Annotated in this window: 40 protein-coding genes (1 of these 40 running past the window's edge); 25 read left to right on the top strand and 15 right to left on the bottom strand. The window is 46.0% G+C overall.

The genetic code is table 11. The features are described 5' to 3' along the window. The 5 genes from U2P89_RS05930 to U2P89_RS05910 form a co-directional block, all read left to right on the top strand. Positions 1–684 carry the end of a tetratricopeptide repeat protein gene (locus U2P89_RS05930; protein WP_139233474.1) on the top strand. The gene continues 738 nt to the left of window position 1, outside the view, so 684 of the gene's 1,422 nt are visible here — the last part of the coding sequence; its start codon lies beyond the left edge, outside the window; the stop codon is at positions 682–684. Between the two features lie 9 nt (positions 685–693). Then, on the top strand, positions 694–1,209 hold the full coding sequence (locus U2P89_RS05925; RefSeq protein WP_322190905.1) for an NfeD family protein: 516 nt from the start codon (positions 694–696) through the stop codon (positions 1,207–1,209). A gap of 21 nt (positions 1,210–1,230) precedes the next feature. After that, positions 1,231–2,217 carry a flotillin-like protein FloA gene (gene floA / locus U2P89_RS05920; protein WP_322190904.1) on the top strand — a complete coding sequence of 329 codons (987 nt, stop codon included), beginning with the start codon at positions 1,231–1,233 and terminating at the stop codon, positions 2,215–2,217. A 21-nt stretch (positions 2,218–2,238) separates the two neighbouring features. After that, positions 2,239–3,105, top strand: a complete 867-nt coding sequence (locus U2P89_RS05915; protein WP_322190903.1) for a nucleoside phosphorylase — start codon at positions 2,239–2,241, stop codon at positions 3,103–3,105. Between the two features lie 108 nt (positions 3,106–3,213). Next, positions 3,214–6,018 (top strand): M16 family metallopeptidase, encoded by a 2,805-nt coding sequence (locus U2P89_RS05910; RefSeq protein WP_322190902.1) that lies wholly within the window; start codon positions 3,214–3,216, stop codon positions 6,016–6,018. A 146-nt stretch (positions 6,019–6,164) separates the two neighbouring features. Here the strand turns inward: U2P89_RS05910 and U2P89_RS05905 are convergent, their stop codons facing one another. From U2P89_RS05905 to dut, 7 genes are all read right to left on the bottom strand, one after another. After that, a complete protein-coding gene (locus U2P89_RS05905; protein WP_322190901.1) occupies positions 6,165–7,733 on the bottom strand; it encodes a RagB/SusD family nutrient uptake outer membrane protein in 1,569 nt (522 codons plus the stop codon). Positions 7,734–7,763: 30 nt separating this feature from the next. Continuing rightward, positions 7,764–10,724: a TonB-dependent receptor gene (locus U2P89_RS05900; RefSeq protein ID WP_322190900.1), complete on the bottom strand. Its 2,961-nt coding sequence runs from the start codon at positions 10,722–10,724 to the stop codon at positions 7,764–7,766. 772 nt (positions 10,725–11,496) lie between these two features. After that, positions 11,497–12,777: an MFS transporter gene (locus U2P89_RS05895; RefSeq protein WP_322190899.1), complete on the bottom strand. Its 1,281-nt coding sequence runs from the start codon at positions 12,775–12,777 to the stop codon at positions 11,497–11,499. A gap of 61 nt (positions 12,778–12,838) precedes the next feature. Further along, positions 12,839–14,194, bottom strand: coding sequence for a peptidoglycan DD-metalloendopeptidase family protein (locus U2P89_RS05890; RefSeq protein WP_091905799.1), 1,356 nt, complete (start codon positions 14,192–14,194; stop codon positions 12,839–12,841). A gap of 122 nt (positions 14,195–14,316) precedes the next feature. Beyond that, positions 14,317–15,060: a DUF4292 domain-containing protein gene (locus tag U2P89_RS05885; protein ID WP_322190898.1), complete on the bottom strand. Its 744-nt coding sequence runs from the start codon at positions 15,058–15,060 to the stop codon at positions 14,317–14,319. A 107-nt stretch (positions 15,061–15,167) separates the two neighbouring features. Further along, entirely contained in the window at positions 15,168–16,925 is a 1,758-nt protein-coding gene (locus U2P89_RS05880; RefSeq protein ID WP_322190897.1) for a tetratricopeptide repeat protein, read from the bottom strand. A gap of 73 nt (positions 16,926–16,998) precedes the next feature. Continuing rightward, a complete protein-coding gene (dut, locus tag U2P89_RS05875) occupies positions 16,999–17,433 on the bottom strand; it encodes a dUTP diphosphatase (RefSeq protein ID WP_076931210.1) in 435 nt (144 codons plus the stop codon). A gap of 201 nt (positions 17,434–17,634) precedes the next feature. Here dut and U2P89_RS05870 point away from each other — a divergent pair, with 201 nt between their 5' ends. The 14 genes from U2P89_RS05870 to U2P89_RS05805 all read left to right on the top strand — a co-directional run bounded on the left by U2P89_RS05870 (position 17,635) and on the right by U2P89_RS05805 (position 42,408). Further along, complete coding sequence (locus tag U2P89_RS05870; protein ID WP_076931211.1) at positions 17,635–18,360, top strand: hypothetical protein; 726 nt, start codon at positions 17,635–17,637, stop codon at positions 18,358–18,360. A 27-nt stretch (positions 18,361–18,387) separates the two neighbouring features. Further along, positions 18,388–21,270 (top strand): triple tyrosine motif-containing protein, encoded by a 2,883-nt coding sequence (locus U2P89_RS05865; RefSeq protein ID WP_322190896.1) that lies wholly within the window; start codon positions 18,388–18,390, stop codon positions 21,268–21,270. Between the two features lie 286 nt (positions 21,271–21,556). After that, the gene (locus U2P89_RS05860) at positions 21,557–24,574 is read left to right on the top strand and encodes a TonB-dependent receptor (protein WP_322190895.1); all 3,018 of its coding nucleotides are present in this window, start codon (positions 21,557–21,559) and stop codon (positions 24,572–24,574) included. A gap of 20 nt (positions 24,575–24,594) precedes the next feature. After that, positions 24,595–26,124 carry a RagB/SusD family nutrient uptake outer membrane protein gene (locus U2P89_RS05855; protein ID WP_322190894.1) on the top strand — a complete coding sequence of 510 codons (1,530 nt, stop codon included), beginning with the start codon at positions 24,595–24,597 and terminating at the stop codon, positions 26,122–26,124. Positions 26,125–26,147: 23 nt separating this feature from the next. Next, complete coding sequence (locus U2P89_RS05850; RefSeq protein WP_322190893.1) at positions 26,148–27,236, top strand: LamG-like jellyroll fold domain-containing protein; 1,089 nt, start codon at positions 26,148–26,150, stop codon at positions 27,234–27,236. Between the two features lie 100 nt (positions 27,237–27,336). Continuing rightward, complete coding sequence (locus U2P89_RS05845; protein WP_322190892.1) at positions 27,337–28,992, top strand: glucoamylase family protein; 1,656 nt, start codon at positions 27,337–27,339, stop codon at positions 28,990–28,992. Positions 28,993–29,005: 13 nt separating this feature from the next. After that, on the top strand, positions 29,006–31,207 hold the full coding sequence (locus U2P89_RS05840) for a glucoamylase family protein (protein WP_322190891.1): 2,202 nt from the start codon (positions 29,006–29,008) through the stop codon (positions 31,205–31,207). 5 nt (positions 31,208–31,212) lie between these two features. Further along, positions 31,213–32,007, top strand: a complete 795-nt coding sequence (locus tag U2P89_RS05835) for a DUF1080 domain-containing protein (RefSeq protein ID WP_322190890.1) — start codon at positions 31,213–31,215, stop codon at positions 32,005–32,007. Positions 32,008–32,010: 3 nt separating this feature from the next. Further along, complete coding sequence (locus U2P89_RS05830; protein ID WP_322190889.1) at positions 32,011–33,504, top strand: Gfo/Idh/MocA family oxidoreductase; 1,494 nt, start codon at positions 32,011–32,013, stop codon at positions 33,502–33,504. 30 nt (positions 33,505–33,534) lie between these two features. Next, positions 33,535–34,908, top strand: coding sequence for a glucoamylase family protein (locus tag U2P89_RS05825; protein WP_322190888.1), 1,374 nt, complete (start codon positions 33,535–33,537; stop codon positions 34,906–34,908). A 197-nt stretch (positions 34,909–35,105) separates the two neighbouring features. After that, positions 35,106–37,400 carry a beta-glucosidase BglX gene (gene bglX, locus U2P89_RS05820; RefSeq protein ID WP_322190887.1) on the top strand — a complete coding sequence of 765 codons (2,295 nt, stop codon included), beginning with the start codon at positions 35,106–35,108 and terminating at the stop codon, positions 37,398–37,400. A gap of 2 nt (positions 37,401–37,402) precedes the next feature. Continuing rightward, complete coding sequence (locus tag U2P89_RS05815) at positions 37,403–38,944, top strand: sulfatase (RefSeq protein ID WP_322190886.1); 1,542 nt, start codon at positions 37,403–37,405, stop codon at positions 38,942–38,944. Positions 38,945–39,138: 194 nt separating this feature from the next. Next, the gene (locus U2P89_RS05810; RefSeq protein ID WP_322190885.1) at positions 39,139–40,950 is read left to right on the top strand and encodes a family 43 glycosylhydrolase; all 1,812 of its coding nucleotides are present in this window, start codon (positions 39,139–39,141) and stop codon (positions 40,948–40,950) included. A gap of 147 nt (positions 40,951–41,097) precedes the next feature. After that, positions 41,098–42,408: a DUF389 domain-containing protein gene (locus U2P89_RS05805; protein ID WP_322190884.1), complete on the top strand. Its 1,311-nt coding sequence runs from the start codon at positions 41,098–41,100 to the stop codon at positions 42,406–42,408. 97 nt (positions 42,409–42,505) lie between these two features. Here the strand turns inward: U2P89_RS05805 and U2P89_RS05800 are convergent, their stop codons facing one another. Then, positions 42,506–44,029 (bottom strand): AbgT family transporter, encoded by a 1,524-nt coding sequence (locus U2P89_RS05800; RefSeq protein ID WP_322190883.1) that lies wholly within the window; start codon positions 44,027–44,029, stop codon positions 42,506–42,508. A 338-nt stretch (positions 44,030–44,367) separates the two neighbouring features. Continuing rightward, entirely contained in the window at positions 44,368–45,843 is a 1,476-nt protein-coding gene (locus tag U2P89_RS05795) for a THUMP domain-containing protein (protein ID WP_322190935.1), read from the bottom strand. 399 nt (positions 45,844–46,242) lie between these two features. Here U2P89_RS05795 and U2P89_RS05790 point away from each other — a divergent pair, with 399 nt between their 5' ends. From U2P89_RS05790 to U2P89_RS05780, 3 genes are read left to right on the top strand one after another with little or no spacing between them, the layout of a single operon-like run. Beyond that, a complete protein-coding gene (locus tag U2P89_RS05790; RefSeq protein WP_322190882.1) occupies positions 46,243–46,941 on the top strand; it encodes a TonB-dependent receptor in 699 nt (232 codons plus the stop codon). Next, positions 46,896–47,204, top strand: a complete 309-nt coding sequence (locus tag U2P89_RS05785) for a hypothetical protein (protein ID WP_322190881.1) — start codon at positions 46,896–46,898, stop codon at positions 47,202–47,204. The genes U2P89_RS05790 and U2P89_RS05785 overlap by 46 nt, the downstream gene beginning before the upstream one ends. Positions 47,205–47,240: 36 nt before the next feature. After that, complete coding sequence (locus tag U2P89_RS05780; RefSeq protein WP_322190880.1) at positions 47,241–48,332, top strand: TonB-dependent siderophore receptor; 1,092 nt, start codon at positions 47,241–47,243, stop codon at positions 48,330–48,332. Between the two features lie 144 nt (positions 48,333–48,476). On the opposite strand, the gene U2P89_RS05775 is transcribed toward U2P89_RS05780, so the two are convergent. Continuing rightward, positions 48,477–49,997, bottom strand: coding sequence for a glycoside hydrolase family 10 protein (locus U2P89_RS05775; RefSeq protein WP_322190879.1), 1,521 nt, complete (start codon positions 49,995–49,997; stop codon positions 48,477–48,479). Between the two features lie 105 nt (positions 49,998–50,102). Continuing rightward, the gene (locus tag U2P89_RS05770) at positions 50,103–52,172 is read right to left on the bottom strand and encodes a cation:proton antiporter (protein WP_322190878.1); all 2,070 of its coding nucleotides are present in this window, start codon (positions 52,170–52,172) and stop codon (positions 50,103–50,105) included. A 218-nt stretch (positions 52,173–52,390) separates the two neighbouring features. On the opposite strand from U2P89_RS05770, the gene uvrA reads away from it, so the two are divergent. The 3 genes from uvrA (at position 52,391) to U2P89_RS05755 (ending at position 55,784) form a co-directional block, all read left to right on the top strand. Next, positions 52,391–55,183, top strand: a complete 2,793-nt coding sequence (uvrA, locus tag U2P89_RS05765) for an excinuclease ABC subunit UvrA (RefSeq protein ID WP_092120844.1) — start codon at positions 52,391–52,393, stop codon at positions 55,181–55,183. A 65-nt stretch (positions 55,184–55,248) separates the two neighbouring features. Beyond that, positions 55,249–55,506, top strand: coding sequence for a DUF4160 domain-containing protein (locus tag U2P89_RS05760; RefSeq protein WP_091905830.1), 258 nt, complete (start codon positions 55,249–55,251; stop codon positions 55,504–55,506). Continuing rightward, positions 55,503–55,784, top strand: coding sequence for a DUF2442 domain-containing protein (locus tag U2P89_RS05755; protein WP_091905832.1), 282 nt, complete (start codon positions 55,503–55,505; stop codon positions 55,782–55,784). Before U2P89_RS05760 ends, U2P89_RS05755 begins: the two co-directional genes overlap by 4 nt. 29 nt (positions 55,785–55,813) lie before the next feature. On the opposite strand, the gene U2P89_RS05750 is transcribed toward U2P89_RS05755, so the two are convergent. Genes U2P89_RS05750 through U2P89_RS05735 form a run of 4 tightly spaced genes read right to left on the bottom strand, consistent with a single transcriptional unit; the run spans position 55,814 to position 57,598 of the window. Next, positions 55,814–56,197: a DUF2752 domain-containing protein gene (locus tag U2P89_RS05750; protein WP_091905834.1), complete on the bottom strand. Its 384-nt coding sequence runs from the start codon at positions 56,195–56,197 to the stop codon at positions 55,814–55,816. A gap of 8 nt (positions 56,198–56,205) precedes the next feature. Continuing rightward, positions 56,206–56,610 (bottom strand): CD225/dispanin family protein, encoded by a 405-nt coding sequence (locus tag U2P89_RS05745; protein ID WP_091905836.1) that lies wholly within the window; start codon positions 56,608–56,610, stop codon positions 56,206–56,208. An 11-nt stretch (positions 56,611–56,621) separates the two neighbouring features. Further along, complete coding sequence (locus U2P89_RS05740; RefSeq protein ID WP_322190877.1) at positions 56,622–57,185, bottom strand: GYF domain-containing protein; 564 nt, start codon at positions 57,183–57,185, stop codon at positions 56,622–56,624. 11 nt (positions 57,186–57,196) lie between these two features. Next, positions 57,197–57,598 (bottom strand): hypothetical protein, encoded by a 402-nt coding sequence (locus tag U2P89_RS05735; RefSeq protein WP_091905840.1) that lies wholly within the window; start codon positions 57,596–57,598, stop codon positions 57,197–57,199. Between the last annotated feature and the right edge of the window lie 73 nt (positions 57,599–57,671).

Raw genomic sequence — 57,671 nt, 5'->3', positions numbered from 1 at the left:
ATGACTCTCTATTTTGCTTCAACAGGTGAACCTTCGTTCGGTGGATATGATCTGTTCGTCACCCGCTATAATCTTGCTTCGGACTCATATCTCAACCCCAATCAGTTGAATATGCCCTTCAATTCGCCTTTTAACGATTACATGTTAGCGATTGATGAAGAGAAAGGCATCGGGTGGTTTGCATCCGACCGGTTTCAACCGGCCGACTCGGTATGTATATATACCTTTATCCCGAACCCACAGGTGCAACTGGTCGAAAGTGAGGATGCCGGTTATCTGGCACGGAGAGCACGGATCTCTTCCATTGCCGACACATGGAAGGAAGGCGCAGACTATGGACCGCTTCGTTCACTGGCACAGCAAAAGACAGTCTCAAGGCAAGAAACAGCAGGTGATTTTACATTTGTGATCAATGATCGGACAACTTACCATACCCTGTCGGATTTCAGGAATGATCAAGCCAGGTCGTTCTTTTCTCAGGCGTTGGGTTATGAAAAACAGTTACAGGCGATGAATGAAGAACTCTCACAAAAAAGAGACCAGTATGCCGGTGGAGCAATAAACGACGCTCTTGCTGCATCGATCCTCAGCCTGGAAAAAGAAAGCGAATCTATTTTCAGGGAAATGGAAAGACTCAAAATGCAAGCAAGAAATGAAGAAATACGCACTCAGTTTAATCAATAGTAACCGTATATGACATTCGATCTGATCATCATCATCGCCGTGATCCTATTGGGAGTAGTGTTCATGCTCATTGAGATCTTCCTGCTTCCTGGGATCAGTATTGCAGGTATTGCCGGTGCTATTTTCCTGATAGGAGGAATAATATATGCCTATATCTTTCAGGGTAGTACCGTAGGGAATATTACACTCGCAGGAACAGCCGTGCTGCTTGGCGGAAGTTTTTTCTGGCTGCTGAAATCAAAGTCATTACGAAAAATCTCTTTAGATACAAACATCGAAGGGAAAGTGGATACCTCCTATTTGCAGAAAATTGGCGTTGGCGACAATGGCGTAACGCTTTCCCGGTTGAATCCCATCGGGCAGGTATTGATCAACGATGTGGAAGTAGAAGGTAAATCATTCGACGGGGAGTTTCTTGACGAAGACACTGAAATAGAAGTGGTAAAGGTGGAAACCTACAATGTGCTGGTAAAGAAAAAAGAAGCTGTTTTACCCGGAGAGGAGACAAAAAATAATTTAATATAAAACATCAAAAACAAATTTATTATGACAGTTTTATCATTCCCACTGATTATTACGATTGCCGTAATCATCATCTTTTTATTGATATTCTTTCATTACGTTCCCTTTTTCCTGTGGATAAACGCATTATCGGCAGGGGTACGCATCTCGCTCGTGCAACTCTTCCTGATGCGCCTGCGCCGCGTACCGCCCCACACCATCGTTTACGCGATGATTGAGGCCCACAAGGCCGGACTGAAGATGGTTACCCGCGATAACCTGGAAGCACACTATCTTGCCGGAGGACACGTAGAAAAGGTAGTGCATGCATTGGTATCCGCTTCCAAAGCAAATATCGACCTTACTTTTCAGATGGCCACAGCCATTGACCTGGCCGGCCGCGATGTACTGGAAGCCGTCAGGATGTCTGTGAACCCGAAAGTGATCGATACACCTCCCGTTTCTGCCGTAGCTATCGACGGTATCCAGTTGATCGCCAAAGCCCGGGTGACGGTACGTGCCAATATTAAACGATTAGTGGGTGGTGCCGGTGAAGAAACTATTCTTGCCCGTGTAGGGGAAGGGATCGTCTCCTCCATCGGTTCGGCAGTATCGCACAAATCAGTACTCGAAAACCCTGATTCAATCTCCAAGCTGGTATTGAAAAAGGGACTGGATGCAGGAACAGCATTTGAAATTCTCTCTATCGATATCGCCGACATCGATATAGGTAAAAATATCGGTGCTGTATTGCAGATGGATCAGGCACAGGCCGACAAGAATATTGCACAGGCACGCGCTGAGGAACGGCGGGCCATGGCTATCGCCTTAGAGCAGGAGATGAAGGCCAAAGCCCAGGAAGCCCGCGCCAAAGTGATTGAAGCTGAAGCAGAAGTTCCGATCGCCATGGCCGAAGCATTCCGTAGCGGAAATCTCGGTATTATGGACTATTACCGGATGGAAAATATCAAGGCTGATACGGATATGAGGGACTCTATTGCCAAACCGCAGGGCGGCGGAAATAAAAAATAATTATCACAGACAATACATATTATGAGAATCATACCTGAATCGGAATTGATCATCAACTCCGACGGAAGTGCCTTTCATCTTCATATCCGACCGGAGCAACTTTCGGACAAGATTGTAATGATGGGAGATCCTGATCGTGTAACGATGACAGCCTCATTTTTTGAAAGCATTGAATGCGATGTACGCAGCCGCGAGTTCCATACCGTCACCGGAATGTATAAAGGGAAACGGATTACTGCGCTCTCGCACGGCATCGGCACGGACAATATAGATATCGTACTCACTGAGTTGGATGCACTGGCCAATATAGACTTCAATACGCGATTAGTCAAAGAGGAACTCAAACAACTGACCATGGTGCGGGTAGGCACATCAGGAGGTATGCAGCCGCATTGCCCTGTAGGTTCTTACGTGGTATCGGAAAAATCAATCGGTTTCGATGGCCTTATCCATTATTATGCCGGTTCCGAATCGATCCGCGAAAAGGATTTCGAAGAGGCTTTCCAAAGAGAGGTGGGATGGTCACCGTACCACTGTTCTCCCTACGTGGTGAGTGCCGACGAAGAACTTGTCGACCGTATAGGTTACGATATGATCCGTGGGGTTACCATCTCCGCCATCGGTTTTTACGGCCCCCAGGGAAGGCATGTACGACTGCCGCTGGCCGATCCCAACCTGAATGCTAAAATTGAATCGTTCCGTTTCGGGGAGCATTCCATCACCAATTACGAAATGGAAAGTTCTGCTATCGCGGGATTAGGGAAGTTGATGGGACACAAGGCGATGACTGTCTGCACTATAATTGCCAACCGTGTGGCCCTGAAGTCGAATGCCGACTATAAAGGCTCCATAGAAGATCTTTTGCAAATAGTACTGGACAGGATTTAAGATTTCAAATTCAAGATTCAAGATTCAAAATTCGGGGTACTCCTATCAATTAGTAATTGGTAATTAGTAATTGGTAATTAGTAATTGGTAATTTATAATTAAAATCATATGAAAAAACTATTCACATTATTGCTTCTTGCAGCTACTTTGGTTGCCTATGCACAGCAAAACCCTCCTCTCCCTGTAGATCCGAAGGTGAGGACCGGAAAACTTGAAAACGGACTCACCTATTATATCCGGCAAAATAACCTTCCCGAAAACAGGGCCGATTTCTACATTGCACAGAAAGTGGGATCCATGCAGGAAGAAGATAATCAGGCCGGTCTGGCTCACTTCCTGGAGCATATGGCATTTAACGGGACGACCAATTTCCCCGGAAAAAGCATGCTGAACTATCTGCAGGACAATGGAATTAAGTTCGGCACTAACATCAACGCCTATACGTCTTTCGATGAAACGGTTTATTATATATCCAATATCCCGACAACCAATAAGAACCTGGTAGACTCGGCTCTTCTTGTGCTTCATGACTGGTCGAACGCCATTGCCCTTGAAGAGGAAGAGCTCGAAAACGAACGGGGTGTGATCCGGGAAGAGTGGCGCACCCGTGGCGGAGCACAGCAAAGGTTGTGGGATCAGTTACTCCCGAAAATGTATCCCGACAGCAAATATGCCAACCGCATGCCTATCGGAAGCATCGATGTGATCAATAATTTTAAACCGGAAGAGATCAGAGCCTACTACCATAAATGGTATCGTCCCGACTTGCAGGGGATCATCGTTGTGGGTGATATCGATGTGGATGAGATGGAGCAAAAGATAAAGGAACTGTTCTCGCCCATCCGACTCGATGAAGAAAGGGCAGAACGGGAATACTATCCTGTTCCTGATAATAAGGATCCCATCGTAGCCATTGCTACCGACAAGGAAGCCCGTAATACACAGATAATGCTGTTTTACAAGCACGATACGATGCCTGACGAGTTTAGGAATACCCAGATGGGGTATATCACAGAATATATATTAAATGCCGCTGCTGCTATGATGAACCAGCGGTTTGCCGAAATCATACAGAAACCCGATGCACCTTTCACTTCCGCATTTGCGTATAACGACGATTACTTCGTGGCCAAAACAAAAGACGCCTGGACCGTAGTGGCAGGAAGCGCCGAAGACAAGATAGAGAGTGCACTGGCAGCTATGGTACGTGAGACGGAAAGAGTAAAACAGCACGGATTCACCGCATCGGAATATGAGGTGGCACGCACCAACATCCTCAAAGGATATGAAGATGCGTATAACAACCGGGATAAGCAGAGGAACTCTTCCTATTCACAGGAATATGTACGTGCGTTTACCGACGGAGAACCTATTCCGGGCATTGAGTTCGAATATCAGTTCCTCCAGGCGGTGGTACCCAACATTCCGGTAGAGGCGATCAACCAGACTATTCAACAGCTGATTGGTGATGAAAACATAGTCATTGCCGTTACCGGTCCTGAAAAAGAAGGATTGGGATATCCTGCTGAAGACGTATTGCTTAACGTACTGGCATCGGTACAGGCTGAAACTATCGAGCCTTATGCCGAAGAGGTGATTGATGAGCCGTTGGTGGCCACGCCTCCCACTCCGGGCAAGATCATAAAAGCAGAAAAGGATGAGGCGATGGATGCTACGGTGTGGACACTGGAAAACGGGATGAAGGTGATCCTGAAAAATACCGACTTCAAGGACGACCAGATCGTAATGACCGGTACAAGTGCCGGCGGATACTCCCATTATGGGGCACAGGATCCGGTTAACAGCAGGCTGATGAGTAATGTGGCTACACTGGGAGGAGTGGGTAATTTCAGCGCAACCGATCTACCCAAAGTACTGGCCGGAAAGACAGCATCCGCGCATCCGGGTATCAGCCTCACCACACAGGATTTCAACGGTTCTTCTTCCATCAGGGATTTCGAAACTATGCTGCAATTGGTTTATCTCTATTTCACTGCTCCACGACAGGATAACGACGCTTTCCAATCATTCATCCAACGTATGGAGACGCAGTTGAAAAACCAGGAAGCCGAACCAATGGTAGCGTTCAGCGACTCTGTGTCGAGTGCGTTGTATGGAGATAATCCATTGACAAAGAGAATAAAGGCCGATGATCTAAAAAAGGTCAATTACAACCGTATCATGGAGATGTATGCCGAACGGTTCTCCAATCCCGGCAGTTTTGTGTTCACATTCGTGGGTAACATCGATGAGGAAAAGGTTCGTCCCGTAGTAGAACAGTATCTGGCTTCATTACCGGGAAAGGCCGGGAAAGGTGAATTTGCAAAAATACCCATGGACTTCCAGGAAGGAAGCTTTGAAAATATTTTCCAACGGGAGATGCAAAATCCCAAAGCTTCGGTATTCAACACAATAACGGGAAAAACAACCCGGGAGATGAAGAACCGGATACTGATGAGTATGTTCGACCAGATCCTCGATATCATCTACACCGAGAAAGTCCGTGAAGAGGAAGGGGGTACTTACGGCGTATACGCAGGAGGTTCTATCTCCCGTTATCCGGAGGGGCAAACCATCTTGCAGATCATGTTCGACACCGATCCGGAGAGAATGGAACATCTCAATCAAATTGTTTTAAACGTACTAAAGGAGTTTGCGGCAGATGGCCCGCGTGATAGCGATTTTGCCAAGGTAAAAGAGTATATGAACAAGAGTTACAACGAAAATCTGAAAGAGAACAGTTACTGGCTGAATATTCTCGACAACAAATATTTTTACGGCGAAGATAATCACACTCAATATATTGAAACTGTAAATGCCATCACAAAGGATGATCTTCGGAGTTTCGCCAAAGCACTGCTCGATCAGGGTAACCTGAAAACAATAGTGATGATGCCGAAAATAACGGAATGATCCTATATCCATAGGATTATCATACTAAAAAAACAGGAGGAAGTCTTATCGGTTTTCCTCCTGTTTTTTTATATTATTCCCTTCCCTGGTGGGGAAGTTCATTTATCACCCAAACGGTTCGCCGCAGCAAAGCCCTCTTACATCCGTCAGAATGACGGGTAACCGGGGTTCTGTACCAAGTTCGGATTGACCTGCCATGCATCCTGTGAGATAGGATAGAGTTTGAGATGCTCACCCGTAGCCCGCTCACAATTGGAAGCCGTCCACATGGTCTGTTCAAATTCACCGAAACGGATATCATCCTGCCTCGACCATCCTTCCCATGCCAGTTCAAGTCTTCTCTCCAAAAGGACCTCCGGAAGCCCTACCGTTTCATAATTGTGCTCTGCACTGCCATAGCCGCGTTGGCGTACATCGTTCACCCATTGCGCAGCATCCGTGGCGCTTCCCCCGGAACGCAACAACGCTTCGGCTTTCATCAGATAGACATCGGCCAGGCGGAAGATATGGAAATCGTTTTCCATTGCGTTCACCAGATCCGACGCATAGGGCCACTTAAGGCAGCGCGCGCCGTCGTGCTGGTTCACAGCTCCCCACGATGTGCCGTCGTATTCGGTACCGGGAATCATGGTGACAGCCACGGTATGATCCAATTCATACCCATGGTCGGTGATAATGATCTCGCCGGTAGTCCGGTCATATTGCTTTCCGATCAGGAACGAACCTTCGTAACGGGGATCTTCGGGATCGAAAAGCTCCACATATTCGGGTTGGGCACAAATGCCGTTCCAGGCCGAAAAACTGCCGCCCAGCGACAACTGGTCTTTATAATGCAACGTCCGGTTCATCATTTGGTTCTGGTTTTCGGTATCCGTTTTTGAGAAAGCTACGGCGAAAATTGCTTCGCGCGAGTTGTTGTTGGTTAACGAAAAATTATCCTTCCACACCGGTTCGAGGATATAGTCCATTCCCAATACCAGATCGCAATAATCTATCACTTCCTTATAGGCATCGCCGGCGTAAGTAACCTCCCACGCTGCGGCGTTGAGCAGTAATTTGGCCAGCAGTGTGTATGCGGCGCCTTTCGTGAATCTTGCATAAGAAGAAGCATCGGGACAGTCGGGAGCGATCTCTTTCAACTCGCTTATGAGCCAGTCGAAGACCACCTGTCGGGACTGGTTCGCGGGCAACACCTTGTCGGTGGGAGAATAGTCGGTAACCAACGGGACATTTCCGAAATAATCGATCCAGGTATAATACCAGAAAGCCCTTACACCCCGGACTTCCGCCATCTTAACTTTTTTCACGTCATCAGAAATCACATCGGTGTGTTCGATAATGTAAATAGTGGCATTACACTTTCCGATACTGTTGGCGGCATTGCTCCACCCATCTTTCACCTGGCTGGTTTGCGCCGTCCAGGTATGCATGAACAGTTCGCGGTATTGCCCGCCATCGTACCAATCGCCGCCGAGGCGGGTAGGCGTAACAGCCATCGATCCGGCACACTCCGACAAATAGAGATAATTGCTCGGCCAATAGGTTCTCAACGAATTATACACATCGCCGATAATGGCGTTGAGTTGTTGTTCGGTTTCCGGAAAATCACCGGCAAGCTGGTCGTACACCACTTCGTCGAGGTTCGTGCAGGCAAATGAAGATATCAGTAGTAAGATCCCCGACAGGAGGGATAATATGGTTGTCTTTTTGTTCATAATTTCATGTTTTAGGATAAATGGTACATATTAAAATGTCAGATTCACACCAAAGGTGAAAGAACGCGCCTTGGGCATATAGTTACGCGGCTCAATGCCGGGTGAAAGGCCGGCACCGCTGTCGGTGGCTTCGCCGCGGAAGAGTTCCACTTCGGGGTCAAGCCCTTTGTAACCGGTAATGACAAACAGGTTTTGTCCGGCCAGGTACACGCGTGCTTTTTCGAGCCAGCCAATTGATTGAGTATTGAACGTGTATCCGACAGCCATATTATCAAGCCGTATATGTGATGCATCCTCCAGGTAGAAAGACGTTACACGCGAGTTTTCACTTAAGGTAGTTACCAATTCGTCGTTCAGGGCATTGGCTCCGCTTATATAGGTATTGTTTCCATACGCCGCACGGGGGTTATTCAGTGCTTTGTTTCCAACGGTACCCCTGAAAAAAATACTGGCATCCCAGTTTTTCCAGGTGAACGCATTATTCCAGCCAAAGGTCAGGTCGGGTTGCGAATCACCCACATAGGTGCGGTCGTCATCGGTAATTTGTCCGTCATCATTGATATCTTCAATGATATACTTACCGTCTTCGGTCAGACCGGTACATTTTAACATATAGAATTGCCCTATGGGATATCCCACCTCCACCACATGCGAGGTAACGCCCGATGCACCACGTATCCACGGGTCGCCCGTATAGATGCGTCCGGTCGAATACAATTCATTGGAAAGTTTGGTGACTTTGTTTTTATTGTGTGCAAGGTTGACGGAAGTCGTATAGGTAAATCTCCTGTTTTTCACCACATCGATATTCAGCAGTAGTTCGATTCCCTTATTACTCATATCTCCCACGTTTGCCTGGATTTCATTGTAAACATAGGTAGGTGTAGACACATCATAGGTATATAGCATGTCGGATGTCTGCTTGTCATACCATTCGATGGTACCGCTGAGACGGTTGTTGAACAATGAAAAATCAAACCCTATATTCAACATGGCGGTTGACTCCCACTTGAGGTCGGGATTGGCATTCTGCGATATCTTATAAGCGATCAGTTGCGCACCGTTACTATAATAGGTCCCGGCGGCCGAATAGAGTTCGAGGGATTTATAGGGCTGCAACCCATCCTGGTTACCCGTAACTCCGTATCCGACACGGAACTTCAGGTCGTTCACCCAGCTGACATCTTTCATAAACGACTCCTGTGAAATGCCCCAGGCGGCCGATGCCGAGGGGAATGTCCCCCATTTATGGTTTTGCCCGAATTTGGACGACCCGTCCCTGCGGACCGTGGCGGTCACCATATAACGGTCCTGATAGCTGTAATGCGCACGCCCGAAAAACGAGATCAGTTTGTAGGCATTTTTACTGGAAGTGACCTCTCCTATTTTCAAAGAGTTCCCTGACTGGATATTGTCGGCTCCCATGGAACTGACGATAAAGTCGGTCGCTTGGGAGCGCTGGCTCGAGTAAATGTTATTCTCCCACGAATAACCGATAATAGCATCGAGTTTATGGGAATCATTACCGCCGAAGTTCGATTGATAATTAGCAGTCCATTCCATCAACTCACGATCCCATTTGCGCGCCTGGCGGATAGCAAGGCCGTTATTACCTTGTCCGCGCGAGTTGCGGGGATCCTGCCATTCGCTGTAGTCATTACTGAAACGGCTTTTGTAGAGTGATGCCTTTACATTGAGGCCTTCGGCAATATCGAACTGGAGATCTCCCGCTCCGTAAAAATAGTTGCTACTCGCTTTCCGGTAATTCTGATCCTGGTTTTGCACGGGGTTTCCCTGATCGTAATTATTGTTGGCCCCGGTAAAATACGACCCGTCCTCGTTATAGACCGGAAAAACCGGCGGCATGTTATAAGCGAGAATGAAATCATCGGCAAAAGGAAAGCGCATATCCGACAAATTACCCGAACCGGTAAGCCCTACACGCAAACGGTCATCAATGGCGCGCTGCTGGAACTGGAAACGGAATGAATGGCGTTTCATATAATTGTCGCGAGCGATACCGGTCCGATCCAGATAAGTATATGAAGCGCGGTAATTGTGTTTGGAACCTCCACCCGACAAAGAAAGGGAATGGTTGGTGGATATTCCCGTACGAAGCATTTCCCCGAACCAATCGGTATCGGCCGTATATGAATCGTAGTTGCTGATATCGTTATCCAGTTCCCTGTTAGTCGCACGCCATTGTGCTGCGTTCATCATATCGGGTTTATTGGCAACAACATCCATCGACACATAGCCGTCGTACTGCATAAGGTTCTTGGCTCCCGATCCGCGCTTGGTAGTGATGAGAATGACCCCTCCCGCGGCGCGCGATCCGTAAATAGCTGCAGATGAAGCGTCTTTGAGCACCGAGATCGACTCGATGTCGGAAGGAGATACGGTGGACATGTCTCCACCGGGTATGCCGTCGATCACGATCATCGGTCCCTGGTCGTTCTGCAAGGTAGAGGTTCCGCGCAGGCGTATCTGCGAACTGCGTGTTACATCGCCCGAACCTGAAGTGATGATTAATCCGGCTACTTTCCCCTGTAACAAGTCGGAGGCATCACGGTTAATACCTTTATTAAAGTGCTCTTCCGATACATTAGCGATGGAACCGGTGATTTCGCGGCGTGTCTGCGTACCGTAACCGACGACCACCACTTCCTCAAGCAACTCGGTATCTTCCTCAAGCACAATATCAAAATCGGTACGCCCATCAACCGGTATAATTATCGTTTGCATTCCGACGTAAGATATCTCTAATGAAGCCGAAGATGGGACATTCTGGAGCACAAAACGTCCATCCGCATCGGTGACGGTACCGGTAGAAGTACCCTGTACCTGCACGGTTACACCGGTAAGCAACTCACCCGCTGCATCTTTTACCGTGCCACTCACAGTAAGATTCTGTGCAAATAGATTCAAAGAGAATGTCCATATAACTATGAACATCATTCCTTTCAGTAGATTTAACATTTCTTTTTTCATACGATTAGTTTATTTGTTTACACTATGGGTATAGAACCACAATAACTAGTTAATTTAATGATTTATCGATTTGTGGATTAGAATTATCAAATCGGTACATCATCGCATCATTAAATAGACTTACATGCTCATTTCATACGATTTTTTAGATTTTAGTATTATGTTATTTGGGATTGAGAAATTGACGTATTTAACGTCAAGAGATGTACGAAAGCGTTCATACCGCTCCCATACCCAAACCCACTCCATAAAGAAACGGGTTGGATCAAAGAAATTCACGCATATCCGAAATAAATAACGGATTTTATAATTGGGGCTGAAATAAATTACTTTGGAATATTTTAGGATAAGATCTTGTAAATTTGGTATTAGACGGAAAGACTTACAATAGCTTATTAATTTGTTAAATAATACAAAATACCCCCCATAATTTATGTTTTATTAACATAGCGGAGGTGCACGACAAAACGGCAAACTTTTCCAGGAAGTGAATCATAGCAGTTACTTCTTTAATTAACAGATTCATCTTCTAACAAAAGCGAAGATAGCAAGAGTTATCGACTTGGACAAACAGAAGACAGTAAAATTTACAGAAATGATATATATTTAACATTGTAAAAAATAGCTCCCCAGCGACTTATTGAGTTTGCGGCAATTACCGCTTAGCTATACTTGAAAATTATAACGAACTATTGATTAATACCAAAAAGGAGGAAAATCCGTCGGACCTCCTCCTATATTTTATACTCTCTGTATTGATTTATCTTCTCATTTACTTATCCGGCACATGCTTATATCTAAAGAGGATGGCAAACAGAATGGTAACTACAAGGGCATAACCGGCAAAAATAAACCAGACACTTTGCCAATCACCAATCAGAAGCGATATAGTTGTAGAGCCTACGGTTACGTCTGTCCAGGAGCAGAACCGGTTCACTACCCATTGTGCCCATAATGTCCCCACTGTGGCACCTATCCCATTAGTCATCAACATAAACATTCCCTGTGCGCTGGCACGAATAGTATGCGGTGTTTCCTTGTCAACGAACAATGATCCTGAAACATTGAAGAAATCGAAAGCTACGCCATATACCAGCATAGAGAATAACAACAGCCACACACCGCTGCCGGGATTACCCAACCCGAAGAACCCGAAGCGCAGTACCCAGGCAAGCATGGCAATCAACATCACGTTCTTAATACCATAACGTTTCAGGAAGAAAGGGATCAACAGGATACAGAGCGCTTCCGATATCTGGGAAAGTGATATCAATATATTTGAATGCTTTACGCCAAAAGTACCGGCATACTCCGGATAAGCTTCAAAGCTGGCGATGAATGGGTTGGCAAATCCGTTAGTAATTTGCAAGGCGACACCCAACAGCATCGAAAAAATAAAAAAGATTGCCATCTTTCTTATTTTAAAGAGTTTGAAGGCATCTAACCCAAGCGCCTGAAACAGGGTCTTACTACCAGTTGCCGTTGACACAGGACAATTGGGAAGTGTGAACGCATAAATCCCCAGCATAAAGCCCAATACAGCACTCACCACAAACTGCATCGAAGAAGTCTGGTATCCCAGTATATCCACAAGCCACATAGTACAGATAAAACCTATCGTACCAAATACACGTATAGGCGGGAAAGCCTTTACCGTATCCATTCCACCCTTTTCAAGAATAGTATAAGCTACCGAATTGGACAGGGCCAATGTGGGCATATAAAAAGCTACACTCAATGCATAAAGGCCAAAAATAGTGGAGAATGAGACTTCCGTTCCACTATATAATCCATATAGGCCGGCAGACAGCATGAAGGAAGCAGCAACCAGATGGCTTATTCCCAGCAATTTTTGCGCAGGCACCCACCTGTCGGCCACAATCCCCATAATGGCAGGCATAAAAATGGATACTATCCCTTGTACGGAGTAAAAAATACCGATGTGCGATCCCAGTCCGGCAGGTCCCAAATAACGGGACATGGAAGTAAGATAGGCCCCCCATATTGCGAACTGGAGGAAATTCATGATAATTAGTCTGATTCTCAGCGACATATGTTTTATTTCAATTATTATTTATTGATATTAGGCTATTACCAATCTGACGTTCAATTGATTACCTGCTAAGCCACGGTGCCGGATTGAGCTTGTTTGTCTTTTGCCACAACTGGAAATGCATCGTGGAGACACCTGTATCCGGATCAGTAAAGATCCGCCCTAATGACTGTCCGGTTTTCACTTTGTCTCCCTGCTTTACAAACAAGTCGTATATATTGGCATAGAATGTATAGTAATCACCATGACGTACAATCACACAGGTATTGGAACCGGGGAAGGAGAATACTTTCGAAACTTCCCCATCGAATACGCTACGGATATTAGCACCTCTTTCAGCCTGAATATCAACCCCATTACTATTGGTAGTAACATTCCATTCATTATGTTTTTTGGCACCGAAATTACCCACAATGGCTGCTGTACCGGTAACCGGCATAGGCAGTTTACCCCTGTTGGCAGCAAAATCTTTCGAGAGATTAAAGGTCTCGGCCGATGCTGTACTCCTGCCGGCCTCAATTCTGGGTCCCGGCGCAGCACCGGAGGCACGCTCTTCTGTTTTCTCGGGGGTCTCACGCCCGGTCTCCTCACGGCTCTCACCCCTTCGCCGATCTTCAGCCAGCTTCTCTTCCGCTTTTCTCCGCCGTTCAGCCTCTTCCGCTTTTCTCCTGGCCTCCGCCTCACGTTCCAGCCGTGCCACCTCTTCAGCGATAAGTCTCTCAATCTGGGCATTTAACTGGTCAGCCCGTTGCTGTTTTTCCCGAAGTGTCCTCTGCAATTCCCGCTCCTGTCCCTTGACAGTCGCCATCTCCGACTGACGTGTTTTCTCTTCTCCCTGTAACCGTTTCTGTTCCTCCTGTAACGAGGCCAATGCTTTTTCTCTATCAGCCTTGGCTTTAGCCAGTAATTCCTGTTTTTCCTTTATTTCAGCATGCTGCTTCTTTATTTCTTCAGCCTGTATTTTCTGCCATTTGGAATATTCACGCAAATATTGCATTCTCCGTAACGATTCCCCTACCGATTTACCTGATAAGATAAAAAGCAGTTTATTCTGGCTGAACTTATGGTTCAGCATCCCTTTCATCGCATCGGCGTAATATTCCTGCTTCTTTTTCAGCTCTTTATTTAGTCGGGATATCTCACTTTCGAGACGCACCTCCTCCTTCCGCAACGCTTCTATCTCCCGGCTCTGTACATCTATCAATTTTTTACGGGCCGATATCTGGTTGTTGATAAGGTTAATCCTGTCTAAGATTGTTGTAGTCTGCTTTTTAACATCAAGATAAAGTTTATTCGTACTTCTTATCTCTTCCATCAATGCCTGCTGTTGCCGCTGCAAATTCTCGATCTGCTGTGTTTGAGACAACAGAAGGAGAGCGACGGCGTGGAAAAGTAAAAAGAATACAAATTTCTTCATACGATTAATCGTTTAAACTAAAAGTGAAAAACTAAAAATGAAAAGTCGACTATTTAAGATATTCGGGATTTCAAATCATCCATTTAATTTTTCACTATTCACTTTTCACTATTCACTTTTTATCACTTCTTCGGAGAGAGAACTTTCAGTACCTCATCGATAGACGTTTTCGTATAGTTCGACGGTACATTCAGTTCCAACTCTAACGGGGTATCGGTAACTACATCGGAAAAGATCAACTCCGCATTGGTTTTCCGTGATGCAGAAGAGAGCGTGATATTCATCTTATGTGGAAATGGCACATTGTTTAACATCATAAAATTATGATATTCCCACTGCATGTAATGTTTTTTCTCCGACTGCATCAGATGGGCAAAGGTGATCCGGTCATCTCCATTGACAGTAAACGAATAGTCGATACCGGAATTACCATCTTGGGCAGTAATATGATAATTCTGGTCGGAGGCACGATTATAACTGAAAAGAGTGTAATCATCCGCATCAACCTTCTCTTTTCCGGATACAAAAAGCGCGTTGGTAAACAACGACTGCATCGTATAATAGTCGAATCCAACAGGATAGAGTTCCTTTAACGTGGAGAACGATTCCAACACATACCGTTTATTCATCCTGTCGAGTAAAAACAACGTATCCGGGTTAATGTAGATCCGGAACATCTCCACACCGAAAAGCGGCTGTATAGAGATCTGAAGGGCTTCGTCCTTCACAATCCGCAGATTGGCCCTGGAGCTATATGATTTTGTACCGGAGGTCATTCCCATATTGAGCCTGGCTAAAAGAGTACGATAAGGAAATTCACTCGCTATAATATCACTGAAAAGTTCATGGTGAGCTTTGCTTACCACGGGAGAAGTAGAATAAACTATCCTCTGTTTCGGTTTACATGCGGTGAATGCCACAGCAGATAATAAACAAATGACTAAAATTTGTCGATAACGAGAAATATCCATAATTACAATTCGCCGGTTTTTATTTTTTTATCCAATTCAGGGGAATCTCCCCCTAACTCTTTGGCTTTTTTCCATTGTTCCAATGCTTTCTCTTTCTCTCCGGTCTGGAACAGCACGTCTCCGTAATGCTCCACTACCTCTGCCGAAAGATCATCCTCTTTACTGTTCTCAATAGCCCGTTCTATATAGATCTTAGCCAATGTATAAGAGCCTTGTTCATACAGCACCCACCCATATGTATCGAGATAAGTAGGATTCGTCGGCTCCGCCTTCACTGTGATACCACTCATTTGTTCTGCTTTATCGAGATCTTTCTTCTCCAATGACAGATAATAGCTGTAATTGTTTAAAACAGGCAGACTCTGCGGATTCAACTGCAATGCCTTTTCATAACTTTCGAAAGCCTTTTCTTTGTTACCGAGGAAATAATTCAGATCGCCAATCTGTCCATGAAAATCGGACTCCACAATTGGGTTTCGCATAGTGGCATTGGCCAATCCATCCTCGAAAACTTTCAATGCTTCCTGATGATTATCCTGTTGATAGTGAACTGCACCTAAATAGAAATAGAACTGGGCTTCCTGAGGCAGATGTTTCAATGCTTCAGTGGTCACCTCTTTTATTTTTTCCAGATCCTGGTCGGACAAAGCAATACGAAGTAATTGTTCATATCCCGCAGGATCCTCCGGACTGGCTTCGATGTATTTCTCGAACTGCTTTGAAGCTCCCTCTTTGTCTTCTTGCAATAAAAGTACATTCCCATAGATCATATTTAATTGGGAATTATTGGGATGCTGCTCAAAAAGGGTTTCAAAAAGAGAGTTCACCTGCTTCATATCCTGTTGGCTCTGTTGCAGAATACCAAGGTAGCGGGTAAGCAATTGTAATTTCACCTCCACATCCATCGACGAGTTTGCAACAGCCTTTTGTAACTCTGCCTGTGCCGCCTGCTTATCGTTGGTTCTCTCATAATAATTTACCATGGAAAGGATAAGCGCAGGATAATCGGGATCAATCGCTTTGGCTCTCTCGTAATACTTCAATGCCTCTTCATCTCGATTATCTTCAAGATACAGATCTCCCATCAAAATAAGGTATCTCGGTTCAGAGGGATTTTTTTCAATGATCTGCTTGATCTCGTCGAAAGCTTGTTCTTTCTCATCCATCATTGAATAGAGACGGAACTTATTCAGGGCGATCATCTCGTTGATACCGGTATTCTTTTCCAATTCGACGAGCGTATCGATTGCTTCCTGGAATTCCCCGGCTTCAGCAAAAGCATTGGCCAACTCAAACCGGACATCGAGTTTTTCCGGATACAATTGTGACAAATGGCTATAGATATCGATTACTTCCTGCTTCAGGCCAAGTTCCTTGCTTAAACCGGCCAGCATCATATTATAATAATAATTATCGGGATCATAGGCAACCGACCGCCGAAAAAAATCAAGGGCTTTATTTTTCTCCTGCAACACGTTATAAAATGTTCCCAGTTCTACCAATACATTGGCATTGGTAGAATCAAGTGCATAGCAATGTTGAAACAAATCGATCGCCTGATCGTAATTCCCCAAGGCTTTTGCATTCAATGCCCCGTAAAAGTAATAGTCGAATTTGCGTCTTGTCTCCTCGTCGAGTTGGATTCCCTGTCCCTTTTTCTCCCGCTGCGCCACTATCTCTAGCGGCCATATTAAAGATATAGACAACAACAGAAGGAATGCGAGAAGTATTTTTTTTATAACAGTTATCCGATATAACATTCTTGTTCTTATAAAGTTACATTATAGCAAGTGAGTAAAGTGCACGCTCCTTTCTAAGGTGACATTGAAATAGCTACTGCCTGCCGGTATGGCCGAATCCTCCGGCACCACGCTCCGTTTCGTCGAGTGAATCCACAGGCTTCCACTCCACACGGGCATGTTGTGCTATCACCATCTGGCAGATGCGCTCTCCGTCTTGTATGGTGAAGTCCTCGTTCGAAAGATTCACCAGGATCACTCTTATTTCACCACGATAATCGGCGTCTATAGTCCCGGGAGCATTCACAATTCCAATACCATGCTTGATGGCTAATCCGCTACGGGGACGGATCTGGGCTTCGTAACCTTCCGGGAGTTGAATATAAATACCGGTGGGCACTAATGTCCGTTCAAGCGGTTTCAATACTATAGATTCCTCTAAATTTGCACGCAAATCCATACCTGCAGCAAATGCCGTAGCATATTCGGGTAAGGAATGCCGTGACTTATTGACTATTTTAATTTCCATCAGAAACGTCTATTCTGTTTAATCATGCGAATTTATACAATTCCGAGGAATTAGGAGCCTATTTGATGAAATTTAATGAAATAAATATAGTTCTGCTCTCACTTAACGAAAAAGTTCACTGAAGTTAGACTTTTTCATCGTTCGGCAAAACAAATATATTTGTTCTGCTCTCACTTAACGAAAAAGTTTTATCTTTGTAATATGAGTGATCACAATGATCTTTTGGCAAAATTGCGCCAGACACTAAATGAACAAGGTATAGACTCATTCCATATTCTCGAAGACCTGGTACCGATTGAGGAGCAAATGGAATTTTTCAGGTACTTCGACCGCTTACGGAGGGAGAACAGCCTTTTTGTGCGCGATGATGAGGTGAGCATATTATTTTCCCCCGATGAGCCTATCGAGCGAAAGAAGAGAAGTTTGACCTTGTTGGCATCTATCCCCGACGTAGGTGCTTACCGTTCCATTGAGACCTATCACAGCAGCCCACTGGAACCGGAACTACTGCACTGGTCGTCCATGGCATTGGTGAGCAGTCGCATCGTATTAAGTTCTGACCTTTCCGGACACCAACAGGTCTATATCTCCTCCGGGTTGGGCGGACAGGACAAGAAACTGCGTTTCTTTGCACTTTTCACAACCAATGACAGGCAACACTTTACCGATTTGCAGAAAGAGATGGTTGAGCGTGAGTTTACCTTTCAACTGCAAAAAGCAGATGTCGTGATTGAAAAATTTGAGATCAGGGAAAATTACTTTACCATTCTGATGCTCTTCCCATTCAGCAAGGATGTAAAATCGAGTCTCAATGACGCTATCACCGAATGTAACCAATACGGTAATTTTCTCGATACCAAATTCCTTTTCACCAATGTAAAAGTGCTGAGCGAAAAAGAGATTGAAAATATACTGGAGAAAAAATAAGCTCCTGTAATTGCGCTGATATCAGATATGACGATACAACCGGCCTGTAGAAAACAGTTTTACACGGCAATTTTCACCGTGGTATTCATCACTTTTGCCGTGTCGCCAGCCGCACAGGAGATTCCCTTTATCCCTCCCGTCTACAACTACACAACTGACCTTTACAACGCTGGTAACCAAAACTGGGCCATTGCCCAGGGGAGCAATGGGGTGATTTATTTCGGTAATGATAACGGAATGCTCAGTTATGACGGCGTCAACTGGAACTTACATAACCTGCCTAATAACCTCTCCGTTAAATCTATCTATATCGACTCCCACAACAGTAACGAACGTATCTACGTAGGCTCTTTCGAGGAGTTCGGTTATTTCGAGTCCAATGAAACCAATCAACTTATCTATCACTCGCTCAGGCATAATGTGGAGGATCATCAGTTCCATAATGATGAGATATGGGGCATCTACCCGTTTAACGGAAAACTCTATTTTCAGTCATTTTCGACAATTTTCATCTACGACGGGAAGGAAGTAAGGAGTCGAAAACCTTATCCCGCAGTCTTATACTTTTTCCCGGCAGGAGAAAAGATGTTCGCACAATTGATCGGCAACGGTTTCTGCCTCTTCGACGGTGAGCATTTTCATCCGGTATTTACACGTGAGCAGTGGAATAACGATAATGTAATAGCCCTGCTCCCCTATGAGGAGGATTGGCTGTTGGTCACTTCCAAAAACGGATTATACCGGTTTTCCGAAGAAGAATATACATTAACGCCATGGAATATTTCCGCCTGGAGTGAACTGCAACAAAGTACAATTAACCGTGCTATCGCCTCGGGCGATTCATACATCTTCGGAACAATCAACAGCGGCATTTTCGCGATCGGTAAAGATGGGGAGAAAATATGGCACATTGACCGGAGCAACGGGCTCAACAACAATACGGTACTGGCATTGTCCAGAGACCGTGACCACACAGTCTGGGCCGCCCTCGACAACGGCATCTCCAACATCAGGACACATTCCCCTTTATCTTTTTTTGAACCGGCAGATAGCCAGATCGGGCCGGTAGAAGATATACTGTTTCACGACAACCGCCTCTACCTGGCTACCAACCAGGGGATTTACAGTTTTTCCGACACCGACGGGAACCTCTTCCGTATTCCCGGATTCGATATTCAGTCGTGGTTCATCAAAAGTTTCGACAATCAGGTCTTCGTGGGGCATAATCTGGGCACTTCACTCCTGCAGGATTTCCATGAGATACCTGTTCAGGGAGCCCGCACAGGAGGTATGGATATGAAACAGGCGACGATCAACGGCAGGGATATTCTGCTGGAATCCTCCTATACTTCCCTATTTGTCTATATACAGGACTCTTCGGGCAACTGGACTTTCAGTCACGCCGTGGAAGGCTTTTCGGACCTGATCAAAAACCTTGAAATAGATCACGCTGGCAATATCTGGGCAGGACATATGTACAAAGGCGTATACCGCTTAAAACTGGATAGCGATCTTCGGAAGGTGATTGAGATAGAGAATTATTTGTCGTTCGACAGTACGCAGGTCTCTACCTACCGGCCTATCAAGGTCATGAAACTGAGAGGGAGGATTGTTTTTGCCGACGGTGACCGTTTCTTCACTTATGATGATATCGGGCATAAGATCATTCCTTTCGATCTGTTGAACAATGACCTGCCCGGCTTTGCCGATACCCACCGTATCGTTCCCGTGAACGACAACCTCTTTTGGTTCATTCGTCATAAAGAGTATGTTCTGGTGGAATATAATGAAAACAAATATGTCATCAAAGACCGTATACCATACAGTATCCTGAATAACCCGCCCAATGTAGGAAGAGCGAATCTTCTGGTAACCGGTGACAATAGTTCCTACTTCTGTATGAACGGGGGAATAGGGAAATATTCGTTCTCTGATGGACAACCGGAAGTAAAGACAGACCTGCAGATCGCATCTATAACCTTTCACAACCGGAACAACGATCAGATATTCTATCTCGATCCCACCAAAAAGGGGATCATCGCTTACCAGAATAACAATATTACATTCCAGTTCCTGTACCCCGAATTCTCTAAAAAGATATTCCAGATAGAAAGTTATTTGCAGGGATACGATAGCCGTTGGGTAAATACTGACGGAAGCAGATCTGCCTATTACCATAACCTTCCTGCGGGTGACTACACCCTCTACGCGCATATAAAGGACAGTTCGGGAAAAGTATTGTCTACCGCAAGCTACTCATTCCGTATAAAAAACCCATGGTACAAAACCTGGTGGGCATATCTGGTATATTCCCTCATTATCGGGTCCCTGGCAGGATTTCTGATAAAAAAACATATACAGAGAATTGTCCGTAAAAAACACAAACTTTTCGAAGAACAGGAGAACAGGCGCATAGCCCAGATAGAACGGCAGGAAAAAGAGATCACTACATTACAGAACGAAAAACTGGAAGCAGAACTCACCTATAAAGGAAAAGAGCTGGCCAGTGCCGCCATGATGCTGATCAATCACTCCGAATTTTTAAAAAATTTGCGGGAAAGTATCCAATCACTCATTCTTGCGGGAAAAATCAATCGCACCGAGGGCAACGAACTACTCACCATGATCGGGAAAAACCTCCCGGAAGAGGATGAATGGAATCTCTTTCAAAGCAATTTTGACCTGATCCATGAGAATTTCTTCCGGAAACTCAAAGAACGGTATCCATCACTCACACCCACCGACCTGAAGTTATGCTCATTGCTCAGATTGAACTATTCATCGAAGGAGGTCGCCGAAATGTTGAATATTTCTATCCGCGGCGTAGAAGCCGCCCGATACCGTTTACGCAAGAAACTGAACCTTTCGGAAACCGATAATCTAGTCGATTTTATGATCAAGTTCCAATAATCTAATAAGGTACTACAGAACCTGTATCTCCTCATTTTTCAATCATCTAATTAAGAGAGTATTAATATTCACAGAAGTAGTAAAAAAGTACCCTCTAAAAATATGTTATACAACATAACGTATTTTTGACGGGGTTTTTTATTTCTTATACACCATGCACAACCTTATTTTTGCCTGGGAAATAATATATCAATTTTACGCTAAATGTAAGAAAAGACAAGTTCTATTGTCATCTATGAGAATGAAAAAACAATTGAATTTTAATGAACAAATTAAAAAAGGATCCATGAAATTAAAAATCGTAACAGTAATTAGTTTTCTCTTCTGTTCTATTCTTTTATCTGCCCAGCAGATAACCGTTTCAGGAACAGTGACCGAGGGATCCACTGGTGATCCGGCCATAGGAGTCTCCGTGTTAGTAAAAGGCACTACCAACGGTACCGTAACAGATATCGATGGAAATTATTCCCTGTCTAACGTATCGAGTGATGCCATTCTGGTTTTTAGTTACATAGGGATGTTAACCCAGGAAGAGCCGGTGAATGGTCGGTCCACTATTAATGTAACGCTGCAGGAAGATGTGCAGGCATTGGAAGAGGTGGTAGTGATCGGATATGGTACAAGTAGGGTAAAAGACCTTACTTCGGCAATTACCACCATCAGACCCGATGAAATCATGAAAACACCTGCGAGCCAGCCAATGTCGGCATTACAGGGCAAAGTGCCCGGACTACAGATTGTCAGCAGCGGGAGTCCGGGCACTTCCCCGACTGTCCGTGTCCGGGGTATCGGCTCTTACCCGGGAAGAGACAATGAGGCGCCTCTGTATGTGGTGGATGGAGTATTTTATAATGATATAGGGTTTTTAAACTCTGCGGATATAGCTTCCGTATCTATTCTGAAAGATGCTTCGGCTGCCGCGATTTATGGTGTGCGTGCGGCGAATGGGGTGATCTTGATTGAAACGAAATCAGGACAATTTGACAAAAAGCCTGAAATAACATTTGATGGCTATTATGGTGTACAAGTCGCCCAGAATGTGCTAAAAATGTCGAATGCCGAACAATTCGTGACCATGGCAATGGAATCAGGGTCATCTACTGATATCAGTAACATCGACAGGGCCATGCAACGTTACGGGCGAAGCCGTATCAACCCCAATATACCGGATGTAAATACCGACTGGTACAAGGAGATTTTACGGACAGCTCCCATACAAAATTATAATTTCGATGTATCCGGGGGAGGGTCAAATGTATCCTATTCAGTAGGTGCGAACTATTTTGCACAACAGGGAATCCTGGATATGAAGAACGAATATGAAAGGTATAATTTTCGCTCAAAACTTGATTTCAAAGCAACCGATTGGTTAAAACTTGGTAATAATTTTATCTGGAGCCAGTCAACACAATATCCGGAGGAAGTGGGAGCCTGGAACCTGGCCTATTTTGCCGTACCAATCCTACCTGTGTATGACGAATTGAATACGCAGGCAACCCCCATTAATTTTGCCAATGCCCAGGACATGGGATACAGAGGGGGACAAAACCCTTTCCCGACAATGCAATTCAGCAACAAAAGAAATCAGGGAAAGAGATTACTGGCAAACTTTTATGCAGAAGCGACACTGGTTCCTGATAAGTTGATTTTCAAAACCACTTATAACCAGGCATACCATAACCTGAAAGAACGTCACGTACTTCTTCCCTATTTTATCGGTAATAATTTTCAGAGGCCAAATGCCGAATTGATAAAAAGGCAAAAAATCTATTCAGACGTAACCTGGGACAATTTATTGACCTATACCGACAATTTCGGCAAACACAACCTTAGTGTCATGGGAGGAACATCATTTCGTGACGAATCTTATGAGTTGCTTGAAGCCAAAGGGTTGAATTTTCCCATAGGACAGGAACAATCATGGTATATCGATCAGGCTGAAACAATACCGGTTGACGGGGTAATCAACGACGGGCTGCGCCAATACGGTATGTCTTATTTCGGCCGCCTGTCTTATAATTATGCCAACAAATATTTGTTCTACGCCACAATGCGTGCGGACGGAAGCTCCAAATACCAGGAAAAATGGGGATATTTCCCTACAGTCGGTATTGGATGGGTCCTTACCGAAGAAGATTTTTTAAGCAACAACGATCTCATCAATTTTTTGAAATTACGTGCAAGTTGGGGACAATTGGGTAACGATAAAATTCAGGCAAGCGATGGGGCATTTACAACGGACGTCATTACTACAGCATTGGGCGATGTACTTTATTCAGGGACAACAGTAGGCGGCGTTTATTCATCTCTTCGTTGGGAGCTTACAGAGGAGTCGAATTTCGGAGTAACAGCCAATTTCTTCAACAACAGGTTGTCACTTGATGCCGACTACTATATTCGTGATACGAAAGAAGCCGCGATCAACGTAAAAATCCCGGCAGTAGGCGGAGAAGTGCTCAGAAACGTAGGTGTGATCCGGAATTCCGGCTTCGAAGTGGCCCTTGACTGGAGCGACCAGATCGCGGGTGATTTCCGGTACAATATAGGAGCAAATATATCCACATTAAAGAATGAGGTACGCGATCTCTACGGTCAACCCTATATAGACGGAGGATCAGCCGAATTCCGGCAACGTTCTATAATAGGACAACCTCTCCTGGCATTCTATGGATATGAAGTAGTAGGGGTCTATCAGAATCAAGCGGAAATAGAGGCAGATCCTGTTGCCCAAGCGAACGGACTGGTACCGGGCGACCTTAAATTCAGGGATACTAACGGTGATGGTGATGTCAATGACGACGACCGTGTAGTACTCGGCTCTTATTTCCCCAACTTCATGTACGGGGCAAATATCGGCTTGGGATACAAGAATTTCGATTTTTCCCTCAGCCTGATGGGACAAAGCGGTAATAAGATCCTTAATCGCAAGAGGGGTGAATTTATCTGGACAAATGATACCAATATCGATGCTGATCTGGCCGAGAATCGCTGGCACGGCGAAGGGACTTCCAACAGCTATCCTTCTTCAGCCGGATTAAGGAAAGGATGGAACCAAAAAATGAGTACTTTCTTTGTGGAGGACGGATCATTTTTCCGCATACAGAATATTCAATTGGGATATAATATCCAGAATCAGCAATGGTTTGGTTACCAGATGCCTTTCATGAGACTTTATCTCACTGCCGACCGGCCGCTGACGCTGTTCAAGTATAACGGATTCAATCCGGAAGTACCCAACGGGATAGATACACAAACCTATCCTATTCCAGCCACATATACTGTGGGTTTAACAATAAAATTTTAACTATCTAATTCAAAATTAATATGCAACAGATAAAAAAATATATAGCCGTTCCTTTCATTCTGCTCATGCTGCTTTTTACCGCCTGCCATGACCTGCTGGATGAACCGGCCGAAAACAGGACGTTTACAGGGGAGACCGATTATACCCAATCGGAAAATATGATCCTCCCATTGATAGGAGCTTATGCAAAATTTTATGATATTGGTTGGGAAACCTATCCGCTTATCTCTGTCCGTGGAGATGATGTGAATGCCGGAGGATTAGGTGACCAGCAGGATTTTATGGAAACCGATCATTTTCGCTATAACAAAGATTATTGGATGTACAACTCTCTCTGGGAAGGTTTTTATTCCAGGGTATTCACCCATTATTCGGCAATAGATCAAATAGAGCTTTATAGAGAAAATGGGGGCAGCAATAGTCTGGCCGACCAATATATTGCTGAGATCAAAACTATGCGGGCCTTCCTGCTGTTCCAGCTATCCCGTGTCTGGGGTGATATTTTCATTCCGACGAGTTATGATCCCACCCAATTACTTGAAGCGGAGCTTTCTACCAAAGAGCAGGTGATGCAGTTTATCTCCGATGAGATGACGGAAGCTATCAATGCATTGCCCGATATACATCCCAGCGAACGGACGGATATTCCCGGAGGAGTGACCAGATATGCCGCGCTTGCAGTAAAAGCCTTAGCCAATCTTGAATTAAAGAATTATCAGGCTGTCGCGGACGCGACCTCACAAATTATCCAGTCAGGCAGGTTCACACTGGATCCGGACTTTTACGAACTGTTCAAAACAAAGGGAAAATTAAACCGGGAGAACATTCTGGAATTTCAGTATTCCGATTTCGGACAAGGTTCCGGAGACAGGAAAAGCTATTTATGGGCATTTTTCGGTCCTCAAAACTGGACACCTAGTGTTACGGGCATTGGCGGCGGATGGGGATTTTTTGAACCCAGCCTGAAATATATCAAGTTTATGCTTGACAGGGGTGAGACGACACGCCTTGAAACCAGCGTGCTCTTTACCAACAGAGGAATCCAGGAAATCAGGAAAGATCCTGCATACGCTACCCTGCCCGGTTGGATTTCCAACACTACCCGGTCAGGCGATGTGATCAACGATTTTGCCCGTGCCCTGTTTTCCAGTGGGAAACATTATCTGCCAAGCGACCAGATCATTCCCGGGCGAACCGAGTATAGTTCCAGTAAGAATATGCAGCTTATCCGCTATTCCGAAATATTGCTGATGCATGCCGAAGCATTAACCAGCGGGGCATCCTCAACTGCAATGACAGCCGATCAGGCTGTAAACCTGGTACGGAACAGGGCCGGCTTGGGCAATCTGTCGGGAGTAACACACCAGCAGGTGATAGATGAAAAGTTTGCCGAACTGGCTATGGAATGGGGTACCCGTTATTATGACATGTTGCGGTTGGAAAGATATAATGAATTAAGTTATGATGGAAGGACTTTCACTCCGAATCTCGCATTTCTGCCTTATCCGCAGAATCAGGTAGACCAACTTCCGGCCCTGAGAGGAGAATAAATAAACATCTAATCTAACAAAAAATGAAGACATTCAAATATTTATTATTCAGCATGATGGCCATCTTTGTCATGGCTTGTGAAAGCGGTATTGATCCTATCACGCCGGTTGATCCGGGGCCGGATGAAACGGCGCCGGTGATTCAGGTACAATATCCCTTAGAAGGCACATTAATCAGAGTAAGGGAAGATGTAACATCGATCAACATTCGGGCTGATGTGACAGACGACATTGAACTCGCATCAGTAACCATAAGTCTTGATGGGACAGATATTATGACTTTTTCGGATTTCAAAGATTACCGTCATTCGATCATCTCACACAACCATGCTACACTTACTAATGGTGAGCATACACTCAGTGTAACTGCAAAAGATTTATCTGGAAAGTCCACTACACAGTCAGTAAACTTTGAAAAAGTTCCTCCATATGTGCCTGAATTTGATGGTGAAATATTCTATTTGCCATTTGATGGCGATTATCTGGACCTTGTCAGCATAAATGATGCGACAAAAGTAGGCAACCCCTCTTTTGCGGATGGAAAAATCCAAAAAGCATACCTAGGAGCTGCAGACGCCTACCTTACTTTCCCTACAAAAGATGAAAGCAAAGGTCTTGATCTTTTAGGTACGGAGTTCAGTGCAGCCTTCTGGTATAAATTAAACTCCTCTCCCGACCGGGCCGGGATATTAGTTATCGGTCCTGAAGACACCGCAAACCCTACTGCAATGAATAATCGAAATCACGGATTTAGATTTTTCAGAGAGGGAAGTTCTACTAAACAAACCTTTAAACTGAATGCAGGTAATGGGACATCTGATGTTTGGTTCGACGGAGGAGATAATGCAAGTCTAGCAAACACCGGAGAATGGGTACATATCGCTTTTACCATATCCAATTCGAAATGTGCGGTGTATTTTAACGGGGAAGTCGTGAAAGAAGACCCTTTTACAGGGATAAGCTGGAGTGGATGTGATATTTTATCTATCGGATCAGGAGCTCCCAGATTTACTGGTTGGAGTCACTTCTCAGACCGGAGTCTGATCGATGAGTTGCGTTTGTTCAATAAAGCATTGACACAGGCAGAAATTAAAACGATTATCGCAAATTAAGAATCAGCTTCTGCTTTTGAGCTGTTTGGTTTAATTTTTGGTCAAAACAAAAGAAAAGCCCTACACACAAAGTTGGGTAGGGCTTTTTTACCGCTTACCGATGATAAGATTAATTACATATTCAATTCTGTTCTTTTTTATCATTGCCTGTGACAAAGAGGCAGAGACTCCGGGAGGTTCCGACCAGAACGACGTTCCGTTGACATACCGTTCGGTTGTGATAGACGGGATCTCAGACGGGCTCAGGTATGAAAACGTCGGAAGGAATCCGGAGATCCTGGTCTCATTCAGTACCGCGATCGATCAATCATCGGCCTCACAGGCAATCAGTCTGGCAGATAAGGATATGAACAAGGTCACCGTAGGGATTTCCTTCATGAATGGCGATAGCGCCATTGTGATAAGGCCATCCTCCCCTCTCGGATGGTTATCAAAATATACATTGACCGTATCGACAAATCTGAAAAGTAAGCGAAAAGCATCCCTTATCGCGCCGGTCTCCGTAAACATGGTTACGGCACTGGATTCTACTGATAAATTCCCTGTTATCCCCGATGAAGGGTTGCTGACACTGGTTCAAAAACAAACATTCAGGTATTTCTGGGATTTCGGGCATCCCGTAAGCGGGATGGCTCGTGAGCGAAGTTCATCGGGAGATATTGTCACCACAGGCGGTACCGGATTTGGGATTATGGCAATGATCGTGGCCGTTGAACGACAATTCATAGACCGGGGGGCAGCAGTGACCCGCCTGTTGAAGATCGCCCGCTTTTTGAAAAATAATGCCACCCCGTACCATGGAGCTTTCGCCCATTGGATCAATGGCAGTACCGGCCAGACACAGCCTTTTAGTGAAAAAGATAACGGTGCGGACCTTGTAGAGACTTCTTTTTTATTCCAGGGACTATTGACAGCAAGGCAATATTTCACAGGTGAGAATCCGGAAGAAAAAGAATTGAGGGAATTGATCACTGAATTATGGGAAGCGGTCGACTGGTCGTGGTTCCGACGTAATAATGAAGAGGTGCTTTACTGGCACTGGAGTCCCGATTACGGCTGGGAGATGAACCATAGGATCAGAGGTTGGAATGAATGTCTGATCACTTATGTACTGGCAGCGTCATCCCCTACCTTCCCGATCAGTAAAACCGTTTATGACAATGGTTGGGCGGATAATGGCAATATGAGGAACAATGGAACATATTACGATTTCCAACTACCCTTAGGCCCTTCTTACGGAGGTCCCCTCTTTTTCGCCCATTACTCATTTCTCGGCTTAAATCCGAAGAACTTGCAGGATCAATATGCCGATTACTGGCAACAGAATGTAAATCACGCTAGGATCAATCATGCATATTGCAGTAGAAATCCGTCCAATCATCTGGGATATAGCGGGATATGTTGGGGATTGACCGCCAGCGACGGAAATAACGGATACAACGCGCACTCTCCTACCAACGACAAAGGCGTGATAACGCCAACGGCCGCTTTGTCTTCAATGCCTTATACACCTGAGGAATCCATGGCGGCGCTTCATTTCTTCTATTATAAATTAGGAGATAAATTATGGAAACAATACGGATTCATAGACGCATTTAATCTGACGGAGAAATGGTATGCAAGTGATTTCCTGGCAATCGACCAGGGGCCTATCATCGTCATGATCGAAAATTACAGGACCGGACTGATTTGGGATCTTTTTATGGATATTCCTGAAATACAGGCAGGACTAACGAAACTCGGATTTACTTATTGAAGCAAGGATGGTTATGCAAAAATTTCTTTTTTTATTCTTTGCCCTGACATTCATGTTACGGGTTGATATGTATGGACAATCATTCTCATCCGGCAATGAGACGGCATCGAAATATTTGTATGATTACCTGTTTTTCGACAATAGTCCGATGGATGGTTCCTACTATTACACAAAAACCGGTTACACCGATCCCTCATGGATAAAAAATATACACAACCGGTTGCCGGTCTCCGATATATCTTTCAGTCCCGGTAATTCATTGGAGTTGACATACACATCTTCCATGGAAGGGGAATGGTATTGTGAAGTGCAATATCAACGCGTGAGAGGAATCGACTTCTTTCGTACGCCCGATGTACTGTCGCTTCAACTTCTCATGGGAGAAGATTTTGAGATCAATGCACTGCCTAAGATCGCGATCAGGTATAAAGACAGTACCTATACCAAACAGTTAAGAGTGGCAGACTATATACCCGGAAAAAACAGAGGGACATGGCACAATGTACGAATTCCCCTGATTGATTTCGAAATAAATGAAATAAACGACACGAACATAAATGTTTTAGCGGCCGTAGCGTTTTATCCCGGATCGAAAGACGGAAAGCAATATACGCTTTATCTCGACGATATTGAACTATTGCCCGCATCTTTACCGGAAACCGATTCTTTATCCACCCCTGCGTTGAAAGAGGTCGAAGCATATGAGAGACATATCGATGTGGTTTGGGAACCACAGGCAAAAGGAGAAATAAAATATTACCGCATCTATCGTTCCAATGACGGGATATCTTATGATCCGATAGGTATCAGCCGTCCCTGGTTAAACCGTTACACCGATTATGTAGGTGAAACGGAATATAAGGCATGGTACAAAGTAACAGCCGTAGACTATGCATTAAAAGAATCCCCCGAATCGGGAGCAATAGCGGCGACCACTTACCCAATGACTGACGAGCAACTGTTGGATATGGTGCAGGAGGCCCATTTCCGCTATTATTGGGAAGGTGCGGAGCCAAACAGTGGACTTGCCCGTGAAAATATTCCCGGCAGAAGAGATATGATTGCCACCGGAGCGTCAGGATTTGGGATCATGGCGATTATCGCGGCCACGGAAAGGGGATTCATAACAAGGGAAGAAGCGGTTGAAAGATTTACGACCATCACCTCGTTCCTATCGGGGGCTGATAAATTCCATGGCGCTGTTTCGCATTTTATAGACGGTACCACAGGCAAGACCATTCCTTTCTTCGGTCAGAGAGACAATGGCGGTGATTTAGTGGAAACATCGTTCCTCGCGCAGGGGTTGTTGGCGGCACATCAATATTTTAACCGGGATACTGACGAAGAAAAACAGATCCGGGAAAGAATAGATGCCTTCTGGAAAGGAATCGAATGGGACTGGTATAAGCGTTATCCCGAAAGCCCGTTCCTATACTGGCATTGGTCGCCCGATCAGGAGTGGGTGATCGACCACCGCCTGATCGGTTGGAACGAGACAATGATCACCTATTTACTGGCAATCATGTCTCCTTCGCATGCCATTGAACCTGAAATGTATTACAGCGGTTGGGCAAGTCTTTCCGATATAGCACAGGATTATAGAAAAAACTGGGGAAAAACTGATGACGGTTCTCATTATGCAAACGGAAAGACCTATTACGGATTAAAACTGGATATAGGTGTCTCCAACGGTGGTCCTCTGTTTTTTGTCCATTATTCTTATCTGGGATTAAATCCGCACAGTTTTACTGACAGATTTACGAACTATTTCCATAACAATCAAACCATTGCACAGATCAATTATCGCTATTGCATGGAAAATCCCGGAAATTATGTTGGTTATGGAGCCGATTGTTGGGGACTTACTGCCAGTGATTTCGCATGGGGTTATCAGGCACAGGAGCCCGTACCATTCAGGGATAACGGAACTATTGCCCCTACCGGCGCATTGGCTTCTTTTCCTTATACACCCCACGAATCGATGGCTGCCCTTAAGAATTACTACAGGAATTACGGATACTTCTTATGGGGAGAATACGGATTCAGAGATGCTTTCAACCTGTCCGAAAACTGGTGCTCATCCATTTTTATGGGGCTGAATCAGGCGCCCATCACCGTGATGATAGAAAATTACCGGAGTGGCCTGATATGGGAGCTGTTCATGAGCCATCCCGATGTCAAGAAGGGAATAGAAAAAATAAACAGTATCAGATAAATCGTATGAAAAAAATATTTTATTATATCTTATTGGGCGTAAGCACCTGCTCTCTGACTCTTTGTACCGGGAGCCAGAGTAAAAAAGTCGGGGATGGATCCCGTTTGACCGTAGATCGTGCAAAAGAGTTGTATTCGGAGATTTCTTTCACGTCGCAGTTAAACGAATTAAGTGATAAAGAAAAAGACGCCGGTTGGCAATTGCTCTTCGATGGAGTTACCGGTAACGGTTGGCATGGCTATAATCAGCAGGGTATTCCTGAATTCTGGAGTATTGAAGACGGAAGTCTGACCGTGAACAGTACAGGAATGGGAGAAGAGCAGGACATCATTACGGACAAAATATACAGGAATTTCGCATTTACCGTAGAATATAAGTTAAGTAAAGGCGCGAACAGCGGTATCATTTTCCAGCTAAAAGAAGACAGCAAGTATAAATATCCTTACGAAACAGGTCCGGAATTTCAATTGATAGACCACGACAACTGGCCTGACCCGTTGGAAGATTGGCAGATCCATGGTGCGAACTATGCCATGTATCCGCCGTTAGCCAAGCCTTATAATCCGTTCGGTGAATGGAACCGGCTTTTACTGGTTGTGGAAGGAAACGATGTAATACAGATGATAAACGGTGAATTGGTAGTAAGCTATACCAAATACTCGGATGAATGGAACGAATTGCGTAATAGTGGCAAATGGACCGATTTCCCCGATTGGGGAAAATTTGACGAAGGAAATATCTCATTGCAAAATCATGGAACTAAAGTCTGGTTCCGGAATATTAAAATTAAGGAGTTATAAATAATGGCTACCAGGAGAACCTTTATAAAAAATACACTTTTTACTGTAACCGGACTGACAATATTACCGTCTTACGTAGTAAGTGGTGTGAAACGTAGCGAAGTATTCAAGGCGCCCAGCGATAAATTGAATATTGCCGGCATTGGGATCGGTGGAAAAGGACATCCCAATCTCGTGGGAATGAACACCGAGAACATCATTGGTTTATGCGATGTAGACTGGAAATATGCAGACAATTGCTTTAAAGAATTTCCACAGGCAAAGCGTTACAAAGATTGGCGGCGCATGTTCGATGAAATAGGAAAAGATATTGACGGGATCATGATCTCCACTCCCGATCATACCCATGCGATCATAGCAGCTACGGCGCTCACGATGGACAAACATGTTTACTGCCAGAAACCCCTCACCCACTCCATCTATGAAAGCAGGCTCCTTACAAAATTGGCCGAAAAACACAAAGTAGCCACCCAAATGGGTAATCAGGGTAATTCAGGGGATGGTGTGAGACAGCTTTGTGAATGGATATGGAATGGCGAAATTGGTGAAGTAAAGGAAGTACATGCCTGGACAAACCGTCCGATCTGGCCACAGGGATTACAGCGCCCCACGGCAAAAATGAAAGTTCCGCCCACACTCGACTGGGATCTTTTCCTCGGCCCCGCACCCTTCCGTCCTTATCATGAAGTATATACGCCCTGGAACTGGCGGGGATGGTGGGATTTCGGAACCGGTGCTTTCGGGGATATGGCGTGCCATGTTTTAGATCCGGTATATCAGGCGTTGAAACTGAAATACCCACATAGTATTCAAGGCAGTTCATCTCCCATCAACACAGAATCCCCACCCCAATCGGAAAAAGTAGAGTTCCGTTTTCCTCAAAGGGACAATCTCCCCAAAGTGGCTATGCCTGAAGTGAGTGTGCACTGGTATGATGGCGGATTGATGCCCGACCGGCCCGATCAGCTCCCCGACGGCACCGACCTTATGCGCGATGGTCTTGGTGGGTGCCTGTTTGTGGGATCTAAAGATATACTCCTTTGTGATTGCGGAGGATTTAATCCGCGCCTGCTCTCCGGCCGGGAGCCAGATGTACCTCAATCGTTAAGACGGGTTCCCGGTGCAACCGGATATACAGATGGATACCACGAACAAGACTGGGTGAGGGCATGTAAAGAATCCCCCGAAAGCCGGGTGGAAACATCTGCCAATTTTTCCTATTCGGGGCCATTTAATGAAATGGTACTTCTTGGAGTGTTGGCTATCAGATTACAAAACTTAAAGAAAATATTACGATGGGACGGCGACAATATGAAGTTTACTAACATTTCGCCTTCCGAAGAATTAGTAATCATTTCCGAAAACTCATTCAAAGTGATAGAGGGTCATCCCCATTTCGATGAAAAAACAGAAAAATTCAATGCACTTGCGGCTGCAAATGAATATATAAAACATACTTACAGGGAAGGCTGGATATTACCCGCTATGCCCGGATAAAAAATTGATTTTACAGAAAATTGAGCAATTATGAACAATCGCAAATTCTTATCGATCACCGCACTGGTTATCGGCGGCATTTTTCTCATAGCGTGCAACAACAGCAGTAAAAGAGAGCCGGCCGCAACGGGAGAAGAGAGTTATCCCGTTGCCTTCACATCGGATGACGAGTTTCTCGATTTCATCCAAAAAACCCATCTCAATTATATGTGGGAAGGGGCGGAACCCATATCGGGGTTGGCTCCGGAACGCATACATATGGATGGTGTTTATCCCCAAAACGATGCGGACGTCATCACTACTGGAGGTAGCGGCTTCGGTATCGCCGGCCTGCTTGTCGGGATCGACCGGGGGTTTATCTCCCGTGAAGAAGGTGTTGAGCGGTTGCATAAGATAGCCGATTATTTAGCCGCAGCCGATCGCTTCCACGGTGTCTGGCCTCACTGGCTGCATGGCCCCACGGGAAAAGTAAAGGCGTTCGGGAAGAAAGATAACGGTGGCGATTTGGTAGAAAGCGCTTTTCTTATGCAAGGCTTGCTCTGCGTACGGGAATATTTTAAGGACGGAAACGAGAGCGAAAAACAACTGGCCGGAAAGATTAATACTCTCTGGCGGGAAATGGACTGGACGTGGTACCTGAACGGGCAGGATGTGCTCTTCTGGCACTGGAGCCCCGAATACGGCTGGGAGATGAACTTCCCCCTGGAAGGATACAACGAGTGCCTTATCACCTATATCCTGGCGGTCTCCTCGCCCACCCACCCTATCCCGGCATCGGCCTACCATAACGGATGGGCGCGCGGCGGGGACATCAAGAGCGATGCCGTGGCCTATGGCCATCCGCTAATATTAAAGCATAACGGAGCGGAAGAATATGGTGGTCCATTATTTTGGTCGCACTATTCCCATATTGGGCTTAGTCCGAAAGGATTGAAAGACCAATATGCCGATTACTGGCAACTTAATAGGAATCATGCGCTTATAAACTACGAATACTGCGTGGAGAACCCCAAAGGGTTTGAAGGATATGGCGATAATTGTTGGGGACTGACAGCCAGCTATTCAGTGAACGGATATTCGGCCCATATGCCGGTGAAGAATGACTTAGGCGTAATTACGCCTACTGCATCATTATCCAGCTTCCCTTACACGCCCGAACAATCGATGAAGGCATTGAAGCACTTCTATTTCGACCTGGGCGATAAGATATGGGGTAAATATGGTTTCTACGACGCGTTCAGCGTACAGGATGACTGGTATCCGCAACGATACCTGGCTATTGACCAACTCACTATTACGCCAATGATCGAAAACTACCGTACCGGGTTGCTCTGGAACCTGTTCATGGGGGCACCTGAGATCCAGGAAGGATTGAAGAAACTGGGATTCACGTATGAAAATTAAAAATTAAAAGTGAAAAACTAAAAATGAATTTTCTTAGGAACGAGGGCAGCAGCAAACTTGTTTGCATTATACCGAGAGACGACAGACAATCTACGGAGTGAAGATTCCAGATTCAATGATTCAAAATTTCAGAACCATAACAAATTGGCAATTAGTAATTTGTCATTGGTAATTTATAATGATAATCAATAGAAACAATGAAAAAATACATTATTTCAACAGTATACATACTAACGGTGGTCTTGCTTGCGGCTTGCGGATCACCTTCATCCGGCACTCCGGGAGGCGGCAAGTGGCAAAGCTTTAGTGGCGACAAGCGGATTGAGCAGCGGGTGGATTCAGTACTGAAACTGATGACACTCGAAGAGAAGATCGGTCAGATGACGCAGTTTTCCGCCAACTGGTCGATCACCGGCCCGGTGATGTCCGATGATTTCCAGCCCTATCTGGAAAAAGGACTGATAGGCAGTATCTTCAATGCGACCTCTGTAGAGGGGATCCGTCGGATGCAGCAAATTGCCGTGGAAGAAACCAGGCTGGGTATCCCGATCCTCTTCGGACAGGATGTGATCCACGGCTATAAAACTATCTTCCCTATTCCGCTGGCAGAAGCCTGCTCATGGGATCTGGAGATGATGCAACGGACAGCAGAGATTGCCGCTATTGAAGCGGCATCCGACGGGATCAACTGGACCTTCGCTCCTATGGTCGATATTGGCCGGGATGCCCGCTGGGGTCGGGTAATGGAAGGTGCCGGGGAAGATCCCTATTTGGGTAGCAAGGTGGCAGAAGCCAGGGTGCTCGGGTTCCAGGGAGGAAGAGACGTCAACTCCCTGCGTGAACTCACTACGCTCCTTGCCACTGGCAAACATCTGGCGGCTTATGGTGCCGCCGAGTCGGGCAGGGATTACAACACAGCAGAACTGTCGGAGCATACCCTCCGGAATGTATATCTGCCGCCCTACCGGGCAGCACACGAAGCAGGCGTGGGTACTTTCATGGCCTCTTTTAACGAGATCAACGGTGTACCGGCTACCGCAGACCGGTGGCTGATGACGGAGGTGCTGCGTAACGAATGGGGCTTCAAAGGGTTTGTGGTCAGCGATTACACCGGTGTGAACGAACTGGTACCCCACGGTGTGGCAAAAGATGAGAAGCATGCTGCAGAACTGGCGGTAAACGCAGGGATCGATATGGACATGACCGGTGCAACCTTTATTAAACACCTGACAGAGTCGGTTAAAGAAGGAAAAGTATCTGAAAAAAGTATCGACACCGCCGTACGCCGCATCCTCGAAATGAAATTCCTGTTGGGGCTCTTCGACGATCCCTATCGTTACCTCGACGAAGAGAGGGCAAAGCAAAACACGATGACACCCGAATTCATGGAGACGGCACGCAAAGCCGTGGCATCGTCGGTAGTGCTGCTGAAGAACGATAACCAAACCCTTCCCGTCACCAAAGAAAGCGGAAAAACAGTCGCCTTAATCGGACCGCTGATGAACGACTCCATCAACCTTAACGGCGAATGGGCCGGATTGGGTGACCGTAATAAAAGTGTACCTATCCTGAGAGGACTTACGGAAAAATATGAAGGTTCCACGGTAAGGCTTATCTATGTAGAAGGAAGTTCCATCACTGAAACCACATCCGCGAAGATAGCCGAAGCAGTAGCAGCCGCACGGCGTGCCGATATCGTGATCGCCGCGATGGGAGAAGATTTCAACTGGTCGGGTGAAGCAGCCGTAAGGACCGACATACGTCTGCCCGAACCGCAACGGGAACTGCTAAGGGCATTGAAAGAAACCGGTAAACCAGTGGTGCTGGTCACTCTGAGCGGACGCCCGCTCGATCTCTCATGGGAAGATGAAACAATGGACGCTATCCTGCAGGCCTGGTTCCCCGGTACACAGGGAGGGTACGGCATAGCCGACGTGATCGCGGGTGATTACAACCCGTCGGGACGATTAGTGATGTCATTCCCCCGGAACGTAGGCCAGATCCCTATTTATTACAACCAGAAGAATACCGGTCGGCCAGTGGATCTGAATAATGAGTCGGTAGACTACAAGTCAAACTACCTCGACACCTCCATCACGCCTCTTTATCCTTTTGGATACGGATTGAGCTATACTACGTTTGAGATCAGTAATGCACAGATCGATAAAAAGACACTGAAAACAGAAGACGACAAGATCACAGTGACAGCTAATGTAAGGAATGCAGGGGAAGTCGATGGTGAGATCGTGGTACAACTGTATACCCGCCAGCTTGTAGCCAGTGTAACCCGCCCGGTGAAAGAATTAAAAGGATTTCAAAAGGTCGCATTACAAGCAGGTAAGTCTAAACAGGTAACGTTCGAACTGGCTTCCGAGGATCTGGCTTTTTACGGTATCGATATGCAGAAAAAGACAGAGCCTGGCAATATGAAACTCTGGGTAGCACAACATGCTGCCGATAATTCCAACGAGATTGATTTCTGGATTAAATAAAAATGAATAAAATCATCACCATCGGGGCGTTTGCTTTATCGGCGTTACCGGCTATTGCCCAACAACCGGACAAACGCCCCAATATCATTTTTATCATGAGCGACGATCACGCCACACAGGCGATCAGCGCTTATGGGCATCCTGTCTCAAAACTGGCTCCTACACCAAACATCGACCGGATAGCCGACAACGGGGCGCAGTTCCTGAACAACTATTGCGCCAACTCCATCTCGGGACCGAGCCGGGCCAGTATCCTGACCGGCAAGCACAGTCATAAAAACGGCTTCCTGGCTAATTGGAATAAAGAATTCGACGGGACACAACAGACACTTCCAAAAATTCTTCAGGAGAACGGGTACCAAACCGCATTGATCGGTAAGTGGCACCTGATCTCTAAACCCACCGGTTTCGACCACTGGATGATACTGAAAGATCAGGGTGATTATAACAATCCTGATTTTATCACGGAGAATGATACGGTGCAGTACTTCGGTTATGTCACTGACCTGATCACCACCTTCACCAAGCAGTGGTTGCAGACAAGGGACGAGACGAAACCTTTCTTCCTGATGATGCAACACAAAGCCCCTCATCGCAACTGGGTTCCGGCGGAACGACACTATAACCTGTATGAAGAGACGGTATTCCCCGTGCCGGAGAACTATTTCGATGATTACCAAGGCAGGTATGCCGCAAAACATCAGGAGATGAATATCTACCGCGATATGTACGAAGGGCACGACCTGAAAATGGTGACAGGTATCGATAGTGACAGTCTGCTCTATGACCCATGGCCGCATGCTTTTATCGAAACCCTGACGCCGGACGAACGACAACGTTTCTTTGAAGCATACCGGGAACGGAACAACGACTTCTATACTACCCCGCGGAATGAAAAAGAGATCGCCGAATGGAAATACCAACGCTACATGCAGGATTACCTGGCTACCATCAGGGCAGTAGATGAAAGCGTGGGCCAGATCCTCGATTACCTCGAACAGACCGGGCTCGATGAGAATACCATTGTGATCTACACCACCGACCAGGGATTTTTCCTCGGGGAACATGGCTGGTTCGATAAACGTTTCATGTATGAAGAGTCTTTCCAGATGCCCCTCCTTATGCAGTACAAAGGGCATATAGCACCGGGCACGAAAGTCGACGGGTTTACGCAGAACATCGACTTTGCACCTACCTTCCTCGATTTTTGCGGGATTGAGGTACCGTCGGATATGCAGGGAAGATCATTCAAAGAGATGGCCGAAACGGGCAAGACGCCGGACGACTGGCGCCGGTCACTCTACTACCACTACTACGAATTTCCGGGGTTCCACAGCGTACGCGCCCATTATGGCGTGAAAACCGACCGGTATAAATTGATCCATTTTTATAAAGAGGATATATGGGAACTTTTCGATCTGGAGGCAGACCCCACGGAAATGCATAATATTTACGGGGCAAAAGGCACCGGAAAAATTACCGGTGAACTGAAACGCGAATTGCAACGCCTACAGGCCCTCTATGAAGTCCCGGAAGAGCGGTGATTGATGTGGTGATCCCGACAAGTCGGGACAGGTAGTGATGATGTGAATAATGAAGAAGTGAAGAAGTGAAGAAGTTGAGAAGTCCAAGAAGTTGAGAATCTTGAATTTCTATAATCTTTACTCTTTATTCTAACAGTCTTGGTTCTAACAGTCTTGGTTCTTGAATCTTGAATTTTAAATCTTGAATTTTAATTATGCCCAACAAAAATATCTTCCTCCCGGCCGCGATCATTGCGTGCATGATTTCTTTCAGCGCCATCGCGCAAAACGCGAAGACGCAGCGCACCTACTGTAACCCGGTGGATATCGACTATACCTATATGTCGCATTACCGGGCGGAAAGGGATGTCTCCTACCGTTCCGGCGCCGACCCGGCAGTAGTTAATTTCAAAGGGAAATACTATATGTTCGTGACACGCTCCCATGGCTACTGGGTATCGGAAGACATGGGATCATGGCGGTTTATCCGTCCGGTCAGCTGGTATTTCAGCGGCTCCAACGCACCTGCCGCAGCAGTCAGAGACGGCAAGGTGCTGGTCTACGGCGATCCCTCCGGCAGGGGGCCGATCATCGAAACGGACAACCCCGAACTGGGCGACTGGAAGACCAACTTCGCAGTATTGAATCCTCCGGGCGGCATCCAGGATCCCAATATCTTTGTCGATACCGACGGGCGGGTCTACCTCTATGAGGAGTCTTCCAACAAATGGCCAATCAGGGGTGTGGAACTGGATCCCGACAACTACTATATCCCCAAAGGGGAACAAGTGGACCTGTTCAACCTCCATCCCGACAACCACGGATGGGAACGCTTCGGGCAGGACCATCGCTCCGATGTGGCGCCCTTTATCGAAGGGCCCTGGATGGTAAAGCACGACAGCACATACTACCTGATGTATGGTGCCCCCGGCACGCAGTGGAACGTCTATGCCGACGGGGTGTACACCTCGGACAATCCCCTGGGCCCGTTCACTTACGCCCCTTACAACCCTGTAGCATACAAGCCGGGTGGCTTCCTCAACGGCGCAGGGCACGGCAGCGCGGTAATGGACAATAACGGGAACCACTGGCATTTCTCTACCATGGCCATCTCGGTGAATTTCAAATTCGAACGCAGGATAGGCATGTATCCCGCCGGTTTCGAGGAGAACGGCCAGATGTATGTCAACACCGCCTATGGCGATTACCCGCACTACCTCCCCGATGTGGAGGTAGAAGACCACAAGCACCGCTTCACCGGCTGGATGCTGCTGTCAAAGGACAAACCGGTAAAAACCAACTCCGTGCTGACGGGCGTAGAACGCAATGTAGCGGATGAACATGAGAAAGGGTATATGCTCGAACAGGAAGAGGCCGATTACGATATATCCATGATCAACGATGAAAATATACGCACACTCTGGGTGGCCGAAAGCAACAGCGACTCCATCTGGTTTGAGATGGACTTGGGGCGCAGCATGACCATCAACGCCTTTCAACTGAATTACCAGGATTTCAACGCCAATATATTCGGGAAGCCCGATACGCTCCGGCAGCAGTTCGTAATTGAACTGTCGGTAGACGGCAAAGAGTGGCAAACCGTGGTGGATTTCTCCGAAAACCAGGAAGACCGTCCCCATGCCTACATCGAGTTAGCAGAAGCGGTGCAGGGCCGGTTCGTCCGGTTTAAGAATGTTTATTTCCCCAACCGTTATCTGGCCATAGGCGAATTCAGGGTATTCGGCAATGGTAACGGACCCAGGCCCGCCATCCCGGAATCATTCACCGTAAAACGACAATCCGACCAGCGCAATGCCGATATCCGCTGGGATGCCGTGGACGGCGCCATGGGATACGTGCTCTACTGGGGAATTGAAAAGGATAAACTCAACAACTCGGTGATGATATACAACGACGATAGCTATGAGTTGAGGGCACTGACCAGGGGACAGGAATACTATTTCGCGATTGAAGCGTTCAACGAGAACGGTATATCGCCCCTCTCTGGGACGACCCGGGTGAGATAAAGCGCTTATCCGTACAAAAAATCAACAGGCCGGAAGAAAAAAAGCACAAACGTCGCTTCTTTTCAGTTATTTTTTGCATCTTTGAGCCATTAAAACAACTGCAACAGCAACCCTGCGCGGCAGTTGTGTTATTCATTCGCTTACGACATGAGTTTAATTGGTTATTTCGATATCAGAAAAGAACTGGAGGATTTTGACGCGATCCACACTGAAATTGAGAAAGGGATCGTCTTTAAAGGTACCAACCTGTTGATTTTGATGTGCGCCATCCTGGTGGCATCAGTGGGGTTGAACATGAACTCGACGGCCGTCATCATCGGCGCCATGCTTATCTCCCCCCTGATGGGGCCTATCAACGGGATGGGTTACAGCATCGCGACATACGACTGGCGTCTGTTCCGACGATCGTTGAAGAACTTCTCCTTCGCCGCCGGGGTCAGCCTGTTCACCTCAACACTCTACTTCCTCATTACACCCGTCAATACGGCCCATTCCGAACTGCTGGCGCGTACCAGCCCTACCATCTACGATGTTTTCATCGCCTCTTTCGGAGGACTGGCGGGCATCCTGGCGATCAGCAGCCGGTTGAAAGGGAATGTGATCCCGGGAGTGGCCATCGCCACCGCCCTCATGCCTCCCCTATGCACTGCCGGATACGGGCTTGCTACCCTGCAATTCAACTTTTTCTTCGGCGCCCTCTATCTCTTCACCATCAATTCGGTATTTATCGCGGTAGCGGCACTGTTTGTCTGCCAGATCCTCAAATTCCCCATCAGCAGCTTCATCGACCCAAGCCACCGCAAAAGGGTGAACAGCATCATCACCACCATACTGCTCATCACCATTATCCCCAGCATTATCCTCGGTTACAACTTAGTACAGAAAGAACGTTTCACCGAGAACACCAACCGCTATCTGCAGAATATCTCAGTACTCAACAGCAGTTACCTGATCGAAGCCAAAGTCGATGAGAACCTGCAGACCATTTCATTGCTTTATTCCGGCTATGGCCCCTCCGAAGAAGAGTTGGTACAATTAAAAGACAAGGCGCTTATCTTTCAACTGGATACCTCAAAGATCAATATTATCAAAGGGGCAGACGCCGAAATCCTGCTGCAAAGCACCAGCCGCTACCTGACAGAAGCACAGGAACTGGAGAACAGGCTGAACATCACCACTACCTTGCTGCAACAAACCCAGCTGAAACTGGACAGCATCCACAATATCCCCGCCATGGGAGAGAATCTGTTAAAGGAAATCAAACAGATTTATCCGCAAATAGAGAGCTGTTCGTATGCCGAGTCGATCGTCTTTGCCGATACCACCCGCTCGCAGCGGCTGCCGGTTGTCATCTTCACTTCCGCCACAGTGATCGGGCAGAATGAACAAAACAAGATATCAGAATGGATACAGGTACGCCTCAATAACAAAGCTGCCAAAACCTACTTTTTCTTCTGAGACGGGTACGGGAACCGCTCTCATTCATACAAGCACGTTTTCGATAAGCAATCCGGGGATACTCCCATTTCCGGTCCTGCCTGCTCATTAAGGCACATCAAGGCGTATAATAGAGCGGCGCTTCGGGTCCTAACGGGAGTCCGAGGAGGATCCACACGATCATCATCAATGCCCATACGACAAAGAAGGCGATCGAATAAGGCATCATCGAAGCCATAAGGGTTCCCACCCCCGCCTTCGGGTCGTACTTCTGATAGTAGACGATGATCAGGGCAAAGAAACTCATCATGGGTGAAATGATGTTTGTCACGCTATCACCGATACGGTATACCACCTGCGATAACTCGGGCGAGTAGCCCAGCAGCATGAAAATGGGAATGAACACAGGCCCCATGATCGCCCATTTTGCCGAGGCGCTGCCCATAAACATATTGATAAAAGCGGAGAAGAGGATAAACAAGAGTACCAACGGTATCAATCCTATATTGATACTTTGCAGCCACGAGGCGCCGTTCACCGCAAGCAGCAATCCCAGGTTACTCCACCGGAACCACGCCACAAACTGGGCGGCAAAGAATACCAATACCAGAAAAGAGGTCAGCCCCCTGAAACTGTCGTTCATCCCCGAGATCACATCCCCATGTTTTTTGAAAGTCCCCACCGTATATCCATATACGATCCCGCACGTTCCCGCCACTAAGAGCAACACGGCAATAAACCCCCTCAGCAGGGGAGTATGAAGGATGGTATTGTCGTCCCCGCGGAAGAAACCGTTTTCGGGGATCAATCCCGCCAGGAAGACCGCACACCATGCCAGAAACAGGATCAGTGCACGGATCAATCCCTTTTTCTCAACAGAAGATAATTGCCCGACCTCTTCACGCGGCACATTGCCGTGATAAGTCCCCAGCCGTGGCTCGATCCATACCCTCGACACCCAGGTGGCGGTCAGGGAGATCACGATAGTGGAGACCGCCATGAAATAGTAATTGGCCGTGGGCATCACATAATAATCGGGGTCGATAATATGTGCCGCCTCCGTTGAAAGCCCGGCCAGCAACGGATCGATGGTACCGATAAAGATATTGGCGCTGAAACCGCCGCTCACACCGGCAAAAGCGGCCGAGATACCGGCAATAGGATGCCTGCCCAATGCGTGAAAAATTACCCCTCCCAACGGAATAATCAGCAGATAACCGATATCGGATGCCACATTGGAAAGGATAGCGGTGAATACGACCATAAATGTGATCATTTTAGGAGGCGCTTTTATCAACAGGGCGTTGATCGCGGCTTTTATCAGTCCGCTGCTCTCGGCAATCCCGATCCCCAGCATCGCCACCATCACGATCCCCAACGGTGCAAAGCCGGTATAACTATCCACCATTTCAAGCAGGATACGGTGAATACCATCACGGGAGAGTAGGTTCACTATTTCCACCTGTTCTCCTGTAGCAGGATGAATACCATGCCAGTGGAAATAACTGCCAATTGCTGACAAAACTAATGTGATCACACCAAATATACCGAAAAGGGCTGCGGGATGGGGCAAAGCATTCCCTGCCTTTTCGACAAAAGCAAAAAATCGGCCACCTGCATTGCGGGAAGGTCTAAGTTGCATATTATAATCAGGTTATTTAACAAATCCGCAGAGTCTCCGGTAGGACCGGAGCGGATTGTTTTCAGCACTTTTTACATTTCTATGAGGCAAAGATAATTAAAAAAGTGGAATTTCAAAATTGAAATCTACACATATCTACCCCCGAAAGAAGTTCACACCGAGGTGAATGAGTGGATGGGTAGAGAAAATAACCACCGCGAAAATTCTGTCTAAATATATTGAACTTTTATTGGATAAGAAATACTTCACAGTGTCGGAAATGATAGAAGCTGTTATACAGGAAAATTCTATTTTTCTCGAAGAAGGAAACAGCTTGTCTTACGTTGAACGATCGGTAATCACTTTTTCCTAAAATCTCTCGGTTTAGCATCCTTATCAGAATTTTTTTTACCGGAGAACGGCTTATCGGATTTAAAAGATTTAGCTCCCGGTTTGTCAGAGCGACCTCCTCTTCCGTCTTCGCGAGAGAAACGTTCCCGTGACTTAAAAGGCTTATCCGATCTGGAAGACTTGTCCCGTTCCCTGTCTTCACTACTTCTTTTAGGACGATATGCATCCCTTGGTTTTTCCTCACCGGTGGTCTCCTTTGCTCGCTGTGAACGGCGGTATCCCTCTCTGGAATTCCTTTCGGAATACGTGTCATAGCCGGCAGATTTTCCTCTGCCGCGGGACACTTCTTTTGAGGGACGATCATCACGTTTGCCGGAAAAGATCTCGTATTCGCGCATCTCACACTCCAGCGCGCCGTTATAGAGGAAAAACCGCCTGGAGTGCCTGAGCCCAATGGCATCGAACGACTCTTTCCGGTAACTCAATACATAAGCACGGTATCCCGGAAAGACATGTTTCAACCGCTCTCCGATCATCGAATAGAGTTCATCCAGGTCCTCTACTTTAAGACGTTCCCCGTAAGGAGGATTTGTCATCAGAATACCTTCGGGTGCAGGCGCTTCGGTGAATTGCCGGAACGGTTTTACCTCCAGATCAATATATTTTTTCAATCCCGCATTCTTGATATTCTTCTCAGCCATAGCAATGGCTTTGGGTGATACATCGAAACCCATGATGCGGTGGTTGAACTCACGCGCTTCCGACTCATCGTTATAGATAGTGCTGAAAAGTTCACTGTCGAAATCTTTCCATTTTTCAAAAGCGAAATGAGGCCGGTGGATACCCGGAGGAATACCCAGTGCAATCATGGCCGCTTCGATCAGTAACGTTCCCGAACCACACATGGGATCGATAAAGTCACACTCCCCTCTCCAGCCCGATTTCAGGATCATGCCGGCCGCCAGTACCTCGTTCAGCGGAGCGTCTCCCTGCGCTACCCGGTAACCGCGCTTATGGAGCGACTCTCCGGAACTATCGAGCGACAGGGTACATTTGTTATGCGCCACATGGATATGCAACACGATATCGGGATTAGACACGCTTACCGAAGGACGTTTTTCATACTTCTCATTGAACCAGTCGGCAATAGCATCCTTTACCCTGTATGCCACAAATTTGGAATGAGTGAAAATATGTGAGAAGACTACGGCATCGATGGAGAACGTAGTATCCAACGAGAGGTAATCATCCCAGTTGAATTGTTTCACCGCTTCATATACCTCATCGGCACTCTCCGCTTTAAAGGTATAAAAAGGTTTCAGAATCCGCAGCGCCGTACGGCAATGCACATTCACCTTATACATCAGCGCCTTGTCGCCCGTGAACGACACCATCCGGGTACCCAACTCCACATTGTCCGCACCCAGTGCGATCAGCTCTTCCGCCAGCACATCTTCCAACTCCGCCAGTGTTTTGGCGATCATCGGAAAATGTTCATTATGACCGGCCGTATCTTCACTGTGAGAAAGCTCCGACCGGGTAGCTTTCGGTTCATTCACTTTACGAAAGCCTTCGTTTTCAATCATCCGTTCTCTTTTTAATATGAGCACAAAGATAACATCCATAAAACGATTTTACCTCATCACCGTTGAATAAAATCGATATTTATTGATAGGAAGGAATATATATGATTTCCGGATAGGATGGACGATGGGGGTTGAATATCCCTAAATAATGGGATTTTTTCTACTTCAAAATCATATGTTTTTGGGATTGTCTCCTTTTATCTTTTCCTATTCCTTTGTAGATTGAAGGAGGGAGCAAGGTCATTTATTACCGGTATACTCCCCGTAATGTATACAAATTTTAAAAGTCATACGCATATGGATACACAATCATTAATCGCTATAAAGACGTTATTTTTCTTTCTCGGTTTTCTCTTTATTGTTAATTTAAGTGTTTTTGCACAACAAAACAGCACTTTTAAAGGCAAAGTTTATGATAATAACAACCGGATATTGGTTGGCGCTACTGTTTTTATCGAGCAGTTAGGCATAGGTGATGATACCGACGGGGACGGAAACTTCGAAATAGACCGTGTACCTGCCGGACAATATAAAGTGGTGGTGAGCTATGTGGGATTCAAGTCGATTGAACGGGAAATAGAATTTGAGGAAGGAATGACGAAAGAGATCAATTTCCGGTTACAGCCCGATAGAAATATATTATCGGAAATAGAAGTATTCGGAGCACGTCGCGAAAGACCCGAAAAAATGGATGCGCTTACCCGTATCCCGCTTCGGCTGGATGAGCAGGTACAAAGTATTTCGGTAATCTCCCACAAAATGATTACCGAACAAGGTGCACTCACATTGAACGATGCGGTACACAATGCGCCCGGTCTGACAACATTCGCCACTTACGGAAATACATCCGAAAGTCTGACATCAAGAGGTTACCGTGGTATTCCGGTGGTAAAGAACGGCGTAAGAATTCACTCCGATTTCAGGGGACAAGGCTTTCTAACCGACTGGAAATGGATTACCTGCACGATTCCCGTACTCCCGACCAGGGAACTGTGAACCTGAGCGCCGACAGCGTGAATAATATTTACGAAATGCCTCATGACAAATTCCTCGGGTTTTCTACCGATCGCCAGATAAGCAATGCCTTATCGTATATGGCACATGCTACCCGTGACCTCGGAGACGGATACAGCGTAAGAGTGGCTTATGCCGGATCCGGTCTGGATATAAAATCCGTCAGGGCACATGTGTCCCAATTGGGAAATGCAACTTCTACCGGAGATTATAATTTGCGTTCAAGAAGATATAGCGGCAGCTAGAGAAACGATAAAAACGGGGTTCTTCAGATTGATTTTATGGGAAAAGATATTCAGACTGGATCAATCAGGCATACATTCAATGTAGGATTTGACTATCGGTGGTTTGATGCGGAAACCATTGGTACTAATTCCATGCTAGTGGATACCATTGATGTGCTGGCCGGGATCCCTAATACAGCTCCTTCGGTGACATTAACCGACGGGACACCGGCTACGACACGGGAATATGCTTACGGATTACTATTCCAGGAAGTAATTACGTTCAACCAATATCTGAAAGCTTTGCTCGGATTGCGTTACAGCCAGGTAAGCGGGATCAGCGACAATACCATTTCCTCAACCGGCGGAGACGTATGGGACCCGCTTTTCGGCGTGATCATTACGCCGTTTAAAGACTTTAATCTTTTCGCTTCTTATACGACGACCACTTCTTTGCGGGGAGCAGCAAATCTACTACTGGAGGATAGACAAACACCGGTAGGTCCTGCACGTGAAAAGCAGTTTGAAGCCGGTTTTAAAAGCGAATGGTTCGACAATAGGCTACGTTTCAATGCAACCTGGTTCCTGATCCGTAACAACAATCTTACATACGAGGCGTTAGATGAAAACGGTAACGGAACCGGGTATTATATCAAAGCCGGTAACCTTACAAGAGAGGGCATTGAATTGGACTTAACCGGAAGGTTACTTGAAAATATGGACGTTGTGTTCGGATACTCATATCTGGATGCCGCTTATCGTGACAGTCCCTATTACCACGAAGGTTCTTCGCCAATGAATGCAACCAGGCATACCGCTAACGGTTGGCTGAACTATTCGGTCCTCTCGGGAGGCTTACGGAACCTGTCGTTCGGAGTAGGTGTATATTATGTGGGTGAGCGTCCGCTCGCGGAATATACCTATACAGTCGTACCCGGACATGACGTACAGCCCAATACCCCTCCTTTTATGGCCGATCCTTATACTACTGTCAATGCTCATGTAAGTTACCGGTATAAAAACTATCACATAAGAGCATTCTTTAACAATATCTTCGACTCGACCGGTTATACGGCATATTATCGCGGTGGTTATTTGAATCCGACAGATCCGAGAAACTTTGCCGTCGCATTAAATTATACATTTTAGCTTCTTCCCCTATATCTTTGCAGTAACACCAACAAAAGTTCTCTCTTCTTTTGGAAGAGAGAACTTTTTCGTTGTAACCGAATAGATTTCTTTATGATAAGACACTTTTCCTTACCCAAAACAATATTGATATTCACCTTTGTTCTATAATTTCACCTTGGTCTTTGCCGGCTTACTTTCATTATGAAAAGCATCCAATGCGGTTACTACATAAGTGTAGCGGCTTTCACCACCCTCATAAGGCAATACGAAGAAATTGTCAGGCGTGATTTTTACAATATTCTCTGCCCGGTTGATATCCACTTTTTCTCCCCGACGGAAGCGATAAACAACAAACCGTTGTGCCGATTCAGGATTCAACGGCTCTTTTTTAGCTTCCCATGTAAGGAAGTGCATATCTTCGGTATAGACATCTGTCAGTTTCTTCACGGCTGCAGGACGCCCCTTGTGCAGATGGGAATAAGCCGGGATCAATGTTTTGGATCGATGCAGATCGGTTCTCATTATATCAGCTACACCTGCAAAATTATCGAGTATCTGATATCCATACCAGTAACAATTTCCATGTACAAAAGACATTTCGCGAGACTGACGGATTTTCACCCCCAGCTCATTCTTATCGATACTTCGTTTCAGATCCTGTCCGATATAGAGGTGCTGTTCAAAATTATTGGCATTCCACCAGTGTAACAGGGTGGTGTAATCGGCTGCACTATGGCCGATCTCCCAGTAAAGTTGCGGCAGGTTGTAATCTATCCATCCTTTCTCCACCCACAGTTTGATATCGGCATACAAGTCATCGTAATTCTGTAAACCATTGGTATCGCTGCCATTGGGGTCGTTCCGCTTATTCCGGTAAATCCCGAAGGGGCTGATACCAAAACGAACCCACGGCTTGGTACCGGCAATGGTCAGTTTTATCTGCTGAATAAGCAGATTTACGTTGTTACGGCGCCAGTCGCTACGCTGAGAAGGAGAAAAACCCTGAGAAGCTGCGTACATTCTGAAACTGTTGTCGTCGGGGAAAGAGGTTCCCGCGATGGGATAGGGATAAAAATAGTCATCCATATGGATGGCATCCACATCGTAGCGGGTAACAATATCACGTACTACTTCACATATAAATCCCCGGTTTTCGGGTAGTCCCGGGTCAAAAAACAACTGGTTTCCGTACTGCACAAAACGCTCCGGATGTTTCCAGTAAATATGGTCTTTTGCAAGGGTATTATTGATATTGGTTTTCACCCGATAGGGATTCAGCCAGGCGTGAAGCTCCATTCCCCGTTTATGGCACTCCTCGATAATAAAAGCCAGGGGATCGAAGGTAGGATCGTCAGGCGTCTTTCCCTGTTCTCCGGTCAGGAACCGGCTCCACGGCTCCAACTCCGACCGGTAGAATGCGTCGGCTTCGGGACGGATCTGGAATATCACCGCATTGACACCTGCTTCATCGAATTTACGCACCATATCAGAGATATAATGCTTCATGGCAGCACTGTTCATCTGGCTGTAACGTGATTGCCCTACGGTCTGTACCCATGCACCACGGAACTCTCGTTTAGGAGCTGCGTCGGGAGTACGCGTCAGGGATTGCTTGGTAGTACCGCAAGCGGTGATCAGCACTACAATAAGCAAAAGAAAACTAAATCTAATAAAGTGAATCATCTTATTAATTACCAATTACTAATTTCCAATTTATTTTGAATTGCAAATCGACGGAGTCAAATCTGAAATCTTGAATCTTGAATTTTGAATCTGAAATCTGAAATCCTAAGGAATAAAAATATGGTCTTCCGTCTCCAGCAACTGATCCGCCAGGTGCTGTTTGGGATAGACTACAATACGGTTGTGATGCGGGAAGCGATTCTCCAACCGTGTAGGCAGACTCTCTAAAACCGGGATATGAGAAATATACCCTACATGGGCGGAAACCAGAATAATCAGATCATCTTTTTTGATCAGATCTCCACAGGACAACGGATTACTCCAATCCACAAACGGTTGAAAAATAAAGTTTCCCGATTTCTTCTGTCCGGAAATAATCTTCTGGGTTTCAGGGTGTCCCAGATGCAACACGGGGATCGACAACTCGGAGGATAGCTTCGACACCTTACTTACCCACAATCCGAAACCATCTTCTTTTTCAGCCAGTGGCGGCGAGACAACGACAATCCGTTTATTCAAAATAAGGTTTCGCTCCACATGGCAGACAAACAGGTTCTTATCCATATTCTTGATAATCAGGTCGACCTTCTCTCCCAGCAGTTTATCCCATAACCCGGCCTTGCCCGGCCATCCCAGGATAACAATGTCCGACATCGTCTCACGTGCCGTCCTCACAATACCATCCGCCGGATTGTGGTCGATAGTAGTGATAATATCTATGTTCACTTCTGCTGCTGTAGCTCTCGAGACAAATCCCTGTAACTGTTTCCTGAAGCTCACTATATTCTTTTCCGCCTCCTGGTTATTAGGCACTACCCCCAGGAGGGAGACGGGATTCACCGATTTTTTATCTTTCAGCAACAATGCCAGTTCCACATGCTGACCGATATTGGTAGGGTTAGCGATAGGTACCAGTATTTTCTCCTGGGCAAACACGCCCATGGAAGAGGGGATAAGGGGCTCATTCTCTTCACTGATCGCGATCTTTTTGGCCGCTCTTTGTGTGAAGACCGAGGCTATAATACAAGTGAGCAGGATCAGTATAATAGTACCGTTTAAAATATATTCATCCAGCAGATCCGCTCTGTAGCCCACAAGAATGATGGCCAGCGTAGCCGCCGCATGTGAACTGCTCAGTCCGAAAATAAGGTTTCTCTGGGTATTTGAGTAGCGGAATGTCTTCTGCGTCGCCCACGCCGCCAGCCATTTCCCTACGAGCGCCATCAGGGTGAGCGTTAACGCTACGATAAGGGTACGCGGTCCGTTCAGCACCACGGAGATATCGACCAGCATCCCGACCGAGATCAGGAAAATGGGGATAAATAGCGCATTCCCGAAGAACTCGATCCGGTTCATCAATGCCGAGGAATGAGGGATCAACCTGTTCAGCGCCAATCCCGCGGCAAATGCCCCGATAATGGGTTCAATTCCTCCCAGTTCCACCAGAAAACCGGCAGAAAACACCACGAACAAAACAAAAATAAAGGTAGAATATTTCTCCGGTGTGGCTCTCTTAAAAAACCATTTGGCAATGCGAGGCACTATCAGGAAGATAATCAATGAGAAGAGCAGTAGCGAGAGCAGCAATTTTATGAGGAAACCGGCATCCAGTCCCCCGTTGCTGTTGGACAAAACCAACGCGAGAATAATCAGCACGGCCGTATCGGTAAGGATGGTACCTCCCACCGTAATCGCGACTGCCTGATTACGGGCAATTCCCATACGGCTCACAATGGGATAAGCCACCAGGGTATGGGTGGAAAACATGCTTGCTGTAAGAAAACTGGCATCCGCACTGTAACCGAGCAGGTAATGACAAACAGGATAACCGACAAGCAGCGGGATAACAAAAGTATAAAATCCAAAAGCGAGGCTTCTGTTCTTATGCAGTATAAACTCTCCCAAATCAAGTTCCAGCCCCACTATAAACATAATATACAACAGTCCTATGGTAGAGAACATCTCCACACCGGCGTGGGTATTGTCTATCCAGTTAAGCCCGTGTGGGCCGATGATCACCCCTGCCACGATCAACCCGATGATACCCGGTACATTGATCCGTTTGAGGAGAACGGGAACCAGAAGGACTATTGATAAAAGCAACGCGAATATCAATACCGGATTGGAAAACGGTAAAGTAAACTCATGTTGTATTTCTGAAAGAAAAGCATCCATAGGGTAACTCCTGAGGTTTGGGAAACAGATTTCGGAAAAAAATTTTCATATGCACTGACAAAAATAATTATTTTTTTTGACTTATCGGGTCACTGATTTCCTTTTATCTCCAATGATCTTTATCGTCAGGAACCGGTAAATATAACGTAATCCGTTGATAGATGCACATTGTTTTTGGAGATAAAATCGTTACCTTTGCAGGTTACCATATTCCAATTATGAATAATTCAAATCAGATCGAAATAAAGGGTGCACGCGTCAACAACCTCAAAAATATCGACGTAAGCATCCCCCGCAATACATTTACGGTTATCACCGGGCTTTCCGGTTCAGGAAAATCATCGCTGGCTTTCGACACGTTGTATGCCGAAGGGCAACGGCGTTATGTAGAGAGCCTTTCAGCTTATGCACGGCAGTTCCTTGGACGCATGAACAAGCCGGAATGTGACTATATACACGGCATTCCTCCCGCCATCGCCATCGAACAAAAGACCACTTCACGCAATCCGCGTTCCACGGTAGGTACTTCTACTGAAATTTATGAATACCTGCGGTTGTTATATGCCCGCATCGGCAAAACCATCTCTCCCGTTTCAGGCATAGAGGTAAAACGCCATTACGTACACGATGTGGTGGCTAAAATGCAGGAATATCGCGAGGGAACACGTATGGCAGTGCTGTCTCATATCCAGTTGCGGAACGGGCGTAATCTGCGCAACCAGTTGGAGATACTGCTGAAAGAGGGTTTTACCCGAGTAGATGTAGGAGAACAGTTTTACCGTATTGATGAACTGCTGGAACAGAATAAATTACCGTCGGAGAACGAGGTGTTGCTGGTAATCGACCGCCTCTCCTGCTCCTCCGACAAGGCAACAGTGAACCGGTTGTCCGACTCGGTGGAGACTGCTTTTCTGGAAGGTAACGGTGAATGTATTGTCCGTTTCTGGAGTGAGAACGGGATTGAGTCGTTTACCTTTTCCAATCGTTTTGAGGCGGACGGTATCACTTTCGAAGAACCCACCGAAATGATGTTCAACTTCAACAGTCCTGCCGGTGCTTGTCCCAAGTGCGAAGGGTTTGGAAAGGTAGTAGGTATTGATGAGAATTTAGTAATCCCCGACAAGAGCCTTTCGGTACAGGAGGAGTGCGTACAGTGCTGGAGAGGGGAAAAGATGAGCGAATGGCGGCAGGAATTCGTACACAATGCCTATAAAGTCGATTTCCCTATCCACCGCGCCTATTACGATCTGACAGATGCCGAAAAAGATATCCTCTGGAACGGTCGCCACGACCTCGGCATTTATGGCATCAATGATTTTTTCGGGATGCTTGAGAGAAACCTTTACAAGATACAGTACCGCGTCATGCTGGCACGCTACCGTGGTAAGACCGGTTGTCCTTTGTGCAAAGGTTCGCGACTCAAGAAAGAAGCATCTTACGTAAAGGTAGGCGGAAAAGCGATCACAGAACTGGTAGTAATACCGGTCACAGAACTAAAGGAGTTTTTCGATCAACTCACATTAAACGAAACCGATGCTGCCATCGCGGAACGGCTCCTCACAGAGATCAGGAACCGGGTACAGTTCCTTTTAGACGTCGGCCTCGGCTATCTTACGCTCAATAGGCTTTCAAATACTCTTTCGGGTGGTGAAAGCCAGCGTATCAACCTGGTATCGTCGCTGGGCAGCAGTTTAGTGGGATCACTCTATATCCTCGATGAGCCGAGTATAGGACTCCATTCACGTGACACCTATCTGCTGATCGGTGTACTGCGTGAATTGCAACAGATGGGGAATACGGTTGTGGTAGTGGAACACGATGAAGAAATCATCCGTGCAGCGGATTATATCATCGACATAGGTCCCAAGGCGGGTCGACTGGGAGGCGAGGTGATCTATCAGGGTAATGTGGCCGAACTGCAGGAAAAAAGCGACAGCTACACTGTTAAATATCTTACGGGCGAAGAGCAGATCGAAATACCGAAGATTCGCCGTAAGTGGAATAACTATATAGAAGTGAAAGGGGCACGGCAGAACAACCTGAAAAATATCGACGTGAAATTCCCGCTGAACGTGATGACTGTAGTGACGGGCGTCAGCGGTTCAGGTAAATCATCACTTGTGAACGATGTACTTTTCAACGCACTGCAACATCATTATAAAGGTACTGCACTGGAACATGCCGAGTTCAACAGCATCGGAGGCGATCTCAACCTGATGAAAGGAGTGGAATATGTAGACCAGAATCCCATCGGGAAGTCGTCACGTTCCAACCCGGTCACCTATCTCAAGGCATTCGACGAGATCCGGAAACTCTTTGCTGCACAACCATTAGCGAAACAGATGGGTTTCTCGCCAGCCTATTTTTCATTCAATGTGGAAGGAGGACGCTGTAGTGAATGTAAAGGCGAAGGGACCATTACCGTTGAGATGCAGTTTATGGCTGATATCCGGCTGGAATGCGAATCGTGCCATGGTAAGCGGTTTTCTGACGAAGTACTGGAAATAGAATATAAGGGAGCGACTATTCACGATATATTGGAGATGACGGTCAACCAGGCGATCGACTTTTTCGGGCAACAGAAAGGAACAACGGAGAAGAAAATCGTGAAGAAAATGCAACCGTTACAAGATGTGGGACTGGGGTATATCAAACTGGGACAGTCCTCCTCCACCCTTTCCGGCGGTGAAAACCAACGTGTGAAACTGGCCTACTACCTGGGGGAGGAAAAGGCGCAACCAACTGTTTTTATTTTCGACGAACCGACTACCGGCCTCCATTTTCATGATATCAAAACATTACTACAGGCATTTAACGCTTTGATAGAACGGGGACATACCGTAATCATTATCGAGCACAATATGGAAATCATCAAATGTGCCGACCATATTATCGATATCGGGCCGGAAGGAGGTAAAGCCGGCGGACAGGTAGTATGTGAGGGCACCCCGGAGCAGATTGTAAAATGTAAAGAGTCACATACCGGCCGTTTCCTAAAAGAGAAGTTATAATAGTTAATTATTTGGTTATTAAACCAGAACCACTTATATTTGCTGGCACTTACTTTTGTTGATTTATGCCAACCATAAGCGAATTTTTTGGGATTGCAATACGGATCATGTACTTAGACCATAACCCTCCCCATTTCCATGCATACTATGGCGAACAGAAAGTGATTATAGAAATTGAAAGCGGAATTGTCAAGGGGTATATGTCTGCAAGGGCGCTTCGTTTAATTTTTGAATGGATGGAATTACATCGTAAAGAATTAAAAGAAGCCTGGAATAAAGCAAAAAATGGAGAAAGACCTTCCAAAATTGAACCATTACAATGAATACCAAAATGTTTACTGAAATTATAACTGCTGAATATTTAGAAGAATATAAATTACATGTTGTTTTTAATAATGGGAAACAAATGATTGTAGATTTTTATGACCTCTTATTTAAACACAATTATCCTGTCTTTCTGCCATTACGTGATATGGAATGTTTTCGCAATTTTAAAATAACAGATACAATAGAATGGGAAAATGGCTCTATCGACATTGCTCCCGAAACTGTATATGAAATGGGGAAACCATTAGAGAACGATATTGTAGCTGAGCCCTGATTTTCGGATCAATCTGAGGCGACTTGGGCTTATAATATATTTCTCAGAATCCAATAAGCGATTATTACGACCAGGACTATAATAGCGGACCACCTGCCGAAGAAGAATTTCTCAATTCGGGGATGGCGCTTCTTTCCACCGAAATACTCCAGATAAATACCTACAAAGATATAAGGCAGCGCCAGCAACATAAAGGCATTATATCTCAATGCGGCGCCAATATTAAGATGCAACAGGCTGTGAATGGCTCTTTGAGAACCACATCCCGGGCATTCATGACCGGTGACGAGTAGAAATGGACACTGCGGGAAAAGAGGTTGTGTCTCCGGATCAAATGTGTAAAAGATATAAAGCGCTATCGCAACCAGAAGTATTGCAATAGCGCCTATTCCTATTTTTACACTTTTATGCACAGTAATACCTAAAAATTATAACCGCTTGCATTGTTCTCGATTATATTCTCCATATATTCCGGCAAATTACCCGTAATAGTCATGACCATCCAGAAGATCACATACAACAATGCAGCACCAATAGCTATAAGGGTCCACATCTTTGCTTTTTGGGCTGACCGCTCCGCTTCTTGATATCTCCCACTGAAGTAAAGCGAATCAACTCTTGCTGCATAGATGATCCCCACGATTCCAAGGGGAAAAGGAATACAGCACAGTATAGTAACCACAATCGACTGCCAAAGCCAGTTGCTTGGCTTTAACGGAGGGATGTCATCCACTGGCGGCTCTTGCGACGGCGGAGGAGGTGGTGTCGAAGCGTGGTTTTCACCATAAGGGTAAACCCGTTCGTCAGGGTTGTTTTGATATTCCATTATTTATATGATTAAGTATCCAGCAAATCACTCATTCCAGCAAGTCCCGAAAGGGAACCGATAAATACAACAAACAATATGATAGCTATTATGATAAGTGCGATCCAACCAATGGCGATCCACATGGCAATCTTAGTCCATTTTGCCGCAGAACGGGAAGATTCCAGCGAAGCAGCGTAATCACCCCTGTTATAAAAAGATTCTACTTGCGCAGCATACACGATACCGATAATTCCAAGGAGGCTTAGAATACTACTGCAAAGCATAAACGGGAGGATGGTGACCAGGATCGACTCCACCAACCATGTCCTGGGCATTGGCTGAATTTGCTGTGTTTCGGTAGATTCTCCGGGCCGGTCATACCGGACAGTGGGCTGGCCCTCACCTGCCAGAGGCTTCTTGTACGCGTCGGAAAACAGGAAGTATAACTCTTCCGTCTCTTCTGCCCGTTTCCACTGCTCCATGCCTTGTGTCCACACAAGTGTATCGCGTTTTATCCCTTCTTGTCTCAATTCTTCGGGCGAAAAGGTTCCTTTTTGCTTTCCTTCAGCGTCAATATAAAAATAGCGGTTCATAGGTCTTTATTTTACTGGTAATCTGGTGGTGTAATTTGCAATGAACGGATGGTACGTCCGTTTTCGTCATTGTAAACATATTCAATGACCACATTGTTCTCCTTGAAAATACGGAGATCAGGGTTCGAAAAGAATTCCTTTTCGATATTTTCCTTTAATGATTGCAATCCGTTTTCTACCAATGAATCGGGATTCGGTGTATTCAATACCGTATATTGATATCGGAACTTATTATCAGATGTCACGGAAGCTCCTTCAAACCGGGTATACTGGTCAAGCATTATCGGCACCGACTCATTGAGATTGGTTGCCATCTCTTGTAGTTTCTTGTTGAGTGCTCTTTCATTTGAAGTACACTGCAAAAGCCACAAAGGAAGGGAAACAATAGAAAGGATGACAATTAATTTTCGCATATCCTAATTTTATGTTACAAAACTGAACCACTATGGATTGGAAATCCATAGGTTAGTTTTCGACTATAAGTCG

It is taken from the genome of Proteiniphilum sp. (assembly GCF_034331125.1).
GTDB classification, from domain to species: domain Bacteria; phylum Bacteroidota; class Bacteroidia; order Bacteroidales; family Dysgonomonadaceae; genus Proteiniphilum; species Proteiniphilum saccharofermentans.
This window is presented reverse-complemented; position numbering and strand designations above follow the sequence as displayed.

Excerpts from the sequence above, each read along its gene's own strand:
- U2P89_RS05925 (WP_322190905.1), top strand. The coding sequence starts at position 694 with ATGACATTCGATCTGATCATCATCATCGCCGTGATCCTATTGGGAGTA.
- floA (WP_322190904.1), top strand. The coding sequence starts at position 1,231 with ATGACAGTTTTATCATTCCCACTGATTATTACGATTGCCGTAATCATC.
- U2P89_RS05915 (WP_322190903.1), top strand. The coding sequence starts at position 2,239 with ATGAGAATCATACCTGAATCGGAATTGATCATCAACTCCGACGGAAGT.
- U2P89_RS05910 (WP_322190902.1), top strand. The coding sequence starts at position 3,214 with ATGAAAAAACTATTCACATTATTGCTTCTTGCAGCTACTTTGGTTGCC.
- U2P89_RS05905 (WP_322190901.1), bottom strand. The coding sequence starts at position 7,733 with ATGAACAAAAAGACAACCATATTATCCCTCCTGTCGGGGATCTTACTA.
- U2P89_RS05900 (WP_322190900.1), bottom strand. The coding sequence starts at position 10,724 with ATGAAAAAAGAAATGTTAAATCTACTGAAAGGAATGATGTTCATAGTT.
- U2P89_RS05895 (WP_322190899.1), bottom strand. The coding sequence starts at position 12,777 with ATGTCGCTGAGAATCAGACTAATTATCATGAATTTCCTCCAGTTCGCA.
- U2P89_RS05890 (WP_091905799.1), bottom strand. The coding sequence starts at position 14,194 with ATGAAGAAATTTGTATTCTTTTTACTTTTCCACGCCGTCGCTCTCCTT.
- U2P89_RS05880 (WP_322190897.1), bottom strand. The coding sequence starts at position 16,925 with ATGTTATATCGGATAACTGTTATAAAAAAAATACTTCTCGCATTCCTT.
- dut (WP_076931210.1), bottom strand. The coding sequence starts at position 17,433 with ATGGAAATTAAAATAGTCAATAAGTCACGGCATTCCTTACCCGAATAT.
- U2P89_RS05870 (WP_076931211.1), top strand. The coding sequence starts at position 17,635 with ATGAGTGATCACAATGATCTTTTGGCAAAATTGCGCCAGACACTAAAT.
- U2P89_RS05865 (WP_322190896.1), top strand. The coding sequence starts at position 18,388 with ATGACGATACAACCGGCCTGTAGAAAACAGTTTTACACGGCAATTTTC.
- U2P89_RS05860 (WP_322190895.1), top strand. The coding sequence starts at position 21,557 with ATGAAATTAAAAATCGTAACAGTAATTAGTTTTCTCTTCTGTTCTATT.
- U2P89_RS05855 (WP_322190894.1), top strand. The coding sequence starts at position 24,595 with ATGCAACAGATAAAAAAATATATAGCCGTTCCTTTCATTCTGCTCATG.
- U2P89_RS05850 (WP_322190893.1), top strand. The coding sequence starts at position 26,148 with ATGAAGACATTCAAATATTTATTATTCAGCATGATGGCCATCTTTGTC.
- U2P89_RS05845 (WP_322190892.1), top strand. The coding sequence starts at position 27,337 with ATGATAAGATTAATTACATATTCAATTCTGTTCTTTTTTATCATTGCC.
- U2P89_RS05840 (WP_322190891.1), top strand. The coding sequence starts at position 29,006 with ATGCAAAAATTTCTTTTTTTATTCTTTGCCCTGACATTCATGTTACGG.
- U2P89_RS05835 (WP_322190890.1), top strand. The coding sequence starts at position 31,213 with ATGAAAAAAATATTTTATTATATCTTATTGGGCGTAAGCACCTGCTCT.
- U2P89_RS05830 (WP_322190889.1), top strand. The coding sequence starts at position 32,011 with ATGGCTACCAGGAGAACCTTTATAAAAAATACACTTTTTACTGTAACC.
- U2P89_RS05825 (WP_322190888.1), top strand. The coding sequence starts at position 33,535 with ATGAACAATCGCAAATTCTTATCGATCACCGCACTGGTTATCGGCGGC.
- bglX (WP_322190887.1), top strand. The coding sequence starts at position 35,106 with ATGAAAAAATACATTATTTCAACAGTATACATACTAACGGTGGTCTTG.
- U2P89_RS05815 (WP_322190886.1), top strand. The coding sequence starts at position 37,403 with ATGAATAAAATCATCACCATCGGGGCGTTTGCTTTATCGGCGTTACCG.
- U2P89_RS05810 (WP_322190885.1), top strand. The coding sequence starts at position 39,139 with ATGCCCAACAAAAATATCTTCCTCCCGGCCGCGATCATTGCGTGCATG.
- U2P89_RS05805 (WP_322190884.1), top strand. The coding sequence starts at position 41,098 with ATGAGTTTAATTGGTTATTTCGATATCAGAAAAGAACTGGAGGATTTT.
- U2P89_RS05800 (WP_322190883.1), bottom strand. The coding sequence starts at position 44,029 with ATGCAACTTAGACCTTCCCGCAATGCAGGTGGCCGATTTTTTGCTTTT.
- U2P89_RS05795 (WP_322190935.1), bottom strand. The coding sequence starts at position 45,843 with ATGATCGCCAAAACACTGGCGGAGTTGGAAGATGTGCTGGCGGAAGAG.
- U2P89_RS05790 (WP_322190882.1), top strand. The coding sequence starts at position 46,243 with ATGGATACACAATCATTAATCGCTATAAAGACGTTATTTTTCTTTCTC.
- U2P89_RS05785 (WP_322190881.1), top strand. The coding sequence starts at position 46,896 with ATGGATTACCTGCACGATTCCCGTACTCCCGACCAGGGAACTGTGAAC.
- U2P89_RS05780 (WP_322190880.1), top strand. The coding sequence starts at position 47,241 with ATGGGAAAAGATATTCAGACTGGATCAATCAGGCATACATTCAATGTA.
- U2P89_RS05775 (WP_322190879.1), bottom strand. The coding sequence starts at position 49,997 with ATGATTCACTTTATTAGATTTAGTTTTCTTTTGCTTATTGTAGTGCTG.
- U2P89_RS05770 (WP_322190878.1), bottom strand. The coding sequence starts at position 52,172 with ATGGATGCTTTTCTTTCAGAAATACAACATGAGTTTACTTTACCGTTT.
- uvrA (WP_092120844.1), top strand. The coding sequence starts at position 52,391 with ATGAATAATTCAAATCAGATCGAAATAAAGGGTGCACGCGTCAACAAC.
- U2P89_RS05760 (WP_091905830.1), top strand. The coding sequence starts at position 55,249 with ATGCCAACCATAAGCGAATTTTTTGGGATTGCAATACGGATCATGTAC.
- U2P89_RS05755 (WP_091905832.1), top strand. The coding sequence starts at position 55,503 with ATGAATACCAAAATGTTTACTGAAATTATAACTGCTGAATATTTAGAA.
- U2P89_RS05745 (WP_091905836.1), bottom strand. The coding sequence starts at position 56,610 with ATGGAATATCAAAACAACCCTGACGAACGGGTTTACCCTTATGGTGAA.
- U2P89_RS05740 (WP_322190877.1), bottom strand. The coding sequence starts at position 57,185 with ATGAACCGCTATTTTTATATTGACGCTGAAGGAAAGCAAAAAGGAACC.
- U2P89_RS05735 (WP_091905840.1), bottom strand. The coding sequence starts at position 57,598 with ATGCGAAAATTAATTGTCATCCTTTCTATTGTTTCCCTTCCTTTGTGG.